This window comes from Pelagibacterium lacus (genome assembly GCF_003345525.1).
GTDB lineage: Bacteria > Pseudomonadota > Alphaproteobacteria > Rhizobiales > Devosiaceae > Pelagibacterium > Pelagibacterium lacus.
Genome location: NZ_QQNH01000013.1, coordinates 1 through 56,217 on the forward strand (window position 1 = coordinate 1; position 56,217 = coordinate 56,217).

Sequence of the window (56,217 nt, forward strand, 5' to 3'; positions counted from 1 at the left end):
CCTCCAGATCATTGAATCTGGAAACCCATGAATCACACTCCCCGACAGAATTGAATCCTGAATGTCGATTGAACCTAAAAGATTTGGTCGGCGCGTTCGGCCATATAGGCGATCTCCTCGGGGGTGGACTGCCGGCCCAGCGCCGCGTTGCGGAAGGGGAAGCGGCCGAAGCGCCTTATGGTCTCGCGATGGTCGATGGCGTATTGCAGCGCGTCCGCATTGCCCAACGCCTCGAAGAGGCGCACGGATTCGTCCTGCAGGATTTCCGATTCCGCGTGCTCGAAGGGCAGATAGGCGAACATGCGCTGGCTGGCATCGAGGCGGGTATCGAGCCCCTGGGCCACCAGTTCCTGGGCCAGGGTCACCGCCATGGTGTCGGAGGCGAAGGCGCGGCGGTCGCCGCGATGCAATTGGCGCGAAAGCTGGTCGAGCAGGAGGATTTCGGCCAGCCTGCCCTCGGCGCCGCTGCGCCAGTGCCAGAGCTCGGCCTTGACGGCGCGGGCGTGGATGTCGCCCAGTTCGGCGCGGCATTTGGCGTCGAACGGCTCCCCGCCCCGGAACCAATCCTCATATCCGTGCCGCTCGAACCAGAATTCGAGCACCTGCTGGGGCTGCATGGCTCCGACCTTTCGTGTTTTGTTCGCTTTTTGAGGTTTCACCCGAGCGCCATCATGGCGATACTGCCGGCCTTGACTGATTCCCCCGATTTGAGCGGAGTGTGACCCGGAAATGGTGGTCTGGTCCAGCCAGCAAGACCAAGCGCTGAAAGCCGTGGCCGCCTGGCTCAGGGACGCCAACGGGCCGCAGGTATTCCGCCTGTTCGGCTGGGCGGGGACGGGCAAATCCACCCTGGCCCGGCATCTGGCGCAGGATGTGGAGACGGTGAAATACGCCGCCTTCACCGGCAAGGCGGCGCTGGTGATGCGCAAGCGCGGCTGCAAGGGCGCCTCGACCATCCATTCGCTGATCTATACGCGGATCAGCGAGAAGGAGGGCGAGCCGCGCTTCGTGCTCGATCCGGAATCGGCGGCGGCGGAGGCCGACCTGATCGTCGTCGACGAGGTCTCCATGGTCGACGAGGCGCTGGGGAGCGACCTTCTGAGCTTCGGCACCAAGGTGCTGGTGCTGGGCGACCCGTTCCAATTGCCGCCGGTACAGGGCGAGGGTTTTTTCACCGCGCAGGAGCCCGATGTCATGCTGACGGAAATCCACCGCCAGGCGCAGGACAACCCTATCGTGCAGCTCTCGCTCGATATCCGCGAGGGGCGCGGCATCGATTACGGCCATTATGGAGAGAGCAAGGTGGTGTCGCGCCGCGAGGTGGATCAGGCCGAGGTGCTGGGGGCCGACCAGGTGCTGGTGGGGCGCAACAAGACGCGGATCGACTACAACAACCGCATCCGGGAGCTGAAGGGCCTGCCGGCCGACATCCCGGTCAAGGGCGACCGGCTGGTCTGCCTGCGCAACAATCCCCAGAAGCGCCTGCTCAACGGGCAGATCTGGACGCTCAATGCCATCAAGAAGCGCGCCGCGGGCACGCTGGAGATGGTCATCGACCCCGAGGAGGCCGACCGGTCGGCGATCCAGACCAAGGTGCGCGCCCATGAGAGCTTCTTTACCGGCGCGGACGCCGAGATGAGCTGGCAGCTGCGGCGGCAATATGACGAGTTCACCTATGGCTATGCGCTCACGGTGCACAAGGCGCAGGGCAGCCAGTGGGACAGCGTGTATCTCTTCGACGAGAGCTTCGTGTTCCGCGAGGAGGCGCGGCGCTGGCTCTATACGGGGATCACGCGGGCGGCGGAAAGGATCACCGTGGTGCGGTAGGACGCGCTGCGCCCCCCTCATCCGTCTCGGACCTGGCGGTCCGATCCACCTTCTCCCACCAGGGGAGAAGGGAAGGATGAGGTGGTTGACAAGTGCCGTGACGGTGTGTTACACATGTAATACACTATATGGAAGCACGCATGACCCAGTGGCGCGACGACCAGCCGATATTCCTGCAAATCCGGCAAAGGATGATCGAGATGATCCTCAACGGCACCATCAACGAGGGCGATGCCCTGCCCTCGGTGCGCCAGGTGGCCGCCGAGCTGTCGGTCAACCCGCTCACCGTCACCAAATCCTACCAATCGCTGGTCGACATGGGCATGGTGGAAAAGCGCCGCGGCATGGGCATGTATGTGACCGAAGGGGCGCGCACGGCGCTGCTCGTCCATGAACGCGACAAATTCCTCACCGAAGACTGGCCCGCCATCGCCGCGCGCATCGCGGCGCTGGGGCTGAGCGCCAAAGACCTGCTCACCGATGGAGACGACACATGACCACTCCTCCCCCCATCGTCAGCGCCCGCGGCCTGCGCAAGCGGTTCGGCAAGACCGAGATCCTGCACGGGCTCGATTTCGACATCCCGGCCGGCCGCATCTACGGGCTGGTCGGCCACAATGGCGCCGGCAAGACCACGACGCTCAACGCGCTGCTGGGCCTCACCCAGTGCGAGGGCCGGATCGAGGTGCTGGGGCTCGACCCCTTCGCCAACCGCGCCAAGCTGATGGAGGACGTGGCCTTCATCTCCGACGTCGCCTCCCTGCCCCGCTTCCTGCGGGTGCGCGAACTGTTCGCCCTCGTCTCCAACATCCACCCCAAGTTCTCGCAGGACAAGGCGCGCGACTTCCTCGCCGGCACCGACATCAAGCCCGAGGCGCGGATCAAGAACCTCTCCAAGGGGATGATCGCGCAATTGCACCTGGCGGTGGTGATGGCCATCGACGCCAAGCTGCTGGTGCTGGACGAACCGACGCTGGGGCTCGACATCACCTATCGCAAGCGCTTCTACCGCCGGCTGCTGGAAGACTACATGACCGAGGAGCGCACGCTGCTCATCACCACCCATCAGGTGGACGAGATCGAATTCATGCTCTCGGACATCATGTTCATCCGCGACGGCGAACTGATCGTCCATATGCAGATGGAGACGGTGAACACCAAATACAGCCAGCTCGTCGCCTCCGACCCGGCCAGCGCCGAAAAGGCACGGGCGCTGGGGCCGGTGTTTTCCGAAACCCGGTTCGGGCAGACGGTGATGATCTTCGAGGGCGCCGACCGCGCGGCGCTGGCCCCGCTGGGCCAGGTCTCGACCCCCAGCCTTTCCGACCTGTTCGTCGCGCTGATGCAGCGCGAGACCTATAATGCAGGAGCCGCCTAAATGCAGGCTTTGACCGCACTCATCAAACGCGAATATCTCGAGCATCGCGGCGCCTTCGTCTATGGCCCGGCCATCCTGCTGGCGCTGTTCCTCGCCGGGGGGCTCTATTCGCTGATCGGGGTGGATATCGGGGGCACGCTGGCCCATGAACTGCCCAATGCGCTGCGCTTTTACGAGACCTCCATCGCGCTGGCGGCGGCGGGCTGGCTGATCTACCTGCTGATCATGCTGTTCTTTTACTATGGCGACGCCTTTTCCGCCGACAGCCGCAACAATTCCATGCTGTTCTGGAAATCCATGCCGCAATCGGACCTCAAGATCCTCGCCTCCAAGGTCGCGGCCTCGCTCACCGTATTCCCGGCCGCCATCCTCGTGGCGCTGGCGCTGACCGGCATCCTCGCCTATCTGCCGGCCCTCTCGATCGGCAGCGTGATGCCCGCCTTCGCTCCGCCCGATATCGGCACGACGCTGTCGGCCTGGGGCAATGTGATGCTGGCGGCGCTGGTGCTGTTCGCCATCGGGCTCTTGTGGTACCTGCCCTTTCTCGCCTGGGTCGGGTTCCTCTCGGTGATGTTCAAGCGCTGGGCCATCCCGCTGGCCTTCCTCATCCCGGCCATCATCGGGGTCTTCGAGCGGGTGATCGCGGAGAACCTCCTCGTCGCCGGCCAGTTCTGGACCTTCATCACCAAGCGGTTCGAACTGCATTTCGAGGGGCTGGAAATGGAAGCCTACTGGCTGACGGGCGAGCCGTGGAACGGCATGGACCTCATCGCCCTGATGCTGGCGGGTACCGACTGGGTGTCGCTGGCCGGGGGCGTCGCGGTCGCGGTGGTCCTCGTCTATGCGGCGAGCGAATACCGGCGGCGGTTCGTCCTCACCTGATTCGACGCCGGCGCGGAGTATCGCCCAACGACAAGCCTTTGAGAATCCCCGATCTTTGAATGCCCACTCAAACTATCGTCAGGCGCATGGGGGAAATACCGGCTTGCACCCGGCGCCGATCCGGGCCACCATGGCCGTGGTTTCAACCAAGCGAAAGGAGGTGATCCAATGTCTAGTGAGATCCGCACGTGCGGGAGTGACTTTGGGTGTGAGGTGATTTTGTCGGGGCAGCCCTCGGCGAGATGATCCTCCCTCCGAACCGCTTGGATTAGCGGTTCAGTCACTTCGCGTGACGGTATCATGGAAGGACTGTTCGAGATTTCGGGCAGTCCTTTTTCTTTTGCCGCTTGCCTCGCGCAAAAGCCGTGCCTATCTTTCCCGTCGGCCCCTCACGATGAAGGGCCGCGAACAGATTGAATTCGTTCTCAGGGCGGGGTGAAAGTCCCCACCGGCGGTAATGAGGCCCCGCGCCTCCTAGCCCGCGAGCGCTTTCCGGCTTTTTCGGAAGGGTCAGCAGATTTCGGTGCGATTCCGAAGCCGACGGTCACAGTCCGGATGAAGAGAGAACGGGTATCGCGCCGGACGCGTCCGGACCCGCCGCCCCCGCGCGGCCGGTCGGGCCCCGATGGTCGATCCCCCGCATCCCCTGAGGTCACTGGTGGATATGCGAAAGGATCGACACGATGAGCCAGACGACCTCTCTTCCCGCTTCCCGCTCCGCGCTGACCGGCGCCGGGCTGATGGTTCTGGCCGGCATCGGATTTGCCGGCATCAACGTCACGCTGCAATGGGCCGGCATGGTGAGCGGGCTCTCCTCCACCGCCGTCGCGTTCTGGCAGTATTTCCTCGCCTTCATTTTCGCGCTGCCGCTGGTGTGGCGCCAGGGCCTCAAGGCGCTGCGCACCCGCCATCCGGCGCTGCATATCGCCCGGGTGGTGCTGTCGGCGGCCGGGGTGCAGGTGTGGGTGATCGCGCTGGCGCATGTGCCGCTGTGGCAGGCCATTGCGCTGTCGATGACCTCGCCGTTCTTCGTATTGGCCGGCGCGGCGCTGCTGCTGGGCGAAAAGGTGACGCTGGAGCGCATCGGGGCGACGGCGTTCGGGTTCACCGGGGCGCTGATCATCATCGCGCCGTGGTCGGAAGCCTTCACCCCCTATGCCCTGCTGCCGGTGGCGGCGGCCGCGCTGTGGGCCGGCGCCTCGCTGATCACCAAGAAGCTGACGGCGAGCGAGAGCCCGGAATCGATCGCGCTCTATCTGCTGTTGCTGCTGACCCCGATCAATTTCGCGCTCTATCTGGGCTCGGGCTTCGCCCTGCCGCCGGCCGAGGGCTGGGCGGTGCTGCTGACGGCCGGGGTGCTGACGGCGGCGGCGCAATATCTCCTGACCCGCGCCTATGCGGTGGCCGATGCCGCCTATCTGCAGCCGTTCGAGGACCTCAAGCTGCCCTTCAACATCGTCCTGGGCTGGGTGATCTTCGGCTTCGCCCCCGACGCCGCCTTCTGGCCCGGCGCGGCGATGATCGTGCTGGCGTCGGTGTATATCATGAACAGGGAAACGCAAGCGCGGCGGGCGATGGGGAAGTAGGGGAGACGGTTGGCGGGGGTGGCATGCCGCGAGGCTGAGCCCCCCTCATCCGCCCTTCGGGCACCTTCTCCCACCAGGGGAGAAGGGAATCCCTGAGGCAGCGCCGGATCTCTCCGCCCCACCCCACCCTTAATCCCTCCCCCTCAAGGGGAGGGAGAGAGCGCTGGGGCGGAAGGCTGGCGAGGGGGTATGCGGAAGCGCTGCGGCCCCCCTCATCCGCCCTTCGGCACCTTCTCCCACCAGGGGAGAAGGGAATCGCTGAGGCAGCGCCATTCTTTCCTTCTCCCCTGGTGGGAGAAGGTGGGCTTTCGCGATAGCGAAAGGTCGGATGAGGGGGGCGCTGAGGCGGCCAAGGGAACCATCATCGCGCACGGCCATCTTGCGCTGGGGGCGTTTTCCGGTGACATAGCGGCATGCGCCCTGCCGATCCCCTGCCTATCGATGCCGTCCTTGCCGAGCTGCGCGCCGCGCTCGAGGAGGGGACGCGGGCGGTGCTCGTCGCGCCGCCGGGGGCGGGCAAGACCACGCGGGTGCCGCTCGCCCTGCTGGATGCTCCATGGCGGCGCGACGGGAGGATCGTCATGCTCGAACCGCGCCGGCTGGCGGCGCGGGCCGCGGCGCGGCGCATGGCGGAGACGCTGGGCGAGGCGGTGGGGGAAACCGTCGGCTATCGCGTGCGCATGGACACCAAGGTCTCGGCCCGCACCCGCATCGAGGTGGTGACCGAGGGGGTGTTCACCCGCATGGTGCTCAACGATCCGGAGCTAACCGGCGTCGCCGCCGTGCTGTTCGACGAATTCCACGAGCGCAGCCTCGATGCCGATCTGGGGCTGGCGCTCACCCTCGACGCCACCGCGCTGCGCGAGGATCTGCGCATCCTCGTCATGTCGGCCACCCTCGACGGGACGGCGGTGGCGGCGCTCCTGGGTGCGGTGCCGGTGATCGAAAGCGAGGGGCGCGCCTTTCCGGTCGAAACCCGCCATATCATCCCCGACCCCAAGGCGCGGATCGAGGCGGTCGTGGTGGCCGCCATCCGCCGCGCGCTGGCCGAGGAAACCGGCTCGCTGCTGGTCTTTCTGCCCGGGCAGGCCGAAATCGGCCGCGTGGCCGAGGCGCTGGACGGGAGCGTCGGCGGGCTGACCGATATCGCCCCGCTCTACGGGCAATTGACCGCGGCGGAGCAGGACCGCGCCATATTGCCGGCGCCGCCCGGACGCCGCAAGATCGTCCTCGCCACGGCCATCGCCCAGACCTCGCTCACCATTGAGGGCATCAGCGTGGTGCTCGATTCCGGGCTGGCGCGCCTGCCGGTCTACGAGCCCGATACGGGGCTGACGCGGCTCGAAACCCGGAGGGTGAGCCGGGCCGCCGCCGACCAGCGCCGCGGCCGGGCCGGGCGCACCGGGCCGGGGGTGTGCTATCGCCTGTGGCATGAGGGGCAGACGGCGAGTCTCAAACCCTTCGATCCGCCGGAAATCCTTGCCGCCGACCTCACCGGCTTCGCGCTCGACGTGGCCGGCTGGGGGGTCACCGACCCCGATGCGCTGGCCCTGCTCGACCCGCCCCCCGCCCCGGCCTGGAACGAGGCGATGGCGCTGCTGCGGGCCATTGGCGGGCTCGACGGCAAGGGCCATATCACCGCGCATGGGCGCCTCCTGGCCCGGCTGCCGCTGCATCCCCGCCTCGGCCACATGATCGCGCTGGCCGCCGCCGAAGGCGCGGCCAGCGATGCGGCGCTGCTCGCCGTATTGGTCAGCGAGCACGGGCTGGCCGGCACGGGGACCGATCTGGGGGCGCGCTTCGAGCGGCTGCGGCGCGACGGCTCGCAACGCGGGCGGCAGGCGCGCGGACTGGCCGGGCGCTGGGCAGGGCTGGTCGAAGGGCGCAAGGGGGAGGCGAGCGGGGCCGAACTCGGCCGCCATCTGGCGCGGGCCTTTCCCGACCGGGTGGCGCAGGCCATGGGGGGCGGCCGCTTTCGCCTCGCCAATGGGCGGCAGGCGGCGCTCGATGAGACCGAGGCGCTGGCGCGGGCGCCATTCCTCGTCGTCGCCGACATGACCGGGGCGGCGGGGCGCGGGCATATCCGCTCGGCCATTGGGCTGGATCGCGAGACCATCGCGGCGGAGTTCGCCGACCGGATCGCGACGGAAACCGAACTGGCGTTCGACGCGGCGGCGCGCGCGGTGCGGGCCCGGCGCCGCACGCGGCTCGGCGCGCTGGTGCTCGACGACGCGCCCAGCGCCATCGCCGACGGGGCGGAAGCGGCGCGGCTGCTGGCCGAGGGCGTGGCGCGGATCGGCATCGACAAGCTGTCCTGGACGCGCGAGCAGCGCGCCTTGCGGGCCCGGGCCTCGTTCCTGCATGAAGCGCTGGGGGCGGAATGGCCGGACCTCTCGGACGCGGCGCTGGCCGAGGACGGGGCCCTGTGGCTGGTGCCCCATATCGCCGGGCTGTCGCGGCTCGACGCCATCACGCCCGATCACCTGGCCGCGGCGCTGTTCGATCTCCTGCCCTGGGAGCGGCGGGGGCGGATCGACGCCCTGCTCCCCTCCCATTTCGCCGCGCCCTCGGGCAGCCATGTGCCGATCGACTATGGGGCGGAGAACGGCCCGGTGCTGGCCATAAGGGTGCAGGAATTGTTCGGGCTCGACAGCCATCCGGCCATTGCCGATGGCCGGATCAGGCTGCTGCTGTCGCTGCTCTCGCCGGCCCACCGCCCCATCCAGACGACGCGCGACCTGCCCGGCTTCTGGCGCGGCAGCTGGAAGGAGGTGGCGCGCGACCTCAAGGGGCGCTATCCGCGGCATTACTGGCCCGACGACCCCCTCGCCGCCCAGGCCACCAACCGCGCCAAGCCGCGGGGTTAGGATTCCCACCTGTCGCGCTTCCGAACCGCAAAAGTGGTATCCACTTTTGCTGGAAGCACTTTAACCGGCTTCACGCCAGCGCTGGGAGCGCACGAAGGCGGCGAAATCTTCCCCGCTCATCGGGCGGGCGATGGCGTAGCCCTGCAATACGGTGCAGCCCATATCGGCCAGGATCGCCGCGTGCTCCCAGCTCTCCACCCCCTCGGCGACGGCCTCGATGCCCAGCGAGGTGCCGATCTCGATGATCGAGGCGACGAGCTGGCGCTGGCGGTCGCCGCCGGTGATGGGCTGCACGAGCTGGCGGTCGATCTTGAGGCGGCGGGGCTGGAGCTGCAGCAGGCTGACGATCGAAGCGTAGCCGGTACCGAAATCGTCGATCTCGATATCGATGCCCAGTTCCTGGATCTGGTCGATATTCCACGACACCATGGTGTCGCGCTCGTCGAGATAGATGGATTCGACCAGTTCGAACGCCACGGTGCCCGGGGCGATGTCGAGCGCCCGCAGGGTTTCGATCAGCGTATCGTCATGCAGCCGGCGGGCCGAGACGTTGACCGAAACGCGCGGCACGAACACCCCCTCGAGCGCCCAGGCCTCGCGCTGGGCCAGCGCCTGTTCGAGGATCATCCGGTCGATGGTCGCCACCACGTTGAGTTCCTCGGCCGCCGCCATGAAGGCGTCGGGGGTGAGGAGGCCGCGCAGGGGATGCTGCCAGCGCGCCAGGGCCTCGACCCCGACGATGTCGCGGGTCGTGGCATCGATCTGCGGCTGGTAATGGGCGATGAACTCATTGTTGTCGAGGGCGGCGAGCAGGTCGTCGGACACCCGCTTGGCGGTGACGATCTCGGCCTGCAATTCGGCCGAGAAGAATTCGGCCCGGTTGCGCCCGCGCCGCTTGGCGCGATAGAGCGCGATATCGGCATTGACCAGCAATTGCCGCGGCGCGGTTTCGCGCACATTGCCCTCGGCGATGCCGATGGAGACCCCGAAGCGGCATTCATGGCCCTGATAGGAGACCGGCCGGCGCATGGTGGCGATGATCCGGTCGGCCAGCGCCCGCAGGTCGGGGCCGGGCTTGCCGCCGATGCACAGGATGACGAATTCGTCGCCGCCGATGCGGGCCACGAAATCGGTCTGCCGCACCGCGCGCTTGAGGATCTGGGAGGCGTGCACCAGCATGGCGTCGCCAGCCGCGTGGCCCAGCGTATCGTTGATCTGCTTGAAGCGGTCGAGATCGATATGGAGGATGGCCGCCAGCCCGTCGGACCGCCCCTCGGGCGAGGTGTGGCGCTCCAGAACCTCGTCGAGATAGCGCCGGTTGGGCAGGCCGGTCAGCGGATCGTGCATGGCGTTGTGCTCGATGCGCGCCTTGGCGCTTTCCAGCTCGAAATTCTTGGCTTCCGCCTGGGTCTTGGCACGCAGCAGCGCCTCGGAGAGCTCGGCATCGGGGGTGGCGTCCCAGTTGACGCCGACCATGCGCGGCGAAGCGCCGGCATCCTGATAGACCGAGCCGATGGCGCGGATATGGCGCACCGCCCCGTCGCGGGCCACAACGCGGAATGTGGACTGGTAGCGCTCGCCCGAGCGGATCGAGGTGTTGAAATCGCGCTCGGCGCGCTCGCGGTCGTCCGGGTGCAGGCGCCCGCTCCAATGGGTGTAGTCGCGCCGCCCGCCATCGCGGGGCTGGTCGTAGAGCTCGTTCATGCGGTCGTCCCAGGCAAGGTTGCCGGTGACGATGTTGAGCTCCCACACCCCCACCTGGCTGGTGGCCAGCGCCAATTCGAGCCGGCGCGACAGCCGGGTCAGCTCGGTGGCGCGGCGGCGCTGCTCGATCATGCGACGGCGGCGCTCCTCGTTGAGCCGGCCGAGCAGGATGATGGGGACGATGACCAGCAGCGCCCCCAGCCCCAGGCCCAGCCGGATGAGCGGCGCATTGGGCGGGGTGGTGTCCCAGCCCCCCTGGGGCGTGGCGGACAGCGTCCACTGGCCCGAGGGCAGCAGGATGGTGGTCTGCACCGGGTCCTGGGCGAGAATGGCGGGATCGCCGTAAAAGGCCATGCGGTCGCCGATCCGGCCATCGCGGCCGGAAATGGCGATGGCGATTTCCTCGTCGGCGGCGCGGACACCGCTTTCGGCATAGAGGCGATCGGCGTCGATCACCGCCGAGACGATGCCCCAGAAGCGCTCCTCGCCGGATTGGTCGGTATAGAACACCGGGAAGCGTCCCAGGAAACCGCGCCCGCCCTGCACCAGATGCACCGGGCCGGCAAGGACGATGGAGCGGCTGTCGCGGGCCAGCAGGGCCGCGTCGCGCTGCTCGGCATTTTCGCGATAATCGAGCCCGATGGCGGGGCGGTTGGTCTCCAGCGGGTGGATCATGGAGACGACGAGATCGGGCGCCGCGGCGACGTTGATCAGCTGGTTGTCCTGGGCGAAGAGATAGGCGGCCAGATCGGCGAAGCGCGCCTGATCCATATGGGGCTCGGTGGCGATGGTGCTGATGAGGCCATGCACGAGCTGGAGGTTGGAATTGACCTTGCCTTCGAGCTGGGCGCGGACCAGCGCCACCTTGGCGAGCACGTCGGCCCGCTGGGCCTGGGCATGGAGCTCGCGGTTCTGGTAGTCGGCGAACACGATGGCCATCGCCACCACGACCAGCGCGATGGCGGTTGGGATATTGCCGGCCCGAAACAGCGTCCGCAACCAGCGCCTCGTCCTCAGTTTCCCCACCCGCGCCAAACCTTGCCTGCCCACCCCTCTGCCGGGCTGGGCTGCACTGTCGGCCATGAGGGCTTAACAGCGCCTTTAAAGCCGGCTTTTCGCCGTCCTGATTCGCCGTGGGCGGCGGCAGTGTGGCGGTTTCGGGACAGGGGGACAAAAAAACCCGCCGATTTGTCGCCATGATCTTGAACTGGCCGGGGGAAGCTGCGTATCCTGAAAGTCTTCGCGAGAGCGCGAAGGGCAAGAGCAACCTCCGGCGGCAATACGGGCCATCCTGTATTCCGCCGTCTTTTTTTTGGCGCGGCGGGCGTGGTCGCGCCGGGCTGGCTCAGCACCCCCCCTCATCCGACCTTTCGCTATCGCGAAAGCCCACCTTCTCCCACCAGGGGAGAAGGAAAGAGGGGCAGCTCCTACTCGGCTGCGGCGCGGGTGGGGAGGGTGGCGGGGGCGGTGGGGTCGCCGGGAAGGGTTTCGGTGCCGAGATCGGGGAAGGCGACGATGCGGCGGTTGGAGAAATCCTCGCGCAGGACGACCAGCCCGCGATCCTCGAAAAAGGTCAGCAGCCGGCGGGCCCGGGACGCCGAGTGGGAGCCATAGGCGCGGGCCAGGGTCGCGTCGGACGGACAGGGGCGCCGTTCCAGCGCGGCGCGAGCCACGATGAGGAAAACCCCCTGCACATCCTCGGGCAGCGATGCGGCGAGATCGAGCGCCGCCTGCCAGCCATCGGACGCGACGGCTTCGGTATCCACCCCGGCCCGGGCCACCGCGAACAGGCGCTTGAAGGCGTTGAGATCGGGCGGGGTGCCGGGCACGCGGCGAATGCGGCAGCGCACGAGGAAATCCTGATAGAGCACCGCGACCGAGCGGAAGCTGGCATCCGGGTCCTCGAGGATTTCGGCGAGGACGGCGTCGATGGCGGCGCTGCGCTCGGCCTCGTCGATCTCGGGGAACAGGCTGGCCGGCTCGGGCTCGGCGCGGGGCACGGGCTGGCTCAACTGGGTGAGGATATCGGCGGTGGGACGCGGCGCGGGCGGCGGGGCGCGGCGCGGCAGGGGCCGCAGCTCCTCCTCGGCGCCGGGGGTGAAGATCAGCTCGGCGGCATCGGCCCCGGTCTCGGGCAAGGGCATCAGCCGGGGGCTGGTGGAGCGGGCGCTGGTTTCCACCGCGCCGATGCGCACGGGCAGCGGGCGGCGCGACAGCGCCGGACCGAGGGCGACGAAATTGCCCTTTTCGAGATCGCGGAACATTTCGGTGCCGCGCCGGTCCATGCCCAGAAGATCGCCGGCCCGGGCCATGTCGATATCGAGAAAGGTGCGGCCCATCAAGAAGTTGGAGGCCTCGGCGGCGACGTTCTTGGCCAGCTTGGCGAGGCGCTGGGTGGCAATGACCCCGGCCAGCCCGCGCTTGCGGCCGCGGCACATGAGATTGGTCATGGCGCCGAGGGAGAGTTTTCGCGCCTCGTCGGAGACCTCGCCGGCAGCGGCGGGGGCGAAAAGCTGGGCCTCGTCGACGACGACCAGCATGGGATACCAGAAATCGCGCTCGGCATCGAAGAGGCCCCCCATGAAGGCGGCGGCGGCGCGCATCTGCGCCTCGGCCTCCATCCCTTCGAGCGAGAGCACCACCGAGACCCGGTGCTGGCGGATGCGGCCGGCGATGCGGGTCAGCTCGAGCTCGGAGCGGTCGGCCTCGACCACCACATGGCCGAACTTATCGGCAAGGGTGACGAAATCGCCCTCGGGATCGATGACGCATTGCTGCACCCATTGGGCGCTCTGTTCGAGGAGGCGACGCAGGAGATGGGACTTGCCCGAGCCCGAATTGCCCTGCACCAGCAGGCGGGTGGCCAGCAATTCCTCGAGATCGAGCCGGGCCGGCGTGCCGGTTCTGGTCGTGCCCATATCGATTTCGACGGTCATCGTCCGGGAATGCTCCGAGGAAGGTGGGTGATTCGCAATCGCGCCGGGCGGCGGCGATAGGGGCCAATCTAGTGGGAGTCGGCGCGAACGCAAACACCATGCGGATTTTCTTGAAACGGTATAGTTCCTATACTATTTTAATCCAAGACTTTTGAGTATGATCCGGAAAAGAGCCGCATCAACCACGCCAAGCACGGCATCGATTTCGCCATGGCGCAGGCGCTCTGGACCGACGAGCATCTGCTCGAAATCCCGGCCCGCACCGTGGACGAACCGCGGTTTCTGGTGATCGGGCGCATCGCGGGCAAGCATTGGTCGGCGGTGATCACCTATCGCGGCGCGGTGATCCGGATCATTTCAGTGCGCCGCGCAAGGCCAGAGGAGATCGCTTATTATGAAGGCACGTGAGTTCGAACGGGCGTTCGAGGCCGGGGACAGGCTGGACGATGCGCTCGACCTTGAGGCGGCGCGCCGGCCCAACCTCGAAATGCGCCGGGTCAATGTCGACTTCCCCTCCTGGGTGGTGGAGGGGCTCGACAGGGAAGCCAAAAAGCTCGGTGTGACGCGGCAATCGCTGATCAAGGTGTGGATCGCGCAAAAGCTGGAGGCCGAGGGTCCGTCGCGGCTTTGACCGCATGCGGCAAATTGGCCTATCGTTGTTGTCCCTCGCGATTCTGGAGCCTTGCATGCCCCTGCGCCTTTTCACTTCGCTGTTCGGCAAGCCGCCGGTCGAGCCGGCCGGGCCGCAAGTCGGCGCCCTGCCCTACAGGGTGGTCGACGGGCAAGTGACGGTGCTGCTGATCACCTCGCGCGGGCGGGGGAAATGGATCTTTCCCAAGGGCGGGCTGATGGAGGGCCAGACCGCGTGGGAAAGCGCCGCCCATGAGGCCTATGAGGAAGCCGGGGTCGAGGGGGAGATCGAAGAAAGCCCGATCGGCTCCTATTACCTGCCGGTGACCGATGAACGGCCCAAGCCGGTCGAGGTGAAGATGTTTCCGCTGCTGGTCACCCATCAGCGCGAGGACTGGAAGGAAATGGGCCAGCGCTATCGCCACTGGGCGGTGCTGCCCGAGGCCAGGCGCCTGATCACCCATGACGGGCTGGCCGAGTTGGCCCTGGCGCTGGGCCGGCGCGAGAGCGGCAAGCCCCCTCAGGGAACGAAAAACAGCGCCATAGCCCAATAGACCAGCGCCGCCAAGAGGGCGGCGGCGGGCACGGTGACCACCCAGGCGGCGCCCATGGACAGCGCGTGCTGGCGGCGGACCAGATAGCGCTTCTGGCGCTTGTGGAAATTGGCGACGGCTTCCTCGGGCGTCTTGTTGAGATGGTCGGTGCGCAGGAACACCCCTTCGGGGCTGACCGCCTTGTTGCGCAGGCCCCGGTTGGAAAAGCCCTCGCGCAGGAACCCCACCCCGAACACCGCGCCCACCGCGATATGGGTCGAGGACACCGGCAGGCCGAAGGCGGAGGCGATCAGCACCGTGGTGGCGGCCGAGAGCGCCACGCAATAGCCGCGGATCTCGTTGAGCTTGGTGATCTTTTCGCCCACCGTGCGGATGAGGCGCGGGCCGAATAGTGCAAGACCCAGCGCGATGCCCAAAGCGCCGATGGCCAGCACCCAGAGGGGCAGCTCGACGCTGTCGCCCGCCCCGCCATTCTGCGCGATGGAGACGATGGCGGCCAGGGGCCCCACCGCATTGGCCACGTCATTGGCCCCATGGGCGAAGGAGAGGAGCGCGGTGGCAAAGATCAGCGGCAGGCGGAACAGGGTGCCCACCTGCTTGTTGGAATTCTCCATGCCGACGATGCGGGCATCGACCCAGGGCCGGGCGGCGAGCCAGCCCGCCCCCGCCCCCAAGAGCCCGATGAGCAGCACGATGTGCCCTTCGGGGGACCAGAGGCGGGAAAAGCCCTTCATGGCCATGTACATGGCGAAGACGCCGATCATCACCGCAACGAAGACCGGCACCCACACCCCGGCCGCCTCGGGCTTGCGGCTCTGGCGCAGGATGGTGAAGTTGACGATGGCGAGGAGGGCCGCCGCCATGCCGCCGCCCATCAGGGGCGAAATCACCCAGCTCGCCGCGATGGTGCCCACGGTGGGCCAGATGATGGCCGAAAAGCCCGCCGCCGCGACGCCGGCCCCCACCACGCCGCCGACCACCGCATGGGTGGTGGAGACCGGGGCGCCGATGATGGTGGCGAGATTGACCCACAGGGCCGAGGCCAGCAGCGCGGCCATCATGATCATGATGACGGTGGTGCCCCCGAGCGTCGTGTCCGGGACGATGAGGTCGCGCGAGATGGTGGTGACCACGTCGCCGCCGGCCAGGAGCGCCCCGGCCGCCTCGCAGATGGCGGCGATGAGCAGCGCGCCGCCCATGGTCAGCGCCTTGGCGCCCACGGCGGGGCCCATATTGTTGGCCACGTCATTGGCGCCGATATTGAGCGCCATATAGGCGGCAATCACCGTGGCGATGACGACGAGATAGCTCTGGGGGCCGGCGGCGACCGAAAAGCTCGCCCAGACCAGGGCGGCGAGGAGGAAGACCAGCGCCAGCCCCGGCGCCGCGGCGGCGCGGGCGCTGTCATGGGCAGCGCTCTTGAGCTGCCCGACGCGCTTCAGATCCTTGTCGATCGCCGATTTGGCCATGGAAACCGATACTCCCGGTGGGTCCGTCGCCGCCCCGCATAGCGGACATCGGGCGGGCTGGCCACCGGATTTGTGACGTTTTCGTCATAATAGGAATAAAGGACGGCTCAGCGCCCCGCCGCCATGTCGCGGATGGCGGCGATGACGGCGGCGGTTTCGAGCCCGGGGGCGGCGCCGGCAAGGGTGGTGATGCCGATGGCCCCGTGGCTGGCGGCCATATCGATGGGGAGCGCCACCAGATCGCCGCGCGCCAGATCGGCGGCGACCACCGAGCGGGAGATGAACCACACCGCATCATTGGCGAGGGTATAGGCGCGGCCGAAGGAATTGGAGACGGTCTCGATCTCGCGCGGCAGCCGCGTCACCCCGGCGGCGAGCAGCAGGGCTTCCACATCGGGGCGGATGATGGCGCCGCGCGGCGGCACGAGGGCAGAAAACGCCTCGACGGCGCGCAGGGAGGGCGCCGCCTCGCGCAGCAGCGGATGGACCGGGCGCACGGCGAGGACCAGCGGCTCGGAATAAAGGTTCTCGAAGCTCAGCCCCGCCATCACCGCGGGGGCCGGCATGCGGCCCACGACGAGATCGATCGCCCCGCCGCGCAGCAAAGCGAGCAGATGCGGGCTGGGGCCGCTTTCCACATGCACGCGGCAGGCCAGCGGCCCGGCGAGAAAGCGGGCAACGGCCTGGGGCACCACCTCGACCTCGACGGTGGGCAGGGCCCCGATGCGCACCACGGCATCGGCGCCGCGCGACTGGGCGAGGATTTCGACCCCCTGCTGCAGCGCGGCCAGCGCGGCGCCGGCATGGCGCAGGAAGAGGGCGCCGAACTCGGTGAGGCCGAGCTTGCGGCGGGAGCGGTCGAACAGGGGCACATCGAGAATGGCCTCGAGCTCGGCCAGGGATTTGGAGACGGCCGGCTGGGAGAGGCCAAGCGCCGCCGCCGCCGCCGCGACCCCGCCCCGGCGGTCGGTTTCGAGGAAGGCGGTGAGGTGGCGGAGTTTTATGCGCGGGTCGAGGGGGGCGGGCATTTTTTTGGGGCTCCGGGGGGGGGGGGGAAAGGGGACGGAAGCAATCGGTGGCGTTTGTGGGCCGTCGCCACCTCAGCAGCCCCCTCATCCGACCGCTTCGCGGCCACCTTCTCCCACGAGGGGAGAAGGGAGGGGTGGGGCGGCAGTGCATTCCTATTGGTTATACAACATCCCGAAATCCTCATTTTACCGCTGGCTATGGGGGATGATAGCATGGGAACAGTTATATACCCAGGGGAAAGCGAAAGATGAGCAAGGTGATACCGCTCGAGAGGGCGGTGCGGGAGAATCTCAAGGATGGCGATACGGTCGCGTTCGAGGGGTTTACCCATCTTATCCCGCATGCGGCGGGACATGAGGTGATCCGGCAGGGCATCAAGGACCTGACGCTGATCCGCATGACCCCCGACATCATCTACGACCAGATGATCGGCATGGGGCTGGCCAAGAAGGTGATCTTCTCGTATGCGGGCAATCCCGGCGTGGGGCTGCTACGCCGCATGCGCGATGCCATCGAGAACGGCTATCCGCGCGCCATCGAAACCGTCGAGCACTCGCACGCGGCCATGGCCAATGCCTATGCGGCGGGGGCGGCGGGGCTGCCCTGCGCGGTGTTCCGCGGCTATAAGGGCGCCGACCTGCCCAAGGTCAATCCCGATATCAAGTCGATCACCTGCCCCTATACGGGCGAGGAACTGGCCACGGTGCCGGCCCATCGGCCCGATGTCGCCTTCATCCACGCCCAGAAGGCCAGCGAGAAGGGCGACGTGCTGATCGAGGGCATTGTCGGCGTGCAGAAGGAAGTGGCCCTGGCGGCGAAAAAGGTGGTGGTGACGGTCGAGGAGATCGTCCCCGACTTCAAGGGGCTGCACCCCAACCTCACCATCCTGCCCCATTGGACGGTGACGGCGGTGTCGGTGGTCAAGGGCGGCGCGCATCCCTCCTATACCCATGGCTATTACGCCCGCGACAACGCCGCCTATCTCGAATGGAACGAGATTTCGGCCGATCGCGACCTGTTCGCCAAATGGATGGACGACAATGTGCTCAAGGCGACCCCCGAGGTGTTCGCCGAGCGGATCAAGGGGCTGTGACGATGAGCGATTTTACCCCCAATGAAATGATGACCATCGCCGCCTCGCGGGCGCTGAGCTCGAAGGATGTGTGCTTCGTGGGCATCGGCGCGCCTTCGGCGGCGTGCAATGTGGCGCGGCTGACCCACGCCCCCGACATCACGCTGATCTATGAGAGCGGCACCATCGGCACGGCGCCGGACGTGCTGCCGCTCTCGATCGGGGACGGGGAATTGTGCGAGACGGCGGTCTCGACCGTCGCGGTGCCGGAAATGTTCCGCTACTGGCTGCAGGGCGGGCGGATTTCCATCGGGTTCCTGGGCGCCGCGCAGATCGACAGGTTCGGCAATATCAACACCACGGTGATCGGGGATTACCACAAGCCCAAGGTGCGCCTGCCGGGCGGCGGCGGGGCGCCGGAAATCGCCACCTCCTGCGGGGAGATCTATATCACCCTCAAGCAGGCGACCCGCTCCATGGTGGAAAAGATCGACTTCTTCACCTCGTTCGGCCATGGAGAGGGTGGCGACCATCGCCAGCGGCTGGGGATCACCACCAAGGGGCCGACCCTGTTGATCACCGACCTCGCCATCTGGAAGCCCGATCCGGTGACCAAGGAATTCACCGTGGTATCGCTGCACCAGGGCGTGACGCGGGAAATGGTGCAGGAGACCTGCGGCTGGACGGTGAAATTCGCCGATACGCTGGAGGAAACCCCGGCCCCGACCGAACTGGAACTGAAAACCCTGCGCGATCTCAACGAGCGCACCAAGCGGGCGCATGAAGGCGGAAAGGCGGCATGATGACCGAGGCTTATATCTGCGACTATATCCGCACGCCCATCGGGCGGTTCGGGGGCGCGCTCGCCAAGGTGCGGCCCGACGACCTCGGCGCGCTGGTGCTCAAGGCGCTGGTGGAGCGCAATCCCAGGGTGGATTTCGAGGCGGTCGGCGACGTGGTGTTCGGCAATGCCAACCAGGCGGGCGAGGACAACCGCAATGTGGCGCGCATGAGCCTGTTGCTGGCCGGGCTGCCGGTTTCGGTGACCGGCACGACGATCAACCGGCTGTGCGGCTCGGGGCTCGATGCGCTGCTGGTCGCGGCGCGGGCCATCAAGGCGGGCGAGGCGGACCTGATGATCGCCGGGGGCACGGAATCGATGAGCCGAGCGCCCTTCGTCATGCCCAAGGCGGAAACGGCGTTTTCGCGCCAGGCGGAAATTTATGACACCACCATCGGCTGGCGCTTCGTCAACCCGGCGCTGAAGGCGCAATACGGGGTGGATTCCATGCCCGAGACCGGGGAGAACGTCGCCGCCGATTATGACATTTCCCGCGCCGACCAGGACGCCTTCGCGCTGCGCAGCCAGCAAAAGGCGGCGGCGGCGCAGGCCAATGGACGGCTGGCCAGGGAAATCGTCGCGGTGAGCATTCCTCAACGCAAGGGCGATCCGGTGGTGGTCGATACCGACGAGCATCCGCGCCAGACCAGCCTCGAGCAATTGGCCAAATTGCCGACGCCGTTCAAGAAGGATGGCGGCACGGTGACGGCCGGCAATGCCTCGGGGGTCAATGACGGCGCGGCGGCGCTGATCGTCGCCTCGGAGGCGGCGGTAAGGCAATATGGGCTGACGCCGCTGGCCCGGGTGGTGGGCGGCGCCACGGCGGGGGTCGCCCCCCGGGTGATGGGCATGGGCCCCCTGCCCGCCAGCCAGAAGCTGATGGCCCGGCTGGGGCTGACGGCGGGGGATTTCGACCTCGTCGAGCTCAACGAGGCCTTTGCCAGCCAGGGGATCGCCGTGCTGCGGGGCCTCGGGATCGCCGAGGACGCCGATTTCGTCAACCCCAATGGCGGGGCGATCGCCCTGGGGCATCCGCTGGGCATGAGCGGGGCGCGCATCGCCGGCACGGCGGCGCTGGAAATGGCGCTGTCGGGCAAAAGCCGCGCGCTGGTCACCATGTGCATCGGCGTCGGCCAGGGTATCGCGGCGGTGCTGGAGCGAGCCTGACTCTCTGCCTTCCAATGCAAAAAGGCCGCCCTCGGGCGGCCTTTTCAAATTCAATAGCGAGGCATCCAGTTGGACTGGGAGCGCTCCGAAGCCCTTTCTGGTCGCGTTTCCGAACCGGATAAGCGGTACCCGCTTATCCTGGAAACGCTCCGAGGCTTACTCAGCAACCTGAAGGTTGACGGCGGAAGCGCGGCCGTCACGGCCCTTTTCCAGCTCGTAGGACACCGCCTGGCCTTCGGTCAGGGTCGACAGGCCCGAACGCTCGACGGCGGAGATGTGCACGAAGGCATCCTGGCCGCCCTGGTCGGGCTGAATGAAGCCGAAGCCCTTGGTGGTGTTGAAGAATTTGACTTTGCCGGTGATCATCACAAAGATCCTTTGGTATGGCGAAATGCCCGCGAACGATATGCGCACGAGCCGGCCCGCACAGCACGCGGACCTCAACGTCTTGCAGTTCAGGATATCCAAGTGACCGGCAGAGCCGGAAGATCAGGTAGCCAAAGCATCAGAACGTGTCCGTCTTTCTTACAGGGCCAATGCGTTCAAAACAAGGCCCTGCAAGCAGGGTGCGTGCGATTCCGGCTCAGCCCAGGACGGCCTTCACCGCAGCCACGGTCTTGTCCACCACGATATCGGCCTCCTCGCGGGTGAGGCAGAGCGGGGGCGCGAAGCCGATGATGTCGCCCTGGGGCATGGCGCGGGCGATGACGCCGGATTTGAGCATTTCGGCCACGACGCGCGGGGCGGTCTTTTCACTGGCGTCGAAGAAGGTGGTGGTGTCGCGGTCCCTGACCAGCTCCACCGCGCACAGCATGCCCTCGCCGCGCACCTCGCCTACATGGGGGTGCCCGCCCAGGGCGTCCTGCATGCGGGCGTTGAGATAGGCGCCGACCGTGCCGGCGTTCTCGACAAGGCCGAGACTATCGATGAGCTTGAGATTGGCGACCCCGGCCGCCGCGCCGATGGGGTGGGCGGAATAGGTCCAGCCATGGCCGATGGGGCCGTTCTCGTCGGTGCCGCGTTCGAGCACCGCCCACATCTTTTCCCCAACGATGGAGCCCGAGAGCGGCGCATAGGCCGAGGTCAACCCCTTGGCGATGGTGATGAGGTCGGGGCGCATGCCGTAATGGTCCGAGCCCATCATGGTGCCCAGCCGCCCGAAACCGGTGACCACCTCGTCAGCGACGAGGAGGATGTCGTGGCGGTCGAGCACGGCCTGGATGGCCGGCCAATAGCCCTCGGGGGGCGGCACGATGCCGCCGGTGCCCAGAACCGGCTCGCCGATGAAGGCGGCGATGGTGTCGGCCCCCTCGCGGGCGATCAGCGCTTCGAGCTCGGCGACGCAATGGCGGGTGAATTCGGCCTCGCTCATGGCCTTGTCCGGGCGGCGGTAATAATAGGGCGCCTCGGTGTGAATGACCTGGGAGAGGGGCAGGTCGAACTTGTTGTGGAAGGCGGCGAGCCCGGTGAGCGAGCCGGTCATCAGCCCCGAGCCGTGATAGCCGCGCCAGCGCGAGATGATCTTCTTTTTCTCCGGGCGGCCGAGAATGTTGTTGTAGTACCAGATGAGCTTGATGTTGGTCTCGTTGGCGTCGGACCCGCCAAGGCCGAAATAGACCTTGCTCATGGTCTTCGGGGCGCGGTCGAGCACCATCTTGGCCAGGGTGATCGAGGCCTCGGTGCCGTGGCCGACATAGGCGTGGTAATAGGCCAGTTCCCGCGCCTGATCGGCGATGGCCTCGGCGATCTCGGGGCGGCCATAGCCGACATTGACGCAATAGAGCCCGGCAAAGGCATCGAGCAGGCGGTTGCCGTCACGATCCTCGATATAGACGCCCGACGCGGTCCTGACGATGCGGTTGGGGCTTTCGCCGCGGGCGTGCTGGGCCAGATGGGTGGAGGGGTGGAAGAAGTTCTCCCGGTCCCAGCGGTCGAGCTGATCGTTGGTGAGCATGGTGGCGGTCCTTGTTTTCATTCGCTGATTTCGATGCGTGGGCTAGAGCTTTATTTTATCGCGTTTCCGAACCGGAAAACCGGTTCCACTTTTCCTGGAAACGCTCTAGGCCCAGTCGCGGCAGACATATTTGACTTCGGTGAACTCCTCCATGCCGAGCCTTGCGCCCTCGCGGCCGAGGCCGGACTGCTTGGTGCCGCCAAACGGAATGGGGGCGCCGGTGACCTTGGTGCGGTTGACCGCCACCATGCCGAACTGGAGCTGGCGCGAGGCGCGGTAGATGCGGCGCGGGTCCATGGTGTGCAGATAGGCGATCAACCCGTATTCGGTGGCGTTGGCGCGGGCGATGGCCTCCTCCTCGGACTCGAAGGGGCAAAGCGCGGCGACCGGGCCGAAGGTCTCCTCGTTCATGATCAGCGCGTCGGCGGGGACATCGACGAGGACGGTGGGCTGGAAGAACAACGGCCCCTGCCCGTCCACCGCGCCGCCGGTGAGGCAGCGCGCGCCCCGGGCCAGCGCGTCCTCCACATGGGAGACCTGCTTGGCGACGGCCTTTTCGTTCATCAGCGGGCCAATATCGGGATCGGTGTCGCCGGGCCCCAGGGTCAGGGCGGCGGTGGCGGCGGCGAAGCGCTGGCAGAAGGGCTCATAGACCCGCCGCTCGATGAAGAAGCGGTTGGCGCCGAGGCAGTCCTGCCCGGAGGTGGCGAACTTGGCCTTGATGGCCTCGGCCACCGCCTGATCGAGATCGGCATCGGCGAAGACGAGGAAGGGCGCGTGGCCGCCCAGTTCCATGACCAGCCGCTTGATGGTGTCGGCGGACTGGCGATAGAGCAGCCGGCCGATCTCGGTGGAGCCGGTGAAGGAGAGGACGCGCACGCGCGGATCGGCGGTCCAGTTTCCAACGATGGCGGCGGCCTGGCCGGTCACCACGTTGAAGGCGCCGGCCGGCACCCCGGCCCGCGCCGCGAGGACGGCCAGCGCCAGGGCGGAAAAGGGGGTTTCCGAGGAGGGATGCACGATGCAGGTGCAGCCGGCGGCCAGCGCAGCGGCGGCCTTGCGGGTGATCATGGCGGCGGGGAAGTTCCACGGGGTGACGAGGGCGGCCACCCCGGCCGGCTCGCGCCACACCTCGACCTCGGCATCGGGCAGGTGCGAGGTGACGGATTCGATATTGGGGCGCTTGGCCTCCTCGGCGAAGAATTCGACGAAGGAGGCAGCGTAATCGATCTCGCCGCGCGCTTCGGAAATCGGCTTGCCCTGTTCGGCGGTCATGATGCGGGCCAGATCCTCGCGGGCCGCGACGATCAACTCATACCAGCGGCGCAGCACGGCGGAGCGCTGCTGGGGCAAAAGCCCGGCCCAATGGGGGAAGGCCGCCTCGGCCTTGTCGACCGCCCCTCCGGCCTCCTCGACGCCGAAGACGGGGACGCTGCCGATCTCCGCGCCGGTGGCCGGATCGGTGACCGCGAGGGTTTCGCCCGAGCGCGCCGCGACCGGCTGGCCATCGATATGGCCGAACTGGCAGAACAGGTCCGGATCGTCAAGGCGGGAGCCGAGACCGGACGGGGCGTAGCGGGCGGACAGGCTGGACATGGGCAACTCCGGTGGAGATGCAGCGACCATATCGGGGATCGGGGAGAGGCTGGCGCTAAAGTGAGTGGGTAAGAGGGATGGTTCTGCTGGCGGAAGGCGTGGGGGGAGAGGGTTATTCTGGCAGGGCGGTTAGGGCTCCTACCGATCCTTGCTCAATGCCGACAAATAGTCCTGACCTCCCGTGTATATGCCCATGATGACCACGGTGTTTTCGTCGATCAGATAGGCGATAGTCACACTACGCCCATAGGTAATCGTGCGGAGACCCGGCAGAACCTCGGACCGTGGCAAGCCGCGAGAGGGAAACCGGGAAAGCGAATGGCAAAAATCGGTCAGCCGGGTCAGATAGCGTTTCGCAACGACCGGGGATGCCTCCAACGTCAGATACCGGGAGAGCGCCCGCAATTGATGTCCCGCCTGCGCCGAAAAGACGATTTCGTGCGGCATCATTGCCCGCGCTTCACCGCATTTTCGTATTCCTCGGCAATCATCGCCCTGACCTGATCGACGGTCAAAACGCTGTCGGGATTGGCCTTGTATTCCTCATAGGCCGGGACGACCTCGTTGCGGAGCCAGGCTTCCACGGCCTTGTCGCGGGCGGCCAGGGTTCGCAGGCCGTCGCGGATGACTTCGCTTTCGCTGGCATATTCACCGGACGCCACCTTGTCCTTGACGAGTTGCGCCATCTCGTTGGGAAGGGTCACGCTCATCTGCCGGGTGGTTCGCATCTGCTGCTCCTGTCGATAGGATTAAATCCTATCATGGGACGGCAGCGGCGGCAAATGCCCCTCCCTACCCCGCGTCGGCGATGACCGCCACCGGCCAGGGGGTGTCCTTGACCGGCGCGGTGACCACGTAGGAATAGTAGCGCCGCACCCCGACGCGAGCGGCGAGCAGGCCGTCAATGAGGCGCTGATAGTCCTCGAGGTCGCGGGTGATCACCTTGAGCAGATAGTCGATGCCGCCCCCCACCGCCCAGCATTCGACGATGCGGTCGATCTCGCCGATGGCGGCCTCGAAGCGGGCGAAATCCTCGGCCTGATGGCTTTCGAGCTCGATCTGTACGAACACCACGGTGAGCGGCCCGAAGGCGCGCAGGGAAATGCGGGCCCCATAGCTTTCGATGATGCCGGCGTCTTCGAGGCGTTTCAGGCGCTCCCAGCAGGGCGTGGGGGTGAGATTGACGCGTTCGGCGAGCGTGGCCTTGGGTATCCGCCCCTCGCGCTGGAGGATCGACAGAATCTTGAGGTCCCGGTCATCGAGCTTGATCTGGCCCTGGCGAATGGCGCCACCCCCTTTTGCCCTGTGCCTGTGCATGAGGCGCAAGGTACAACCGCAAGGGGCTAAGCGTCCAGATTCAAACGCAAAAAAGTTTCAGCACCAAAGCCCCCACGGGAGAAGGCTCCGGCGGGGAAGGCAATTCCGTCCTGTTGCCCGCTCAGTTCCCTTCCAGCACCGCCTTGAGGAATTCGCGGGTACGCTCCTCCTTCGGGTTGGTGAAGAGGTCTTCGGGCTTGCCCTGTTCGAGCACCTTGCCGCGATCGAAAAAGCAGACGCGGTCGGAAATCTGGCGGGCGAAATTCATCTCATGGGTGACCAAGAGCATGGTGAGGTCGTGCTCCTCGGCCAGGCGCCGGATCACGTTGAGCACCTCGCCGACCAGTTCGGGATCGAGGGCCGAGGTGGGCTCGTCGAACAGCATGATCTTGGGGCGCATGGCCAGCGCGCGGGCAATGCCGACGCGCTGCTGCTGGCCGCCGGAGAGCTGGTGGGGATATTTGTCGGCGTGCTGGGTGAGCCCGACCATTTCAAGCAGTTCGTCGGCGCGCTGGCGCGCCTCGGCCTTGGGCATGCCCAGCACCTGGATAGGCGCTTCGGTGAGGTTGCGGCGCACGCTCATATGCGGGAACAGATTGAACTGCTGGAACACCATGCCCATCTTCTCGCGCATCTTGCGCAGATGGCGTTCGCTGGCCGGCCGCAATTGCCCGTCGGAGCCCTTTTCGTGCCACAGCGTGTCGCCATCGACATAGACCACGCCGCCGGAAATCGGCTCCAGCGTCATGAGGATGCGCAGGACGGTGGACTTGCCCGAGCCCGAGGGGCCGATAATGGTCACCTTCTCGCCGCGCTTCACCTCGAAATCGAGCTCGTCGATCACCGTAAAGCTGTCGAAGCGTTTGACCACCTTGTCGAATTTGATGATCGTATCGGCGTCGGTATCGGTCATTTCAGCGGAATTCCTCTCTTGGGCAGGGTCCGATCGAGCCAGCGCACGCCAGCCGCCGCGATAAGGGTGGTGATGAGGTAGATGCCGCCCACCATCGAGAGCGGAATGAGATAGTTGAAGGTGCGGTCGCCGATGATCTGGGCCACGCCCAGCAATTCGAGCACCGTCACCACCGAGAGCAGCGGCACGTCCTTCATGATGGAGACGAGGTAATTGCCCATGGCCGGGATGATGCGCGGAATGGCCTGGGGCACGATGATATGGGTGAAGGTGCGCGCCCCGGTGAGATTGAGGGCGCGGGCCGCCTCGTGCTGGCCGCGCGCCACCGCCTCGATGCCGGCGCGGTAGACCTCGGAGGTATAGGCGGAATATTGCAGGCCCAGGGCCAGCGCCCCGGTCATGAAGGCGGGCAGCACCAGCCCGTATTCGGGCAGCACGTAATAGAGGAAGAAGAGCTGGATCAAGAGCGGGGTGTCGCGCAGGAATTCGACGACGACCGCGGTGGGCCAGGCGATGATCTTGAGCGGGGCGGCCTTCAGCGCCGCCCAGACCAGGCCGAGGACGAGGGCGATGAAAAAGCCGACCACGGTGGCCTGCAGCGTCACCACCAGCCCGCGCAACAGGATGGGCAGGATGGAGATGGCGAAGGCGAGGTTGGACGAGGTGTCCCATGAAATCCCGAACAGCATGGTCTACCTCGCACCGGCGCGCCAGCGGCCCACGAACCGCTCGAGCACCTTCATCATGGCCGTCAGCACCAGCGCCAAGCCGAAATACATCAGCAGCGCCATGGTGTAGATGGTGGTGGAATCCTGGGTGAAATTGCGCAATTGCTCGGCCCGGAAGGCGAGGTCCGACAGGCTGATCAGGGAGACCAGCGCGGTGTCCTTCAAATTCTGGATGGCGAGGTTGCCGAAGGGCGGCATCATCTCGGGGATGGCCTGGGGCAGCGCGATGCGCCACAGCGTCTTGCGCGGGGTGAAATTGAGGGCGCGGGCCGCCTCGTACTGGTCGCGCGACACCGCCTCGATGGCGCCGCGCACCACTTCGGCGCCATAGGCCCCGATATTGAGCGAGAGGGCGAGCACGCCGGCCATCACCGGGTGGAGGCGCAGGTCGACCCCGATGGCCTGGCCGAGCACGGGCAGCGCGAAATAGAGCCAGAACAGTTGCACCAGCAGCGAAGTGCCGCGAAACACCTCGATATAGGTGACAGCGACGGCCTTGATCAGCGGGTTGTGCGCCGTCTTGCCGATGCCGGCCGCGAACGCGAGCAGCGCGCCGAGCACGGTGGAATATAGCGTGAGCTCTATTGTGACCCAGGCCCCCTGCATGAGGGGATTGAGATAGGCCGTCCAATCCATGAGGTCGGTCTCGATCGGGCTTGGAAAAGGGCGAAGCGGGAGCCGAAGCCGGCGGGCCGCAACAGCCCGCCGGCCAGTCTCTAGGCGGTTGTGGCGGTCACTCGGGCGCCGCGCACAGATCCGCGGTGGTCATGTCGAAGGACCGCGAGGTGTCGGCATCGGTAAAGCCGTAGCCGGACACCGAGGCGAGCCATTCGTCGGTCTGCTTGTATTCGGCCAGCACCTCGTTGACCGCGTCGCGCAGCTCCTCATTGTTCTGGGCGAAGACGAAGCCGCCCCAGGAGCGCTGCTCGACCCCGTCGATCACCGGATCGGAGAAGCCCTCGGCCACCTCCACCTGATTGCTCTGGCCGGCCAGCTCGCTGGCGGTGAGACCGGTGGCGGCATAGGCGTCGGCGCGGCCGGTCGAAACGGTCGAGATGGCGTCGGCGTTCGAGGAGATGGTGACCAATTGGCCTTCATCGACCCCCAGGGCCTGGAACATGTCGAGCTGGTTGGCGCCGGCCATGATGGCGACGGTCAGGCTCGAATCCTCGGCGAACTGCTCGTAGGAGAACACCCCCTTGGGATTGCCGGAGGGGACCAGAAGCCCCTCGCCATAGGAGGTGTTGGGCTCGGAATAGATCACCGTGGCGCAGCGGGTAGGGATGATGGCCATTTCGGCGGCCACCATGTCGAAACGGTCGGCCTGGAGGCCCGGGATCAGCGAGGAGAAATCGGTGGTGACCCACTCGATATTGTCGATGCCGAGCTGCTCGACGATGTGCTTGGCGACGTCCGGGCCGGCGCCCAGGGTCTCCCCGCTCACCGGGTCGACATAGCCATAGGGGATTTCGTTGGCGACGGCGATGCGGATGGTGCCGCTCTGCTGGATTTCCGAAAGGCTCGCAGCCTGGGCAGCGCCGGCAAGGCCGAGCGCGGCGGCACCGGCGAGAAGCACGGCCCGGAGCGGTCGGGAAGTTGAGTTGCGCATAACGTCTCCTGTCCTTTGAATGGATCTCTGTCTAAATTCTCAAGCCGACAGATGAGCCGGGGTCGTTGCCCAGATCACCCGAAGACGGGCGGCTTCCAATTCACGCCTCCTGCGAGAACAAAGGCCCTCCCATCACTGCCGAACGCACGCGTTGGCAGAAGCCAATGTTTAAACACCGGTCAAGGTTGCCAACTTCTTGCCACAAGTCGAGGGACGATCCGTCTTTATGGGGAGAGGAGAGCAGCAAGACCATCTGCAAACCCGCCTGCAATTGGAAGGACCGCCCCTCATGCGCGGAGGCATAGTCGAGCCAGCACAATGCCGGAGAAGCCCGAAAGCGGCGCATAGAGCCGGCAGCGACATGAAGGGTGGATTTGCCGTCGTGAGGGGGAGCCGGAGATGGCCAGCGCCGTGACCATGAGAGACGTTCTGGCCGCCCGCCAGCGCCTCGCTGCCCATATCCGGCGCACGCCCCTCGCCGAGAGCCCGAGCCTCACGCAGCGCTCCGGGCATCCGATCCTGCTCAAATGCGAACATCACCAGACAACCGGCAGCTTCAAGCTGCGCGGGGCGACCAATGCGGTGCTGGCCCTTGGCCCGGACGCGCGGGCGCGGGGCGTCGTCGCGGCCTCGACCGGCAATCACGGCCGCGCGCTGGCCCAGGCGGCCCGCGCCGCGGGAACGCGGGCGGTCGTCTGCATGTCGGCGCTGGTGCCGGCCAACAAGGTCGAGGCCATCGCGGCGCTGGGGGCCGAAACGCGCATCGTGGGGCGCAGCCAGGACGATGCGCAGCTCGAGGTCGACCGGCTGGCGGCGGAGGATGGGCTCGTCGACATCCCGCCCTTCGACCGGCGCGAGGTGATCGCCGGACAGGGCACGCTGGGGCTGGAGATCATCGAGGAAGCGCCCGAGCTCGAGGCGGTGCTTGTGCCGCTTTCGGGCGGCGGGCTGATCGCCGGGGTAGCGCTGGCCGTCAAGACGTTGTCGCCCCAGACCCGGATCGTCGGGGTCTCCATGGAGCGCGGCGCGGCGATGATCGCCTGCCTCGCCGCCGGACGGCCGGTGGAGGTGACCGAGCTCGAAACGCTGGCGGATTCGCTGGGCGGCGGGATCGGGCTTGCCAACCGCCACACCTTCTCCATGGTGCGCGACCTGGTCGACGAGACCATCACCCTCAGCGAGCGCGAGATCGCGGCGGGGATCGTCCATGCCTATGGCGCGGAACGCGAGGTGATCGAGGGCGCGGCGGCGGTGGGGATCGGGGCTATACTGGCGGGAAAATTCATTCCCAAGGGCCTAACGGCGCTGGTGCTTTCGGGCCGCAATATCGACATGGCGGTGCATGCGGCGATCATCGCCGGCACCCATGTCCCGGCCGGGGAGACGGCATGATGACCGAGGTGCAGATTCTGACCGAAAGCCAGTTGCGCACCCTCGTGCCGCTGGACCTTGCGGCCATCGACTGCGTCGAGGACGCGTTTCGGGCGCTGGCGGGAGGCAAGGTGGTGATGCCGCCGATCCTGCGGCTCGACATCGCCGAGGCCAATGGCGAGGTGGACGTCAAGACCGCCTATGTCCCCGGGCTCGCGAGCTTCGCCATCAAGGTCAGCCCCGGGTTTTTCGACAATCCCAAGATCGGCCTACCCTCGACCAACGGGCTGATGGTGGTGCTGAGCGCGCGGACCGGGCTGCTCGAAGCGCTGCTGCTCGACAATGGCTATCTCACCGATGTGCGCACCGCCGCCGCCGGCGCCGTCGCCGCCCGGCACCTGGCCCGCAAGGATGCAACGACCGCCGCCATCATCGGGGCGGGCATGCAGGCGCGGCTGCAACTGGAAGCGCTGTTGGCCGTGCGAAAAATCACCTCGGTGCGCATCTGGGCGCGCGACCGGGCCAAGGCCGAGGATTTCGCCCGCCACGCCACCCAGAAACTCAAGCTGGCGGCGCTGGTTTCGGGCAGCGCGGAGGGGGCGGTGCGGGGGGCCGACATCATCGTCACCACCACCCCTTCCACCGCGCCGCTGGTGCTCAGCGAATGGCTGACGCCGGGCCAGCACCTCACCGCCATGGGATCGGATGCTGAGCACAAGAACGAGATCGACCCGGCGCTGGTCGCACGCGCCGAGCTCTATGTGGCCGACAGCCTCGCCCAGACGCGGCGGTTGGGGGAATTGCACCATGCGATCGCCGCCGGGCTGGTGGCGCCGGAACAGAGCTTCGTCGAGCTGGGCGCCATCGTCGCCGGCACGGTGCCCGGCCGGCAGACCGAAACCGACATCACCTTCGCCGACCTCACCGGGACCGGCGTGCAGGATACCGCCATCGCCACCCTCGCCCGCCAGCGGGCCGAGGCGGCCGGGGCCGGAACGAGGATTTCGACCTGATCCCAGGTCCTTTTGGAGCGCGAGCAAGCACCATGGTCAATACCCGCCTGCCCTTCACCCTGCCCGAATATCACCAGCGGCTGGAAGCGGTCCGCCGGTCGATGCAGACGCAGGGCATCGACATCCTGATCGTCACCAACCCCTCCAACATGCACTGGATCACCGGCTATGACGGCTGGAGCTTCTATGTGCACCAGGCGGTGATCGTCTCGCTCACCGACGAGCCGGTGTGGTGGGGCCGCCCCATGGACGCGGTGGGGGCGGAGAAGACCACCTGGCTGGCCGGGGATTCAATCTATTCCTATCCCGACGATTTCGTGCAGAACCCGGAAAAGCACGCCTATGTGCATCTGTGCGGGGTGCTCAAGGACAAGGGCTGGGACCAGCGACGCATCGGCGTCGAGATGGACAATTACTATTTCACCGCCGCGTGCCTCGAAACGCTCAGGGCGGAAATCGCCGGCGTCGCGGTGGTGGACGCCACCTCGGTGGTCACCTGGCAGCGCTCGGTCAAATCCGAGGCCGAGATCGAATATATGCGGCGGGCGGCGCGCATCGTCGAGGCCACCCATGCGCGCATCCGCGAGGTGACGCGCCCCGGGCTGCGCAAGAACGAGCTGGTGGCCGAGATCTACCACGCGGCGCTGATGGGGGCCGACGGCTATGGCGGGGACTATTCGGCCATCGTGCCCTTGACCCCATCGGGGCGCGACGCGGCGGCGGCCCATCTCACCTGGGACGACCGCGAGCTGGTCAAGGGCGAGGGCACGTTCTTCGAGATCGCCGGATGCTACAAGCGCTATCACTGCCCCTCCTCGCGCACGGTGTTTCTCGGCACGCCGCCCAAGGAGATGCTCAACGCCCAGGACGCGGTGCTCGAAGGGCTGGAGGCCGGGATGGCGGTGGCGCGGCCGGGCAATACCTGCGGGGAGATCGCCGAAGCGTTTTTCGGCGTGCTGCGCAAATATGGGGTCGAGAAGACCTCGCGGGCCGGTTATTCGGTGGGGCTCTCCTATCCCCCCGACTGGGGCGAGCACACCATGAGCATCCGCCCCGGCGACCGCTCGGTGCTGCGCGCCAACATGGTGTTCCACTTCATGCCGGCCATCTGGACGCCGGAATGGGGGCTGGAGATCACCGAGACCATGCGGATCACCGACGAGGGTGGGCCCGAATGCCTCGCCAACGTGCCGCGGGAATTGTGTGTGAAGGAATAAGGGGTGCTGGGGGGCGGGGCCGGTGCTGTGGCCAACTCCGGCGCGGCGCCCCCCTCATCCGTCTCGGACCTCGCGGTCCGATCCACCTTCTCCCACCAGGGCAGAAGGGAAGCCCAGGGAGATGACAATTGGCGCACAGACTGCTTGGCGAGACGCTGGAAATCCTCGCGGACCTGATCGGCTTTGCCTCGGTCTCGTCCGAGAGCAATCTCGAGATGATCGCCTATATCAACCATCGGCTGGACAGAATCCGCGCCCGCACCACCCTCACCCTCAACGAGACGGGCAACAAGGCCAATCTGTTCGCCACCCTCGGCCCTCCGGACGCCGATGGAGGGATCATCCTGTCGGGGCATACCGATGTGGTGCCGGTGGAGGGGCAGGACTGGAGCTCGGACCCGTTCACCGCCACGCTGCGCAACCGGCGCATCTATGGGCGCGGGGCATGCGACATGAAGGGCTTCATCGCCGCGACGCTGGCCTTCGCCCCCTATTTCCAGGAACTGGGGCTCAGGCGGCCCATCCATCTGGCCTTTTCCTATGACGAGGAGGTGGGGTGCCTGGGCGCGCAGGTGATGCTCAAGGACCTCAAGGCGGCCGGACGCAAGCCGGCCCTGTGCATCGTGGGCGAGCCGACGCTGATGAAGATCATCGAGGGCAATAAGGGCTGCTGCGAATACACCACCCATTTCCACGGGCTGGAGGGGCATGGCTCGATGCCCGACCGGGGGGTGAACGCGGTGGAATACGCGGTGCACTACGTGACGCGGCTGCTCGAACTGGGCGAGCAATTGCGCGGCCGGGCGCCGGAGGGCAGCCGGTTCGACCCGCCCTGGTCGACCATCCAGATCGGCAGGATGGCAGGGGGAATCGCCCGCAACATCATCGCCGGCTCCTGCGCGGTGGAATGGGAATTGCGCCCGGTGAACGCCGCCGATTTCACTTTCACCCAGGAGCAGATCGCCGATTATGTGGAGACAGTGCTGCTGCCAAGGATGCAGAATGTCTATCCCGACGCCACGATCATCACCGAGACCATCGGCGAGGTGGCCGGGCTGGAGCCCATGTCGCGTTCCGAGGCGGTGGAGCTGGTGCGGGCGCTGACCGGCAATGACGAGCCGGCCGAATGCGTGGCATTTTCCACCGAGGCCGGGCTGTTCCAGGAGATGGGCATCGACACCGTGGTGTGCGGGCCCGGCTCGATCGAACAGGCGCACAAGCCCGATGAATTCGTGGAGCTCGACCAGCTCAGCGCGTGCCTGGAGATGATCGAGGGGCTGGAGCGGGAGCGGTAGGGGGATGGAGGCGGCGGGTGTGTCTGCCGCAGCTCAGCGCCCCCCTCATCCGTCTCGCCCTGCGGGCGATCCACCTTCTCCCACCAGGGGAGAAGGAAGAAGGGGTCAGCGGAAGGCGGGGATGACGTCGCGGCCGTAGCGGGCGATGATCTCCTCTTCGTCGCCGCTGTCGAGATAGATGTTGAACTGGGTGACGCCCGCCGCCGCAAGCTCATGAATCTTGCGGATATGGTCCTCGGGCTCGCCCAAAACGCAGAAGCTCTCGACAATGTCGTCGGTGATGAAATCGAGATAGGGATTGTCGGACTGGCCGTGCTTGGAATAGTCGTAGCCGCGCCGGGCCTCGATATAGGAGGTGAGGCTGGCGGGGACCTTGTCGGAGTCGGCGCCGTATCTCTCGACGATGTCGGCCACGTGATTGCCCACCATGGCCGGGAACCAGCGGGTGGCGGCGATGGCCCGCTGGCGGTCGCCGAAATAGGCCGGGGCGGCGGCCATGGAGCGGTAGCCCCCCATGTCGCGGCCGGCGGCGCGGCCCGCCGCGATGCACTGGTCGGTGAACCATTTGCACAGGCCCGGATCGGCGATCTGCAGCACCACCCCATCGGCGTGCTCGCCCGCCGTCTTGAGCGCCAGGGGGCCGTAGGCGGCCATCCAGGCGGGCATCTCATGGCCCGAGGCCCAGGGGAACTGCACCGGATTGGGCACGTCGCCATAGACCACCTCCTCGCCGCGCACCATGGCGCGGGTCTTGGCGATGAATTCGGCGACGCGCTTCAAGGGGGCCGGCTTGTGGCCCATGACCCGGCGTGAGGAATCGCCCCGGCCCACGGCGAGATCGAAGCGCCCGCCGCTCTGCTCGGCGAGCGAGCCGAACAGCGAGGCGGCCACCGACCAGTCGCGCACGTCCGGATTGGTGACCAGGGGGCCGAAGCGCATGGCGCGGGTGACCTCCATGCCCATGGCCATCACCGGATAGGGATCGCGCCACAGGATGTGGGAATCATAGAACCAGCAATAGGTAAAACCGGCATATTCGGCGGCCTGGATGAGATACCGCGCCCGGTCATGCGCGACAAAGCCCTTGAAGGTGATCCCGAATTCCATATGCTTCCCCTACCCTTTTCTCCGCCCCGGCGCGCGGATTTTGACCAGATGATCAAATTATTGCCGGTCCTGCAAGAAACTTTTGCGGGCCATAGGCGATGACCGGGCGACCGGTCGCCGGATCGGCGAGAATGCTGGCGGCGACCCCATAGACCTCGGCGAGAAAGCCCGGTTCGATCACCGCCTCCGGCGCGCCCTCGGCCACCACCCGGCCGCGATGCAGCGCGATGACGTGATCGAACCAGGCGGCGGTGAGGTTGAGATCGTGCATGGTGACCAGAAGGGTCAGCCCGGCATCGGCGAGGCCGCGCAGGATCTCCATTACCGCCATTTGGGCGGCGAGATCGAGATGGTTGGTGGGCTCGTCGAGGAGGATGAGCCGGGGCTGCTGGGCCAGCGCGCGGGCGATATGCACCCGCTGCTGCTCGCCGCCCGACAGCGTCGCCAGCCGCCGGGTGGCGAAAGCGGCGAGCCCGGTGCGGGCCAGCGCGGCGGCGACCACCGCCTCGTCCTCGGCCTGCGTATCGGCGGACCACAGGCCCTGATGCGGCAGGCGGCCCAGCATCACCGCGTCATGGACGTCGATGGGCTGCTCGGTGGCGCTCGATTGCTCGACCAGGGCGGCGATGCGGGCCCGCTCGCGCCGCGGCAGGGCGTGGAAATCGGAGCCTTCGAACTCCACATGCGCGTGGGCGGCGGGCTCGAGCCCCAGGATGACCCGCAACAGGGTGGATTTGCCCGCCCCGTTGGGGCCGATCAGCGCGTTGAGCCGGCCGGGGCGCAGGGCGATCGACACATCATCGAGAATGGGCCGGCGGTCGAGGACGAGGCGGGCCTGCTGCACACAAAGGCTCATGTGGACCGCCGATTGGCAAGGAGGATGAGGAAGAAGGCCGGGGCGCCGAACAGCGCCGTGACGATGCCGACCGGCAATTCGCGCGGGTCGAACAGGGTGCGGGCCGCCGTATCGGCCCAGACCATGAAGACGGCCCCGGCCAGGGCAGCGAGCGGCAGGAGGTGCCGGTGGCGTCCCCCCACCATCAGCCGCACCGCGTGGGGGAGGATGAGCCCGACAAAGCCGATGGCACCGGAGACGGCGACGAGGAGGCCGGTGAGCAGCGCCGTCGCCCCCAGCATCAGCCAGCGGGTGCGGCCCACATCGATGCCCAGCGCCCCGGCGGCGGCATCGCCGAAGACGAAGCCGTCGAGAACGCGGCCGGCCATGATGAGCGGCCCGCCAATGACGGCGAGGGCGGCCAGCACCAGCCCGGCATCGCCCCAGCGCGCCCCGGCCAGCGAGCCCATGAGCCAGGCGAGGATTTCGCGATAGGAATCCCCGGTCGCGGTGGAAAAGATGAGGAAGGAGGTGAGCGCGGAGGCCAGCGCCGAGACGGCGAGGCCGGCGAGGATGGCGCGCGCGGCGGTGATGGCCCCGAGCGCCCGCGCCAGCCCCAGGGTGAGCGCCATGGCGGCGAGCGCCCCGAGAAAGGCACCGAGCGGCAGCAGGAGGGTGGCGCCGGCCAGCAGCATGGCCACCGCGCCCACCGAGGCTCCAGAGGAGAGGCCGAGCAGATAGGGATCGGCCAGGGGATTGCGGGTCAGGGCCTGCATGGTGGCGCCGCAAATGGCCAGCCCCGCCCCGACGGCGGCGGCGGCGAGGACGCGCGGCAGGCGCAATTCCCACACGATCCCCTCGCGCAGGCGCGAGACCGGGCTGTCGGCGATAAGCCCGAGCTTGTGGGCGATCACCGCCCACACCTCCCCCGGCCCGATGGCGGCGGGGCCGATGGTCACCGCCACGACGAGCGAGGCGGCCAGCGCCAGCATGAGCCCCAGCATCCAGATGCGGAATTTGAGGCGGCGCAGGGCCGTGAGGGTGAGCGCCGACGCTTTTCCCGCCGCGGCGACCATGGCTCAGTTCCCCAAGGCCGCGAGCTGATCGGCGAGATCGCGCGTGGCCGGCACCGAGCGGATGCCCGGCTCGGCGGCGGGAAACGGGATGGTGAGATAGCGCTCGGCCCGGACGGCGGAGAGATTGGCGGTGGCCGGGTTGTCGTTCAAAAGCGCGATCTTCTGCTGGCGGGAGTTCCACAGGGCATCGACGAGGATGATGACGCCGGGATCGGCATCGACCACCGCCTCCCAGCTGGCCGAGGCCCAGGTGTCGGGGAGGTCGGCGAAGATATTGGCGATGCCCAGCGCCTCCATGGTCATTTGCGGGCCGCCGAGGCCGGCCCCGACATAGGGGGTGGCGGTGGCCGAGGAATACCACAGGCCAGTCACCCCCGAGACGGGCTTGATGGCTTCGAGGATGGTGCGCTGCTCGGCGACCAGCGCGGTGGCGCGGTCCTCGACATCAAAGATCAGGCCCATTTCGAGGATCTGGTCGAACACGTCCTCGAAGTCCAGCTTGCCGGGGGTCTGCGAGCGGCAGGCGGTGGGGGCGACATAGGTGGCGACGCCGAGGGCGGCGAGGCTGTCGCGGGTGCCCGCCGCATCGGCGGCAAAGCTCGATTCCCAGCCGCCATAGACGAAATCGGGCTCGGCCTCGAGCACCACTTCCTGGCTGGGAACGCGGTCGGCGAGCACCGGGAGGGGGGCGGCGGGGGCCCATTGCTCGGGGACCGGGCCATCCTGGAAGCCGACCCCGACGATGCGGTCCCCCAGCCCGAGGGCGAGCAGCATTTCGGTGGCGGTGGACTTGATGGTGACCACCCGTTGGGGGGGCGCGGCAAAGGTGACGCTGGTGCCGCAGTTTTCGATGGTGAGGGGGTAGTCGGTGGCCGCGGCGGGAGTGGCGAGGGGGAGGGCGAAAGCGGCGAGGACGAAAGCGGCGGCGGTGCGCCTGGCCAGCGCTGCGCCCCCCTCATCCGTCTCGGACCTTCCGGTCCGATCCACCTTCTCCCACCAGGGGAGAAGGGGTTCGTGTGGCGGCGGCGGGATTTCCTTCTCCCCTGGTGGGAGAACGGAAGGTGCCTGGCGGGCGTGCGGGACCCGGTCACTGGCGCTTGTGGTTCGAGCCAGCGCTGCGCCCCCCTCATCCGTCTCGGACCTGCCGGTCCGATCCACCTTCTCCCACCAGGGGAGAAGGAGTTCCTGTGGCAGCGGCGGGCTTTCCTTCTCCCCTGGTGGGAGAAGGTGCCCCGAAGGGGCGGATGAGGGGGGCGCTGAGCTGGTGTGGGACAACGGGGCTGGCGAAAGTGTCCCCGGCCCCACCCCACCCTTGATCCCTCCCCCTCGAGGGGAGGGAAAAGCTGGGCAGGCGGGGGTGAAATTGGCAAAGGCGGTGGGGTGGTGGCGATCGGTCATTTCACTTTTTCCTTCCGCTCGGCCAGTTCTCGCAGGGCGGCGGCGTAGCCCTGGCGCCAGGACTCGGTGGAGCCGAAGCGGAACATGTCGTCGTCGCCGAGACGGGCAAGGGTGCGGGCGCCGGGGGCGTCGAGATCGGCGACGAGGCGCGAAAGGCCCCGGGCAATGGCCACCGGCACACGGGACGCCTTGCCCTTGACCAGATCGGCGGCGGCGGCCAGTTCGTCGGCCACCACGGTGACCGTAACGTTGAGCGGGCGGCCATTGGCATCGACACCGCCGCGCAGATCGTCGACCAGTTGCAGCCCGGCGGCGCCGATCGCCGCGTCGGTCTGGCCCACCCGCCAGGGGCGCCCCAGCGTATCGGTGATGATCACCCCGACGCGCCGGCCCCAGCGCCGGCGCAGGGCGGCGCACAGGGCGCGGGCCGAGGCATCGGGATCGCGCGGCAGGCGCAGGGCCTGCCCGTCGGGCACGTTGGAGGTGTCGAGGCCGGCGGCGGCCATCACGAGGCCCTGCCGCGTCTCGACGATGCGGGTGACCCCGCCCGCATGGGCGCGCTCGGCGACGATGCGCACCGTATCCTCCTCGATGGCCAGATCGCGCGCTGCGAGGGGCACCTGCATGCCCTCGGCCTTGGAGACGATCTTGGAGGTGACGATGACGATATCGCCGTCGGCCAGCGCGGTGTCCGGGTCTTCCGCCGCCATGGCGGCGATGGCGTGCGAGAGGATGGCCTCCAGATCGTCGCCGGCAACGATTTCGGGGATGCCCCCGATGCCCCACAGAACCAGCCGTTCAGCCATAGATCGCCAATCCCCATCTCCCCCGGGGCCAGGCCCCCTCTGCGGTAGTCTTACGACTTTTTGACCCTTTGGTAAAATCTTTCATGGCTGCACAGGGCGTGCGAATAGCGCTAGAAACACGCGAAACATTCCCAGTTCAAGGACCATACTCTGATGCCGGACATTTTTCCCGCCTGGATCGCGCTCGATTGGGGCACGTCCAACCTGCGGGCCTGGGCCATGGACGACGACAATGGCGTGCTGGCCGAAACCGAAAGCCCCGACGGCATGGGCACGCTGGCCCCCGAGGCATTCGAGCCGGCGCTGCTCAAGGCCATATCGGGCTGGCTGGGCGCAGGACGGCGCGTGCCGGTCATCGCCTGCGGCATGGTGGGCGCGCGCCAGGGCTGGATCGAAGCCCCCTATATCAGCGTGCCGGTGACGCCGGGCGGGGACAGCTTCACCCTTGCCCCCACCACCGACCCCAGGATCGCGGTGATGATCATCGCCGGGCTGAGCCAGGCCGAGCCGGCCGACGTGATGCGCGGGGAGGAAACCCAGGTGGCCGGGTTCGCCGCCGAGAACGGCGGCGACGGGGTGCTGTGCCTGCCGGGCACGCATTCGAAATGGGTGCGGCTGGACAAGGGCGTCATCACCCGCTTCAACACCATGATGACCGGGGAGGTGTTCGCGATGCTCACCACCCATTCGGTGCTGCGCCACAGCGTGGCGGGCGAAGGCTGGGACGAAGCGGCATTTGCGCGCGGCGTCTCGGAAAGCCTTGCCAATCCCACGCTGCTGGCCCAGCTGTTTTCGATCCGGGCCGAGCAATTGCTCACCGGCCAGACGGCGGTGGCGGCCAAGTCGCGGCTGTCGGGACTGCTGATCGGCGCGGAAGTCGCCGGGACGCGGGACTATTGGCAGGGCCGGACCACGGTGCTGATCGGGGCCTCGCGCCTCGTCAGGCTGTATGAAACCGCGCTGGATATGGCCGGGGGGCAATCGCAGATCGCCGATGGCGGATCGCTGACGCTCTCGGGGCTGGTCTCGGCCTATGAACGCTGGAAGGTAACCGCATGACCCGCAAGCTGATCGCCATCCTGCGCGGCATCACCCCGCAAGAGGCCCTGCCGGTGGGCGAAGCGCTGATCGCGGCGGGGATCACCACGATCGAGGTGCCGCTCAATTCGCCCGAGCCCTATGACAGCATCGGCCAGATGATCGCGGCCTTAGGCGAGAGGGCGCTGATCGGGGCGGGCACGGTGCTCGATACCGAGGCGGTGGCGCGGCTGGCGGACATGGGGGCGCGGCTGGTGGTGTCGCCCAATTGCGACGTGGCGGTGATCGCCGAGACCAAGCGGCGCGGCATGCAGTCCTTTCCCGGCGTGTTCACGGCCAGCGAGTGCTTTGCGGCGATCAAGGCGGGGGCGGACGGGCTCAAGATCTTCCCGGCATCGGTGATGGGGACCGGCGGGGTGGCGGCGCTGCGCGCCGTGCTGCCCAAGGAGGTGCCGGTCTATGCGGTGGGCGGCGCTGGGCCGGACAATTTCGCCAGCTGGCGCAAGGCGGGGGCCGAGGGCTTCGGCATCGGCACGGCGCTCTATACGCCGGGGATGAGCGTCGCGGCGCTGGCCGAGCGGGCCCGAACGCTGGTCGCGGCCTATGACGAGGCCATGGGGTGACCGCCACGGTCTATGACGACCGGGCCTGCTGTCTCGGCGAAGGGCCGCTCTGGCACCCCGAGCGCGGGCAATTGTTCTGGTTCGACATCGTCAATCGCCAGCTCCTGACGCGTGCGGGGGAGCGGCAGGCGGCGTGGACCTTCGACGAGATGGTGTCGGCGGCGGGCTGGATCGACCGCGACCGGTTGCTGGTCTGCGGCGAGACGGCGCTGTGGCTGCTGGACATCGAGACCGGCGCGCGGCAGCGGCACCTCGCCATCGATCTCGGGGCCGGGCGGCGCAGCAATGACGGGCGCGCCGACCCGTGGGGCGGGTTCTGGTTCTCGTCCATGGGCAAGGAAGCGGAGCCCGAAGCGGGGGCGATCTACCGCTATTTCGGGGGGCGGGTCGAGATGCTGTTCGAGGGGATATCGATCCCCAATGCGATCTGCTTTTCGCCCGACCGGCAATGGGCGTATTTTTCCGACACGGCCAGGAATCTGGTGCGGCGCGTGGCGCTGGACGCGGAGACCGGGGCGCCGGCCGGAGCGCCGGAGACGTTTCTCGACCTCGCCGCCGAAGGCCTCAATCCCGATGGTGCGGTGGTCGACCGGGACGGTAATTTCCATTCGGCCCAATGGGGCGCCGCGCGGGTCGCGGTCTACGATCCGCGCGGGACGTTCGTGAGGGCGATCGGGTTCGGCGCGCCCCACACCTCCTGCCCGGCCTTTGGCGGGCCGGATTTTACGACGCTCTATTGCACCACGGCGCAGCAGGGGCTCGACGCGGCGGGGTTGGAAGCGGCGCCGCAATCGGGCATGGTCTTCGCGGCAACAGAGGCCGGACGCGGGCTGCCGGAGCCGCGCGTCCTGATTTAGAGTCCTACTGACTAACGGCAGCCATGTGCGCGAGGGCGGAGGCGTAGAGGGCCTCGCCGTCGATGCCGATGGCGGCCATGTCGGCTTTCCAGTCCTCGACGGTGACCAGGGCGGCTTCCTTCCAGCGCGCCGTTTCCGCCTCGTCGAGGGTGACGATGGCATTGCCCGCCTCCTGGGCGATGCGCAGGCCGACCTCATCGCCGGCATCCATGGCCTGGCCGAACAGGCGCGACACCTCGACGCCGGAATTGGCATCGATCACCGCCCGCAGGTCCTCGGGCAGGCCCTGATAAGTGCCGCGATTCATGACGAAGGCGAAGGTCTGGCTGTAAAGGCCCTGCTCGCCGGAAAAGCCGATATGGTGCGAGACCAGCTCGGCGATGCGCAGCGAGGGGGTCACCTCCCAGGGCGAGGTCGAGGCATCGATGACGCCGCGCGACAGGGCCTCGGCGGTCTCGGGCACCGGCATGCCGACCGGCTCGGCGCCGAGCTGGGCCAGCATGTCGGAGATGATGCGCGACCCGCCGCGCACCTTCATGCCCTGCAGGTCCTCGAGGCTGGTGATGGGGCGCTTGGAGTGGAAGAGGCCGGGACCGTGGGTGTGCAGCGCGATGACATGCACGGAGGCGAATTCGTCGGCGGCGTTTTCCATCACATAATCGTAGAAGGCCACCGAGGAGTCCTCGCCATTGGTGACGAGGAAGGGCAGTTCGAACACTTCGGATTTGGGGAAGCGCCCCGGGGTATAGCCGAGCACGGTCCAGATCACGTCGACGACCCCGTCCTGGGCCTGGGAAAACAGGCTGTCGGGGGCGCCGCCGAGCTGCATGGCCGGATAGAGCTCGACCGCGATGCGGCCACCGGACTGTTCCTCGATGGTCTCGGCCCATGGGGCGATGGCCTGAGCGGGAATGGGTGCCTGGGCGGGCAGGAACTGGTGGACGCGCAGGGTCACGTCCTGGCCCACCGCCGCGCCCATGACGAGGACGGAGGCGACGGCACCCAAGAGGATCGATTGCAGTTTCATAGTCTCTCTCCCTTTGTTGCACGCGGCATGCGTGCGGTTCTTGATCAGTAGAACAGCCAGACCAGCGCCAGGGTGATGGATGGAAAGGCCACGAGGATGGCGGTGCGTACGATATCGCTGGCAACGAAGGGCCAGACGCCGCGATAGGTTTCCGACAGGCGCACATAGGGCGCCATGGCGTTGATGATGAACAGATTCATCCCCACCGGCGGCGTGATCAGCCCCACTTCGACGACGATCAGGATGATGATGCCGAACCACACCGAGAAATCGTCGGGCGCGAGGCCGAAATCGAGCGCCAGCATCATCGGATAGACGATGGGCACGGTCAAAAGGATCATGGAGAGCGAATCCATGACGCAGCCGAGCACGAGATAGAACAGCAGCACGAGGACGAGGACCAGCCACGGATTGAGCCCCTGCTCGCCGACCCAGAGCGCCGTCGCCTGCGGCAGTTGCGACAGGGCGAGGAAGGCGTTGAGGGCCGCGGCGCCGAGGACGATGAAAAAGATCATCGCCGTGGCCGAGGCGGTGGAGAGGAAGGCTTCCGCCAGCCCTTTTCGCGACAGCGAGCGGGTGGCGATGGCGATGATGCCGGTGCCCGCCGCGCCGATGGCGGCGGCCTCGCTGGGGGTGAAGATGCCGGTATAGATGCCCCCGATCACCGCGACGAACACGGCGAGCACCGGCCAGATGCCGACCAGTTGGCGGAAGCGCGCGCCATAGGGCACCCGCTCGCGCTGGCCGCCCGAGCCGGGCACCGCCCGCACGTAAAGCGCGATGACCACGAGATAGCCGAGCACGGCGAGAAAGCCGGGCAGGAAGGCGGCCATGAACAGCCGCGCGATGTTCTGCTCGGTCTGCACGGCGAAGATGACGAGGATGATCGAGGGCGGGATGAGGATGCCCAGCGTGCCGCCGGCGGCGACAGTGCCGGTGGAAAGCGCGCCGGAGTAGCCGTATTTGCGCAGTTCGGGCAGCGCCACCTTGCCCATGGTGGCGGCGGTGGCCAGCGAAGAGCCGCAAATGGCGCCGAAGCCGGCGCTGGCGCCGATGGCGGCCATGGCCACCCCGCCCTTCTTGTGCCCGAGCCAGGAGGCGGCGGCGTCGAACAGCTTGGTGGACATGCCCGAAAGGGTGGCGAAGGCCCCCATCAGCAGGAACAGCGGCACGATGGAAAGCGAATGGGAGGCGAAGGTGGAATAGGTGAGGTTCTTGAACTGGGCGAGGATCGGGTTGAAGCTGCCGGTGATGAGGAACGAGCCGAACACGCCCGTGGCCAGCATGGCGATGCCGATGGGTACGCGCAGGAAGATCAGCGCCAGCATGACCGGGAAGGAAAGGAGCCCCAAAAGCACATTGCTCATAGCTCGGCTCCCAGGTGCTTGGGCTCGGAGCGGCCGGTCAGCGCATTGGTGATCGAGCGGCCGAGAACGTAGAGCGCGGCGATGACGAAGACCAAGGTGCAGACAAAGCCCGCCGTATACCCCCAGCCGAGGGGAATGCGCAGCAATTGCGTGGTCTCGCGATAGGCGAATTTGTCGAGCATGCCGAAATAGAGCCGCCAGGCGATGAAGGCGGCGGTGACCAGCATCATGGTGTCGGTGACGACCAGCAGCCAGGCGTTGATGCGCGGGCCGAACTGGTCGGTGAACAGGGTCACGATGGCGTGGCCGCGTTCGAGATGGGCCCAGGGCAGGAAGGTGAAGACGGCGAAGGCGATGCCCATGGAGGCCATTTCATAATCGCCCAGTATGGGACGGAGCCCGGCCCATATGAGGGCGCGGCCGACGATGGATATGGTCACCATGGCGACGACGACCACCATGGCGACGCCGCCCAGCAGCGCCAGCCCCCTGGCCAGCGCATAAACGCTTCGCCCCAGTGGCGAATGATCCTGAAACACGAATGTCCTCCCCTTGCGGCCGCCTGCCCCGACCGGAACCAGGCCGCCTGCCGTTCGTCAAGCGTGGCGTACACCCACACAGTTCAACAATAGACTATGCTGACAATAAATTGGACTTTTCGAACATGGGAAGGGGGGTCTCGCGGGCGGGGGTGGGCGAGGAAGCGCCGCGCCCCCCTCATCCGACCGCTTCGCGGCCACCTTCTCCCACCAGGGGAGAAGGAAAGATCGGCGCGGCCTCTGGGTTCGCCTTCTCCCCTGGTGGGAGAAGGTGGATCGGACCGCGAGGTTCGAGACGGATGAGGGGGGCGCTGAGACTGCGGGTCAGGCGGCGCGGGGGGTTTTGCGGGGGGTGGCGGTGGCGAAGACGTCGACGATGGTGTCGAGCTCGACGGCCTGGGCCTCGGTCTGGGCGATGGCGGCGTTGGTCTCCTCGACCAGGGCGGCGTTGTGCTGGGTCATCTGGTCCATCAGACGCACCCCGGCATTGACCTCCTCGATGGACTCCGCCTGGGTGCGGCTGCCCGAGGCGATGGTCTCCAGAAGCGTCGCATTCTCGCGCACCGCGTCGAGAAGCCCGGCCAGCCGGGCCGAGGCATCGGACACCAGAAGCGCGCCGGCCGCCACCTCCCGGCCGGACTGGTCGATGAGGCCCTTCACTTCGCTCGACGCCTGGGCGGCGGACTGGGCGAGGCGGCGGACTTCCACCGCCACCACCGCGAACCCCTTGCCGGCCTCGCCGGCCCGGGCCGCCTCCACCGAGGCGTTGAGCGCCAGGAGATTGGTCTGGAAGGCCACGGAATCGATCAATCCGATAATGTCGGACACCTTGGACGAGGAGGCGGTGATGCGCTCCATGGCGGCGGTGGTCTGATCCATGATGCGCCCGCTGTCCTCGGCGGCGCGGGCGGCGGCCTGAGCCTTGGCGCTGGCCTGCTCGGCGTCGCGGGCATTGCCGGCCACGGTCCGGGCCAGATTTTCCATGGCGGCCGAGGTCTGCTCGATGGTCGCCGCCTGGCGCGTGGTGCGGTCGGCGAGGTCGCTGGCGCCGGTGAGGATTTCCGAGGTCGCGGTGCGCAGGGCGCTCGAAGTCTGGCGCAACTGCCCGACAATGGCGCCGAAGCGCTCGCCGACCGCGTTGATATCATCCTTGATCTGGCTGAATTCGGGCTCGAACTCGGCGGTGATGCGCGCGTCGAGATCGCCATCGGCATAGGAGCGCAGGGCCTCGCCGGTGAGATCGACGGTGCGCTGGATGCGGGCGGCATTGCGCTGCTCGGTCTCGCGCGCCTCCTCGGTGAGCCGGTCGTAATAGATGGAGACCGCGATATCGATATCGAGCATGATGGCGCGGATCATCTCGGCCACGGCGGCGGCCATGATGTCGACCTTTTCCATCACCGCGTCGGGGCGCAGCTTGCGCATGGATTTGAGCTCTTCGGCCATGTAGTCGTGGACGACGCCCCGGACGAGGGTCTCGATGACGATGCCATAGCCGCCGATATACCAGCGCGGCTCCAGCCCGATCAGGGCGTGGCGATTGCCGATCCGGGTGCTGGAGGCGAGATAGTCATTGTCGAAGCGTCCGCGGGCGATCTCGCGCCAATGGCCGACCTGGCTGGAATGGGCGCGCGCCATCTGGTCGCGGCCGGAAAAGAAGCGCGACACCTCGGGCACTTGGGCGATCTTGTCGTAAAGCCTGTCGAGCGCCCGGGGGAGATGGGTGTCGACCGCCGTCTCGATCAGCTTGAGGCGGGCGCGCGAGCTCTCGTCGAGCCCGATGAAATCGAGCCGGGACTGGAGATCGGGATGGATTGGCGTGGTCATGGCGTGTCCCCTCTGGCCAGCGGGGGCCGATGCCCGAAATCCCCCGCCCGTGTTGCCGCCAGCTAACCGCAGGATGGTTAAGGGAGGTCTAATCGGCGCATGGGTTGCGACCCTCTGCCACGGATGGCGGGGCCTTGCGCCTCCCCTCGCCCGCGCGGGTTGAACCGGGGCATGGGGCCGGGGCAATATGGGGCGATTCGGGGCCACGGCCCGCCAAGGACCCCTGCATGCCCATCAGCGCCCCCACCCTTTTCTCCGCCCCCCGCCCCAATGACGGGCTTTCGGTGCTGCGCTCGGTGTTCGGACTCGACAGCTTTCGCGGGCAGCAGGAAGAGGTGGTCGAGCATGTGATCGGCGGCGGGGATGCGGTGGTGCTGTTTCCCACCGGGGCGGGGAAATCGCTGTGCTACCAGATCCCCGCCATCTGCCGCGACGGGGTGGGGGTGGTGATCTCCCCCCTCATCGCCCTGATGCGCGACCAGGTGGAAGCGCTGCGCCAGGCGGGGGTGCGGGCGGCGGCGCTCAATTCGGCCCTCTCGGCCGAGGAGAACCGCGCCGTGCGGCAGGCGCTGCGCGATGGCGAGCTGGATTTGCTCTATGTGGCGCCCGAGCGGCTGTCGGCGCCGGGATTCATGGAGCTGCTGGCCAGCATCGACATCGCGCTGTTCGCCATTGACGAGGCCCATTGCGTCAGCCAGTGGGGGCATGATTTCCGGCCCGAATATCGCGACCTGATCCGGCTGCGCGAGGTGTTTCCGCATGTGCCGCGCATCGCGCTGACGGCGACGGCCGATCCCACGACCCGGGCCGACATCATCGAGCGGCTGGGGCTGGACGCGGCGCGCACCTTCCTGTCGAGCTTCGACCGGCCCAACATCTCCTACACCATCGTCGAGCGGGCCAATGCGCGGGCGCAATTGCTCGATTTCCTCAAGGGCCATGAGGGGGTGAGCGGCATCGTCTATTGCCTGTCGCGCGCCAAGGTGGAGGCGGTGGCGGAATTCCTCAACGACAAGGGCATCCCCGCCCTCCCCTATCACGCCGGGCTCGACGCGCGGGTGCGAGCGGCCAATCAGGACGCCTTCCTCAAGGCCGATGCGGTGTGCCTCGTCGCCACGGTGGCGTTCGGCATGGGCATCGACAAGCCCGATGTGCGCTATGTGGCGCATATGGACCTGCCCTCCTCGATTGAGGCCTATTATCAGGAAACCGGGCGGGCCGGGCGCGACGGGCAGCCCTCGGACGCCTGGATGTGCTACGGGCTGGCCGATGTGAGCCAGCGCTGGCGGATGATCGCCGAGGGCAATGCGCCCGAGGAGATCAAGCGGCTGGAAAACGCCAAGCTCAACGCGCTGCTGGGGGTGTGCGAGACGGCGGGCTGCCGGCGGCAGGCGGTGCTGGCCCATTTCGGCGAGGCCCATGCGGGCGGCTGCGGCAATTGCGACACCTGCCTCAACCCGGTCGACACCTGGGACGGGACGGAGGCGGCCAACAAGATCATGTCGGCCATCTACCGCACGGGGCAGCGCTTCGGGGCGGCGCATGTGATCGACGTGGTCATGGGCAAGGCCACCGAGAAGGTGGAGAAATTCCGCCACGACCAATTGCCGGTGTTCGGGGTGGGGCGCGATATCGAAGCCAAGACCTGGCGCAGCGTGGTGCGGCAATTGACGGCCACCGGGCTGGTGCATGTGAACCATGAGGCCCATGGCGCGCTCTATCTCGACCCGGGCGCGCGGGCCGTGTTCCGCGGCGAGCGCCCGGTGACCCTGCGGCGCGACCGGACGCGCCGGGCCCGCGACACCAATCGCGCCCTGGCCGGCCCGGAGCTGACGCCGCAGGCGCAGGCGCTGTTCGACAAGCTCAGAGCCCGGCGGCGGGCCATCGCCGCCGAACAGGGGGTGCCGCCCTATGTGGTGTTCCAGGACACCACCCTGCGGGCCATGGCGACGGCGCGCCCGCAAACCCTCGCCGCGCTGCGGGAATTGCCGGGCGTGGGGGATACCAAGCTGGAGCGCTATGGCGCGGTGTTCCTGATGGCGATCGCGGAGGGGGCGTAGGGAGTCGGGATCAAAGCCCGTCGCGCAGGCGGGCGATTTCGGTGCGGAGGGCGTCGATGCCGTGGCCTTTTTCCGACGAGGTCAGGATGATCTCGGGATGGGCGGCAGGGCGCTTGGCGATGAATTTCGCCGTCGCCGCGACGACGCCGGCCAGGTCCTTCTCGATCAGCTTGTCGGCCTTGGTCAGCACAACCTGATAGGAGACGGCGGCGCGGTCGAGCTCGTTCATCACCGTCGCGTCATTGGGCTTGGGGCCGTGGCGGGCATCGACCAGCACATAGACGCGGCGCAGATTGGGGCGGCCGCGCAGGAATTGGTGGATGAGCCGGTTCCACTTCTCCACCGCCGGCTTGGGCGCCTTGGCAAAGCCGTAGCCGGGCATGTCGACGATGCGGATGCCGCCGGCCTCGGGCGCGAACAGGTTGAGCTCCTGGGTGCGGCCGGGGGTGTTGGAGGTGCGGGCCAGCCCCGACTGCCCGACAAGGGCATTGATCAGCGAGGACTTGCCCACATTGGAGCGCCCGGCAAAGGCGATCTCCACCACATCGTCGAGGGGCAGATCGGACACGCGCACGCAGCCCTTGAGGAACACCCAGGGACGGGCGAACAGCAGGCGGACGGTTTCGGCGAAATCGGGCAGATCGGTCATGAGGGCGGGTCCGGACGGGCGAAGGGCCGGTTTCCCGGCCCCTCGCTTCTCAAACAGTCTTACTCAGCGGCCTTGGGCTTGCGCTTGAACGAATTCTTGATGTTGCCGAACAGGTTCACCTCGACGCCGTGGCGCTTCATGATCACCCATTGCTGCACCACCGAGAGGAAGTTGTTCCAGGCCCAGTAGATGACAAGACCCGCGGGGAAACCGGCCAGCATGAAGGTGAAGATGACCGGCATCCAGTTGAAGATCATCGCCTGGGTGGGGTCGGCCGGCGGCGGGTTGAGGCGCATCTGCACCCACATGGTGATGCCCATGATCACCGGCCAGATGCCGATGGCGAGGAAGGAGCCGATGACCGGCACGGCGCTCGGATCATAGGGCAGAAGGCCGAACAGGTTGAAGATGTGCAAGGGATCGGGGGCGGCAAGGTCCTGAATCCAGCCAAAGAACGGCGCGTGGCGCATTTCGATGGTGACGAACAGCACCTTGTAGAGCGCGAAGAACACCGGAATCTGGATCAGGATGGGCCAACAGCCCGAGATCGGATTGATCTTCTCGGTCTTGTAGAGCTCCATCATCGCCTGCTGCTGGGCGGCGCGGTCATCCTTATGCTTTTCCTGGATCTCCTTCATCTTGGGCTGCACGCGCCGCATATTGGCCATGGAGGCATAGCTCTTGTTGGCCAGCGGGAAGAACAGCGCCTTGACGATGACGGTGACCGCCAGGATGGCGAGCCCGAAATTGCCCAGGAACTCGTAGAGCAGCCGGATGAGGTAGAACATGGGCTTGGTGATGAAGTGGAACCAGCCCCAGTCGATCATCAGCTCGAACCGGTCGATGGAATAGGCCTGCTCGTAGGAATCGATGATCGCTTCCACCTTGGCCCCGGCAAAGGCGAGGCTTTCATGGGTGGCCGAGCCGCCGCCCGGCACGACGACCGGGGTCTGCGCCACGAAATTGGCGCGGTAGTCCTGGCCGCTGGGCGAGCCGGTGCCGAAGAAATAGCGGGCATTGACCACTTCGTCCTGCGGCGGGATGATGGCCGTGGCCCAGTATTTGTCGGTGAAGCCCAGCCAGCCACCGGTGGAGACGAAATCGAGCTGGCCCTCTTCCTGCAAATCGCCATAGGAGTGCTCGACGAGGTTGTTCTCGCCCAGGACGCCGACCGGGCCCTCGTGCAGGATGAAGAAATTCTGCGTCTGCGGGGTGTAGAGCCGGCTGACCCGAGAATAGGGATAGAGCGCCACATCGCCCGCGCCGGCATTGTCCACCGACTGCTCGACGGCGAACATGTAATTGTTGTCGACGCTGATGGTGCGGCGGAAGGTGAGGCCGGCGCCATTGTCCCACACAAGGGTCACGGGCGTGGCGGCGGTGAGGGTTTCCCCGCTTTCGATCTCCCACACGGTCTGCGGATTGGGCAGGGCCAGATCGGACCCGGCGGCGGCCACCCAGCCATGCTCGATATAATAGGGCTGCAAGGTTCCGGCCGGGGACAGCAGGGTGATGGTGGGGCTGCTGGGGTCGGGGGTCTCGGTGTAACGGGTGAGGTGCAGGTCATCGATGCGCGCCCCGGTGAGGCTGATGGAGCCCGAGAGCGAATCGGTGGCGATGGCGACGCGGCCCGAGGCGCCCAGCGCCTGGTCGCGGGTTTCGAAAACCACCGCATCGCCCGGCACGGCCGGAGCTGCCGCATCGCCGGCCGGCGCGACGAGGTCGGCGCTCTCCTGGGCGACCTGCTCCTGGGTGGCGGTCAGTTCGGCCTGGCGCTGGGCCTGTTCGAGCTGCGGCCCGGCGATGAAAAACTGCCACCCGAAGAGCACGATCATGCTCAGGACGACGGCCAGGATCATATTTCGGTTGTTTTCGTTCATGAGTTCCGGTGTCCGCTGGGGAAAGCTCTGGTCCTAAACATCGTCGCCGCTGCGACGCAGCGCCGCCTGCCTTTGCCTTGCGGGTTGCTTCCCCTGCCCGCCTGGCTGGCCGTGGATGCGTCCGAGGGCCTTGGCCAGATCCCCGGTCAGCGCCTCGAAGGGTTGCTCGAGACTCTCGCGCCGTCCGATCAACACATAATCATGGTTGCCGGAAAATCCACCCGCACAGGCCCGCACCGCTTCGCGCAGGCGCCGCTTGATGCGGTTGCGCTGGGGCGCGTTGCCCACCTTCTTGGTGACGGTGTATCCTACCCCCGGGGCCGGATCGGCGACCGCCACCGCCTGCAACACAAAGCCGCGCCTGGCCACTCTCGTGCCCCGCGCGGCCCTCAAAAACTGTGCCCGCTTCTTGAGACGGCGCATCGGCAATGCCGGCGCTTCCGGCATGGCAACGATTGGCTCGTGCGTTATGCCGACAGCTGCTTGCGGCCCTTGGTGCGGCGGCGATTGATGATCTTGCGGCCGCTCACGGTCGCCATGCGGGCACGGAAGCCGTGACGGCGGGCGCGCACGAGATTGCTCGGCTGAAATGTACGCTTCATGGGTTCTTACCGCGCGCTGGTCCGCGCGATCCTCTGGTTGTGCACTATGGCTCGTAAATTGGACTTGCAATCTTGGCATAGGACGCAGATCCGCTGCCATGGCAAAGGTTGGGCGGCTTATAGGGAAAAGGCGCGGGCAAGTCAATTCGCCGGGACGAGGATTCCGCGTCGATGTGCGGGCGTCCCGGACCCCGCCCCCTGCCCCGCACATCGCCCGATCCGCCCCCCTTGGGCCGCGACGGCGGGGCAAATTGTCCCGATGCTCTTTCTGGCCGGCGTGAAAGCCGGTAAAGCGGACGACAAACTTGCGCGGGGTGGCGGCAATGGCCGAACAGCACAGGATCGATCTCGTGGTCATCGGCGCCGGGCCGGCCGGGCTGGCCGCCGCCGAACGCGGCGTGGAACTCGGCGCGCGGGTGGCGCTGATCGAAGCGGGGGAACTGGGCGGGGTCGCCCATAATTGGGGCACGCTGCCGGCCCAGGCGCTGGCCGCCACCGCCGAACGGGCGCACCAGATGCGCGAGGCCGGCGCCCTGGGGCTGGCCGCCGCCGACCCCAAGGTCAATTTCGCCCGGGTCAATGCGCGCATCCGCCAGGTGGTCGAGGCGGCCTCCCCCGACATCGCCCGCGAGCGGCTGGAAGCGGCGGGGATCGAGGTGATCGCCGGCACGGCCCGCTTCACCGGCCCCATGACCCTTGCGGTGGGCGAGCGCACGCTGCGGGCGCAGAACATTCTCATCGCCACGGGATCGCGTCCGCTGGTGCCCGATATTCCCGGCCTCGACGCCATCGACTATTTCACCCCCGAGACGCTGATCGAGATCACCCGTCGCCCCGGCCATCTGCTGGTGGTGGGCGGCGGAGCGACCGGGCTGGCGCTGGCCCAGGCCCATTTGCGGCTCGGGGCGGCGGTGACGGTGGTCGACATGCTCGAGCCCCTGGGCGACCACGACCCCGAACTGGCCGAGGCGGTGCTGCGCCGGCTGCGGGCCGAGGGCATGGATATCCGCGCCAATACCGGGATCGTCTCCCTCGAGCAGCACGACGAGGGTCTCGAAGTGGCGCTCAAATCCGGTCCCGAGGAGGAGCGGATCGCGGTGAGCCATATCGTCTTCGCCACCGGGCGCCGCCCTGCCCTCGACGGGCTGGGGCTGGACCGCCTCCGGCTGCGCCTGGAGGACGGGCGGCCGGTGCTGCGCCCCGACGGGCGCACCAGCCATCCGCGCATCGCCATGGCCGGCGAGGCGGCGGGGGTGCGGGGCGAGGCCGCGGCGCGCCACGGAGCCGAGCGCGCCGTCGCCGCATTGCTGCGCCGCGACGGGCCGGACGCGCCGGTGCCCAGAATGGTGCAGACGCGCCCGGCGCTGATCGAGATCGGGCTTTCCGAACAGGAGGCCCTAAAAGCCTTCAAGGGCGACGCCATCGTGACGCGGACCGGCTTTGCCGCCACCGACGCAGCCCGGGCCCGGGCCGAACCGCATGGGCACATCAAGCTGATCACACGCGGCGACGGGCGGATTGTCGGGGCGGGCATGGTGGGCCCCGAAGTGGGAGAGCTGGCGCCGCTGTTCGGGCTGGCCATTGCGCTCAAACTCACCCCCGAGACGCTGGGATCGGCCATCGCGCCGCATCCCTCCTTTTCCCAGGCGATCGCGCAATTGGCGCGCGAATATCGGCGCCGCCATGGCAGGGAACGCGGGCCCGGCTGGCGTGCCGCGGTTAAGCGCTTGTTGCCATAGGCAAAATCGGGCTGTAGATTCGGGCTTATGAAGCAGGACGTTGCCAAAGTGCCCGGACCGTGGGCCGGGCTCTCGGTCAAGCTGATCACCGCCATCGCGCTGGTCATCCTGCTCATTGAGATCGCCGTCTTCCTCCCCTCGCTGGCCAATTACCGCGCCGGGTGGCTGGAGGATCGGCTGCGGGTGGGCGGGGTGGCGGTGCGGGTGTTCGACGCGGTGCCCGACGTCATGGACCTGCCGGCCGAGATCACCGATCCGCTGCTCGAGGCGGCCGGGGCCATCGCCATCGTCTATCGCCGCGAGGGGCAGACCGATCTCATCGCGCTGCAGGCGGTCAGCATGCCCGAGACCTCCCATCTCGCCGACCTGCGCGACCCCAACCCCCTGGCGCTGATCGGCGCCGCGCTCGACACGCTGGTGTTCGGCGGGCAGCGCACGCTGCGCATCGTCGGCTCGCCCCCGGGAGCGGGGGATTCGGTGGTCGAGGTGCTGATGCCGGAAAGCCCCTTGCGGGCCGATCTCATTACCTATGCGCGCAATATCGTCATGGTGTCGATCGTCATCGCGGCGGTCACCGCCATGGTGATCTACGTCCTGGCCGAGAGCCTGCTCATCGGGCCGATCAAGCGGCTGACCGCCTCGATGCTGGCCTTCCGGCAGAGCCCGGAAAACGGCACGCTGATCCTTGTGCCCGAGCCGGGGCGGCGCGACGAGCTCGGCGTGCTCGAGCGCACGGTGGCCGAAACCCAGGCCGAGCTGTTCGCCATGCTGCGCCAGCGCCGGCACCTGGCCGATCTGGGCCTCGCAGTCTCCAAGATCAACCACGATCTGCGCAACATGCTGACCTCGGCGCAATTGCTGTCGGACCAGGTGGCCAATCTCGACGACCCCCAGGTGCAGAAGCTGGCGCCGCGCCTGGTGACGACGCTGGACAAGGCCATCGCCTTCGCCCAGACGGTGCTCGACTATGGCCGGCAGCAGACCAGCCCGCCCCGCCCCCAGCCGGTCGATTTGCGCGCGCTGGGCATGGAGGCGGCTGTGGGGGCCGGGCTGGTCGGGCACACGACCATCGCCTTTGCCAACCAGGTGCCGGACGACCTTGTGGTCAGCGTCGACCCGGACCATCTGGCGCGGGTGCTGGTCAATCTGTTCAACAATGCCCGCGAGGCGCTGGAAGCGGCCGGCCCGGCCATCGCCGGCCCGGAGGTGCGCTATCGGGCGGATGCGGGCGAGGGCATGGTGACGCTGCTGGTCGGCGACAACGGCCCCGGCCTGCCCCCGCGCGCCCGCGAAAACCTCTTTATCGCCTTCGAGGGCTCGGCCAAGGCCGGGGGCACGGGGCTGGGCCTGCCCATCGCCCGCGAACTGGTGGAAGCCAATGGCGGCGCCATCGCGCTGCGCGAGGGCGAGACGGGCACGGTGTTCGCGATCACCCTGCCCCTGCCCGGAGCGGGCTAGGCGGAGTGACTTGCAGCCAGGGCCAAGGCAGAGCGGGGCGTTTGGAAAAATGGTCGAAAACTTTGCCGTTCTTGCCCTTGCATTGGCGTGCAAGCCGGTATAAGCGTTGCGCCTGCCGCTGGGGATCACCCCTTTTTCGCCACCGAAACGGCACTGCGCGCCCGTAGCTCAGCTGGATAGAGCACCAGACTACGAATCTGGGGGTCAGAGGTTCGAATCCTTTCGGGCGCGCCAATTTTCTTTCAATATAATCAATGATTTATTGGAGCGGCACATTTAGCGTAGAGGCCGTTATTTATGCTGGGTCGCCACCAGGTCGCCACGGGTTCATGCAATCATACCAAAACCTGTGGAATCTGACTCACGAGGGGTTTCTGGCTTGAGTTTGTCGTGATTCACCATCGCAAACGGTTGGAGGTTTGCGATGGCGGCGGCGGTGAAGCTTCGGGATGATTTCAGTTCTGTGCAGGTCCGTGCTTTTGCGCGAATGAGCAAGGATGCAGCGCAAGTCCGCCGCCTTCTGGCGATAGCGATGATCCTGGACGGTGGCAGCCGCAGCGCAGCAGCCCTGACCGGCGGGGTGACGCTGCAGATCGTGAGGGACTGGGTACTGCGCTTCAATGCAGACGGTCCCGATGGTCTGGCTACGCGAAAGGCCCCGGGCCCCGACACGATCCTCAACGACACCCACCGGCGCGCGCTGGCGGACGCCATCGAAGCTGGCCCCATTCCCGCAGTTCATGGCGTGGTGCGCTGGCGGATCATAGATCTCGTCCAATGGCTGTGGGACGAGTTCAAGGTGTCGATCAGCAAGCAGGCTCTGGGGCATGAACTGCGCACCATGGGCTATCGCAAGCTCTCGGCCCGACCGCGTCATCGAGGGCAGCGCCCTGAAGACATCGCCATTTTTAAAATAACTTCCCCGCGCGTCTGGCGCAAATCCGAAGAAGCCTGCCGAAAGGCACCCGGATAGAGCTGTGGTGGCAAGACGAAGCCCGGATCGGCCAGAAGACGCAGATCACCCGTCGCTGGGCCAAGCGAGGCACAAGACCTGTCGCGCCACGGGATCTGCGCCGGGCGTCGGCCTGGATCTTTGGCGCGATCTGTCCCGCAGAAGGAAAGGGTGCCGCGCTGGTCATGCCCCGCTGCAATAGCGAGGCCATGGATATGCACCTGGCCGAAATCAGCAGTCAGGTCGCGCCCGGCGCTCATGCCGTGCTTATGCTTGACCAGGCCGGATGGCACCTGTCGGGAAAGCTCACCATCCCCGACAACATCACATTGCTGCCGCTGCCGCCCAAGTGCCCTGAGCTTAACCCTGTCGAAAACGTGTGGCAGTTCTTGCGCGAGAATTGGCTCTCGAACCGCATCTTCTCGTCCTACGACAACGTCGTCGACCACTGCTGCCATGCCTGGAACCGCCTCATCGATCAGCCATGGCGCATCATGTCCATCGGATTGCGCCACTGGGCGCATGGGTTCTAATCAGAGAGTCTTGGTATTACCGAGCACCGCCGGCCACCTGCTTTCTCAGGACAAGGAGTGCTGCCACCTCCGCTTATAACACCACGGTAACCTCAAGAGGTTGTCAAATGTCACCCAGTGCGGTCTATTCCCGATGGCTTTTGGGGGTATTTCATCGGTGAACCAGCAAGCACTTTCATCGTTCATCTGGTCGGTCGCCGACCTGTTGCGCCCGTAATGGCGGCGAGATGAACAACAATCCCTCCCCTGGCAACAAGGCGGGCGGGCTGACGACCATCCTCGAAAAATCTTTCGCCGCTGCGGCCAAGGCCGAACCTGTGCGCGAACGTGGCTTTGTGTTCATGGATACGCCGGGCTTCGATCCCGTCTCGGCCACCGGACAGGTCGCGGGCGGAGCGAACATGCTATGCTTCACCACCGGCCGCGGCTCGGCCTTCGGCTGCAAGCCCGTTCCCTCGATCAAGCTTACGACAAACTCCGCATGACCGAGGACATGGATATCAATGGTGGCGACATCCTCGAAGGGGTGAGCCTTGAGGATAAGGGCGCTGAGATTTTTCGGGAAATTCTCGCCGTCGCCTCGGGCAAGCGCACGAAATCGGAAGATCTCGGCTATGGCGACAGCGAATTTACGCCCTGGCAGATCGGAGCCGTGATGTAGTCAGGAGCAGACGTTTCCGTAAGCGAGCTGTGCGGCAAGACCTGCAATGCCATCGCCACCCGACATGAAAAGCACGATGAAAACGAGCCGTGCTCGTCAAATAGCGGCAATGGACGGGGATCTTATAGCATTTCAAGTTCGACGGTTCCCAATACGCCGAAATTTGCGATGAGATGATTTCCAGACGCTAGTTTTTGCGGAACTGTACTCGATCCTGTACTCAAATAT

51 protein-coding genes, 1 tRNA gene, 2 pseudogenes and 1 riboswitch (1 of these 55 only partly in view) are annotated in these 56,217 nt (G+C 67.0%); of the genes and pseudogenes, 25 read left to right on the forward strand and 29 right to left on the reverse strand.

The window, feature by feature from the left end:
- Window positions 1-74: 74 nt before the first annotated feature.
- The gene (locus DVH29_RS10135) at window positions 75-617 is read right to left on the reverse strand and encodes a DUF924 family protein (protein ID WP_114646063.1); all 543 of its coding nucleotides are present in this window, start codon (window positions 615-617) and stop codon (window positions 75-77) included.
- A 112-nt stretch (window positions 618-729) separates the two neighbouring features.
- On the opposite strand from DVH29_RS10135, the gene DVH29_RS10140 reads away from it, so the two are divergent.
- From DVH29_RS10140 to hrpB, 6 genes are all read left to right on the forward strand, one after another.
- Window positions 730-1,827 (forward strand): ATP-dependent DNA helicase, encoded by a 1,098-nt coding sequence (locus DVH29_RS10140; RefSeq protein ID WP_114646064.1) that lies wholly within the window; start codon window positions 730-732, stop codon window positions 1,825-1,827.
- 140 nt (window positions 1,828-1,967) lie between these two features.
- Window positions 1,968-2,324 (forward strand): GntR family transcriptional regulator, encoded by a 357-nt coding sequence (locus tag DVH29_RS10145; protein WP_114646065.1) that lies wholly within the window; start codon window positions 1,968-1,970, stop codon window positions 2,322-2,324.
- On the forward strand, window positions 2,321-3,205 hold the full coding sequence (locus tag DVH29_RS10150; protein WP_114646066.1) for an ABC transporter ATP-binding protein: 885 nt from the start codon (window positions 2,321-2,323) through the stop codon (window positions 3,203-3,205). Before DVH29_RS10145 ends, DVH29_RS10150 begins: the two co-directional genes overlap by 4 nt.
- Window positions 3,206-4,087 carry a hypothetical protein gene (locus DVH29_RS10155; RefSeq protein WP_114646067.1) on the forward strand — a complete coding sequence of 294 codons (882 nt, stop codon included), beginning with the start codon at window positions 3,206-3,208 and terminating at the stop codon, window positions 4,085-4,087.
- A 417-nt stretch (window positions 4,088-4,504) separates the two neighbouring features.
- Window positions 4,505-4,659: riboswitch (FMN riboswitch) on the forward strand.
- 111 nt (window positions 4,660-4,770) lie between these two features.
- Complete coding sequence (locus DVH29_RS10160; protein ID WP_199562568.1) at window positions 4,771-5,673, forward strand: DMT family transporter; 903 nt, start codon at window positions 4,771-4,773, stop codon at window positions 5,671-5,673.
- A 413-nt stretch (window positions 5,674-6,086) separates the two neighbouring features.
- Window positions 6,087-8,540: an ATP-dependent helicase HrpB gene (gene hrpB / locus DVH29_RS10165; protein WP_114646068.1), complete on the forward strand. Its 2,454-nt coding sequence runs from the start codon at window positions 6,087-6,089 to the stop codon at window positions 8,538-8,540.
- A gap of 60 nt (window positions 8,541-8,600) precedes the next feature.
- On the opposite strand, the gene DVH29_RS10170 is transcribed toward hrpB, so the two are convergent.
- Both DVH29_RS10170 and DVH29_RS10175 read right to left on the reverse strand, forming a co-directional pair.
- Window positions 8,601-11,243: a bifunctional diguanylate cyclase/phosphodiesterase gene (locus DVH29_RS10170; RefSeq protein ID WP_342769886.1), complete on the reverse strand. Its 2,643-nt coding sequence runs from the start codon at window positions 11,241-11,243 to the stop codon at window positions 8,601-8,603.
- Between the two features lie 428 nt (window positions 11,244-11,671).
- Entirely contained in the window at window positions 11,672-13,180 is a 1,509-nt protein-coding gene (locus DVH29_RS10175; protein ID WP_114646069.1) for a helicase HerA domain-containing protein, read from the reverse strand.
- A 168-nt stretch (window positions 13,181-13,348) separates the two neighbouring features.
- Between DVH29_RS10175 and DVH29_RS10180 the strand changes: the two are divergent.
- The 3 genes and pseudogenes from DVH29_RS10180 to DVH29_RS10190 all read left to right on the forward strand — a co-directional run.
- A pseudogene (locus tag DVH29_RS10180) lies at window positions 13,349-13,588 on the forward strand (BrnT family toxin); the annotation flags it as partial.
- Entirely contained in the window at window positions 13,575-13,811 is a 237-nt protein-coding gene (gene brnA / locus DVH29_RS10185) for a type II toxin-antitoxin system BrnA family antitoxin (RefSeq protein ID WP_114646071.1), read from the forward strand. The pseudogene DVH29_RS10180 and the gene brnA, both read left to right, overlap by 14 nt.
- 55 nt (window positions 13,812-13,866) lie before the next feature.
- Window positions 13,867-14,364, forward strand: coding sequence for an NUDIX hydrolase (locus DVH29_RS10190; protein ID WP_114646072.1), 498 nt, complete (start codon window positions 13,867-13,869; stop codon window positions 14,362-14,364).
- Here DVH29_RS10190 and DVH29_RS10195 read toward each other — a convergent pair.
- The gene (locus DVH29_RS10195) at window positions 14,331-15,833 is read right to left on the reverse strand and encodes an inorganic phosphate transporter (protein WP_114646073.1); all 1,503 of its coding nucleotides are present in this window, start codon (window positions 15,831-15,833) and stop codon (window positions 14,331-14,333) included. The genes DVH29_RS10190 and DVH29_RS10195 overlap by 34 nt on opposite strands.
- Window positions 15,834-15,940: 107 nt before the next feature.
- The gene (pcaQ, locus tag DVH29_RS10200) at window positions 15,941-16,861 is read right to left on the reverse strand and encodes a pca operon transcription factor PcaQ (protein ID WP_114646074.1); all 921 of its coding nucleotides are present in this window, start codon (window positions 16,859-16,861) and stop codon (window positions 15,941-15,943) included.
- Window positions 16,862-17,109: 248 nt separating this feature from the next.
- Here pcaQ and DVH29_RS10205 point away from each other — a divergent pair, with 248 nt between their 5' ends.
- From DVH29_RS10205 to pcaF, 3 genes are read left to right on the forward strand one after another with little or no spacing between them, the layout of a single operon-like run.
- Entirely contained in the window at window positions 17,110-17,955 is an 846-nt protein-coding gene (locus DVH29_RS10205) for a CoA transferase subunit A (RefSeq protein WP_114646075.1), read from the forward strand.
- A gap of 2 nt (window positions 17,956-17,957) precedes the next feature.
- Window positions 17,958-18,737 carry a CoA-transferase subunit beta gene (locus DVH29_RS10210; protein ID WP_114646076.1) on the forward strand — a complete coding sequence of 260 codons (780 nt, stop codon included), beginning with the start codon at window positions 17,958-17,960 and terminating at the stop codon, window positions 18,735-18,737.
- Window positions 18,737-19,942: a 3-oxoadipyl-CoA thiolase gene (gene pcaF / locus DVH29_RS10215; RefSeq protein ID WP_114646124.1), complete on the forward strand. Its 1,206-nt coding sequence runs from the start codon at window positions 18,737-18,739 to the stop codon at window positions 19,940-19,942. Before DVH29_RS10210 ends, pcaF begins: the two co-directional genes overlap by 1 nt.
- A gap of 156 nt (window positions 19,943-20,098) precedes the next feature.
- On the opposite strand, the gene DVH29_RS10220 is transcribed toward pcaF, so the two are convergent.
- The 10 genes from DVH29_RS10220 to ehuB all read right to left on the reverse strand — a co-directional run bounded on the left by DVH29_RS10220 (window position 20,099) and on the right by ehuB (window position 28,059).
- A complete protein-coding gene (locus tag DVH29_RS10220) occupies window positions 20,099-20,308 on the reverse strand; it encodes a cold-shock protein (protein WP_114646077.1) in 210 nt (69 codons plus the stop codon).
- 217 nt (window positions 20,309-20,525) lie between these two features.
- Window positions 20,526-21,896, reverse strand: a complete 1,371-nt coding sequence (locus DVH29_RS10225) for an aspartate aminotransferase family protein (protein WP_114646078.1) — start codon at window positions 21,894-21,896, stop codon at window positions 20,526-20,528.
- Between the two features lie 105 nt (window positions 21,897-22,001).
- A complete protein-coding gene (locus DVH29_RS10230; RefSeq protein ID WP_199562570.1) occupies window positions 22,002-23,492 on the reverse strand; it encodes an NAD-dependent succinate-semialdehyde dehydrogenase in 1,491 nt (496 codons plus the stop codon).
- A 138-nt stretch (window positions 23,493-23,630) separates the two neighbouring features.
- The gene (locus tag DVH29_RS10235) at window positions 23,631-23,942 is read right to left on the reverse strand and encodes a type II toxin-antitoxin system RelE/ParE family toxin (protein WP_114646080.1); all 312 of its coding nucleotides are present in this window, start codon (window positions 23,940-23,942) and stop codon (window positions 23,631-23,633) included.
- Window positions 23,939-24,220 (reverse strand): type II toxin-antitoxin system ParD family antitoxin, encoded by a 282-nt coding sequence (locus tag DVH29_RS10240; RefSeq protein ID WP_114646081.1) that lies wholly within the window; start codon window positions 24,218-24,220, stop codon window positions 23,939-23,941. The genes DVH29_RS10235 and DVH29_RS10240 overlap by 4 nt, the downstream gene beginning before the upstream one ends.
- Window positions 24,221-24,284: 64 nt before the next feature.
- A complete protein-coding gene (locus DVH29_RS10245) occupies window positions 24,285-24,809 on the reverse strand; it encodes an Lrp/AsnC family transcriptional regulator (protein WP_114646125.1) in 525 nt (174 codons plus the stop codon).
- A 121-nt stretch (window positions 24,810-24,930) separates the two neighbouring features.
- Window positions 24,931-25,722 (reverse strand): ectoine/hydroxyectoine ABC transporter ATP-binding protein EhuA, encoded by a 792-nt coding sequence (gene ehuA, locus DVH29_RS10250; RefSeq protein WP_114646082.1) that lies wholly within the window; start codon window positions 25,720-25,722, stop codon window positions 24,931-24,933.
- The gene (gene ehuD, locus DVH29_RS10255) at window positions 25,719-26,411 is read right to left on the reverse strand and encodes an ectoine/hydroxyectoine ABC transporter permease subunit EhuD (RefSeq protein WP_114646083.1); all 693 of its coding nucleotides are present in this window, start codon (window positions 26,409-26,411) and stop codon (window positions 25,719-25,721) included. Before ehuD ends, ehuA begins: the two co-directional genes overlap by 4 nt.
- A 3-nt stretch (window positions 26,412-26,414) precedes the next feature.
- A complete protein-coding gene (ehuC, locus tag DVH29_RS10260) occupies window positions 26,415-27,086 on the reverse strand; it encodes an ectoine/hydroxyectoine ABC transporter permease subunit EhuC (RefSeq protein WP_114646084.1) in 672 nt (223 codons plus the stop codon).
- A gap of 97 nt (window positions 27,087-27,183) precedes the next feature.
- On the reverse strand, window positions 27,184-28,059 hold the full coding sequence (gene ehuB, locus DVH29_RS10265; RefSeq protein ID WP_114646085.1) for an ectoine/hydroxyectoine ABC transporter substrate-binding protein EhuB: 876 nt from the start codon (window positions 28,057-28,059) through the stop codon (window positions 27,184-27,186).
- A gap of 399 nt (window positions 28,060-28,458) precedes the next feature.
- On the opposite strand from ehuB, the gene eutB reads away from it, so the two are divergent.
- The 4 genes from eutB (at window position 28,459) to argE (ending at window position 32,955) form a co-directional block, all read left to right on the forward strand.
- The gene (gene eutB, locus DVH29_RS10270; protein WP_114646086.1) at window positions 28,459-29,451 is read left to right on the forward strand and encodes a hydroxyectoine utilization dehydratase EutB; all 993 of its coding nucleotides are present in this window, start codon (window positions 28,459-28,461) and stop codon (window positions 29,449-29,451) included.
- A complete protein-coding gene (eutC, locus tag DVH29_RS10275; protein WP_114646126.1) occupies window positions 29,451-30,443 on the forward strand; it encodes an ectoine utilization protein EutC in 993 nt (330 codons plus the stop codon). Before eutB ends, eutC begins: the two co-directional genes overlap by 1 nt.
- A gap of 32 nt (window positions 30,444-30,475) precedes the next feature.
- Window positions 30,476-31,660: a M24 family metallopeptidase gene (locus DVH29_RS10280; RefSeq protein ID WP_114646087.1), complete on the forward strand. Its 1,185-nt coding sequence runs from the start codon at window positions 30,476-30,478 to the stop codon at window positions 31,658-31,660.
- A 128-nt stretch (window positions 31,661-31,788) separates the two neighbouring features.
- Window positions 31,789-32,955 (forward strand): acetylornithine deacetylase, encoded by a 1,167-nt coding sequence (gene argE / locus DVH29_RS10285; RefSeq protein ID WP_114646088.1) that lies wholly within the window; start codon window positions 31,789-31,791, stop codon window positions 32,953-32,955.
- A 105-nt stretch (window positions 32,956-33,060) separates the two neighbouring features.
- Here argE and DVH29_RS10290 read toward each other — a convergent pair whose 3' ends face one another.
- The 5 genes from DVH29_RS10290 to cofE form a co-directional block, all read right to left on the reverse strand.
- Entirely contained in the window at window positions 33,061-34,062 is a 1,002-nt protein-coding gene (locus DVH29_RS10290) for a TIGR03842 family LLM class F420-dependent oxidoreductase (protein ID WP_114646089.1), read from the reverse strand.
- Window positions 34,063-34,114: 52 nt separating this feature from the next.
- Entirely contained in the window at window positions 34,115-34,918 is an 804-nt protein-coding gene (locus DVH29_RS10295; RefSeq protein WP_114646090.1) for an ABC transporter ATP-binding protein, read from the reverse strand.
- Window positions 34,915-35,973 (reverse strand): putative F420-0 ABC transporter permease subunit, encoded by a 1,059-nt coding sequence (locus DVH29_RS10300; RefSeq protein ID WP_114646091.1) that lies wholly within the window; start codon window positions 35,971-35,973, stop codon window positions 34,915-34,917. Before DVH29_RS10300 ends, DVH29_RS10295 begins: the two co-directional genes overlap by 4 nt.
- 3 nt (window positions 35,974-35,976) lie before the next feature.
- A complete protein-coding gene (locus tag DVH29_RS10305; protein ID WP_245944949.1) occupies window positions 35,977-36,960 on the reverse strand; it encodes a putative F420-0 ABC transporter substrate-binding protein in 984 nt (327 codons plus the stop codon).
- A 407-nt stretch (window positions 36,961-37,367) separates the two neighbouring features.
- On the reverse strand, window positions 37,368-38,177 hold the full coding sequence (gene cofE, locus DVH29_RS10310; protein ID WP_114646092.1) for a coenzyme F420-0:L-glutamate ligase: 810 nt from the start codon (window positions 38,175-38,177) through the stop codon (window positions 37,368-37,370).
- Between the two features lie 153 nt (window positions 38,178-38,330).
- Here cofE and DVH29_RS10315 point away from each other — a divergent pair, with 153 nt between their 5' ends.
- The 3 genes from DVH29_RS10315 to DVH29_RS10325 are packed head-to-tail and all read left to right on the forward strand — an operon-like array spanning window position 38,331 to window position 40,695.
- Window positions 38,331-39,236, forward strand: coding sequence for a 2-dehydro-3-deoxygalactonokinase (locus tag DVH29_RS10315; RefSeq protein WP_199562571.1), 906 nt, complete (start codon window positions 38,331-38,333; stop codon window positions 39,234-39,236).
- Entirely contained in the window at window positions 39,233-39,838 is a 606-nt protein-coding gene (locus DVH29_RS10320) for a 2-dehydro-3-deoxy-6-phosphogalactonate aldolase (protein WP_114646094.1), read from the forward strand. Before DVH29_RS10315 ends, DVH29_RS10320 begins: the two co-directional genes overlap by 4 nt.
- Entirely contained in the window at window positions 39,835-40,695 is an 861-nt protein-coding gene (locus DVH29_RS10325; protein WP_114646095.1) for an SMP-30/gluconolactonase/LRE family protein, read from the forward strand. Before DVH29_RS10320 ends, DVH29_RS10325 begins: the two co-directional genes overlap by 4 nt.
- A 4-nt stretch (window positions 40,696-40,699) precedes the next feature.
- Here the strand turns inward: DVH29_RS10325 and DVH29_RS10330 are convergent, their stop codons facing one another.
- The 4 genes from DVH29_RS10330 to DVH29_RS10345 form a co-directional block, all read right to left on the reverse strand.
- Window positions 40,700-41,722, reverse strand: coding sequence for a TRAP transporter substrate-binding protein (locus tag DVH29_RS10330; RefSeq protein WP_114646096.1), 1,023 nt, complete (start codon window positions 41,720-41,722; stop codon window positions 40,700-40,702).
- A 44-nt stretch (window positions 41,723-41,766) separates the two neighbouring features.
- Complete coding sequence (locus DVH29_RS10335) at window positions 41,767-43,089, reverse strand: TRAP transporter large permease (protein ID WP_114646097.1); 1,323 nt, start codon at window positions 43,087-43,089, stop codon at window positions 41,767-41,769.
- Window positions 43,086-43,628: a TRAP transporter small permease gene (locus DVH29_RS10340; RefSeq protein WP_114646098.1), complete on the reverse strand. Its 543-nt coding sequence runs from the start codon at window positions 43,626-43,628 to the stop codon at window positions 43,086-43,088. The genes DVH29_RS10335 and DVH29_RS10340 overlap by 4 nt, the downstream gene beginning before the upstream one ends.
- A 324-nt stretch (window positions 43,629-43,952) precedes the next feature.
- The gene (locus DVH29_RS10345; RefSeq protein WP_114646099.1) at window positions 43,953-45,455 is read right to left on the reverse strand and encodes a globin-coupled sensor protein; all 1,503 of its coding nucleotides are present in this window, start codon (window positions 45,453-45,455) and stop codon (window positions 43,953-43,955) included.
- Between the two features lie 227 nt (window positions 45,456-45,682).
- Here DVH29_RS10345 and recQ point away from each other — a divergent pair, with 227 nt between their 5' ends.
- Complete coding sequence (recQ, locus tag DVH29_RS10350) at window positions 45,683-47,515, forward strand: DNA helicase RecQ (RefSeq protein ID WP_114646100.1); 1,833 nt, start codon at window positions 45,683-45,685, stop codon at window positions 47,513-47,515.
- Between the two features lie 10 nt (window positions 47,516-47,525).
- Here recQ and yihA read toward each other — a convergent pair whose 3' ends face one another.
- Genes yihA through rpmH form a run of 4 tightly spaced genes read right to left on the reverse strand, consistent with a single transcriptional unit; the run spans window position 47,526 to window position 50,646 of the window.
- Complete coding sequence (gene yihA, locus DVH29_RS10355) at window positions 47,526-48,164, reverse strand: ribosome biogenesis GTP-binding protein YihA/YsxC (protein ID WP_114646101.1); 639 nt, start codon at window positions 48,162-48,164, stop codon at window positions 47,526-47,528.
- 59 nt (window positions 48,165-48,223) lie between these two features.
- On the reverse strand, window positions 48,224-50,044 hold the full coding sequence (gene yidC, locus DVH29_RS10360; RefSeq protein ID WP_114646102.1) for a membrane protein insertase YidC: 1,821 nt from the start codon (window positions 50,042-50,044) through the stop codon (window positions 48,224-48,226).
- 33 nt (window positions 50,045-50,077) lie between these two features.
- Window positions 50,078-50,491: a ribonuclease P protein component gene (gene rnpA / locus DVH29_RS10365; RefSeq protein WP_342769887.1), complete on the reverse strand. Its 414-nt coding sequence runs from the start codon at window positions 50,489-50,491 to the stop codon at window positions 50,078-50,080.
- A 20-nt stretch (window positions 50,492-50,511) separates the two neighbouring features.
- Complete coding sequence (rpmH, locus tag DVH29_RS10370; RefSeq protein ID WP_114646104.1) at window positions 50,512-50,646, reverse strand: 50S ribosomal protein L34; 135 nt, start codon at window positions 50,644-50,646, stop codon at window positions 50,512-50,514.
- Window positions 50,647-50,969: 323 nt separating this feature from the next.
- Between rpmH and DVH29_RS10375 the strand changes: the two genes are divergently transcribed.
- The 5 genes and pseudogenes from DVH29_RS10375 to DVH29_RS10395 all read left to right on the forward strand — a co-directional run.
- Entirely contained in the window at window positions 50,970-52,385 is a 1,416-nt protein-coding gene (locus DVH29_RS10375) for a dihydrolipoyl dehydrogenase family protein (protein ID WP_114646105.1), read from the forward strand.
- Window positions 52,386-52,433: 48 nt separating this feature from the next.
- Window positions 52,434-53,843, forward strand: coding sequence for a sensor histidine kinase (locus DVH29_RS10380; RefSeq protein ID WP_158541631.1), 1,410 nt, complete (start codon window positions 52,434-52,436; stop codon window positions 53,841-53,843).
- Between the two features lie 157 nt (window positions 53,844-54,000).
- Window positions 54,001-54,077 (forward strand) — tRNA-Arg (locus DVH29_RS10385).
- A 190-nt stretch (window positions 54,078-54,267) separates the two neighbouring features.
- Window positions 54,268-55,328 (forward strand): IS630 family transposase gene (locus tag DVH29_RS10390; RefSeq protein ID WP_114646107.1). Its coding sequence is split into 2 segments (ribosomal slippage): window positions 54,268-54,757 and window positions 54,757-55,328, totalling 1,062 coding nucleotides; the frame shifts between segments, so codons are not numbered across the junction.
- A 209-nt stretch (window positions 55,329-55,537) separates the two neighbouring features.
- Window positions 55,538-55,989 (forward strand): annotated as a pseudogene (locus tag DVH29_RS10395) (altronate dehydratase); the annotation flags it as partial.
- A gap of 122 nt (window positions 55,990-56,111) precedes the next feature.
- On the opposite strand, the gene DVH29_RS16200 reads toward DVH29_RS10395, so the two are convergent.
- Window positions 56,112-56,217, reverse strand: the end of a protein-coding gene (locus tag DVH29_RS16200; protein ID WP_147276058.1) for a 2-keto-4-pentenoate hydratase. It continues 665 nt past the right edge of the window; only the last 106 of its 771 coding nucleotides appear in the window; its start codon lies off the right edge, out of view; its stop codon occupies window positions 56,112-56,114.

Excerpts from the sequence above, each read along its gene's own strand:
- DVH29_RS10135 (WP_114646063.1), bottom strand. The coding sequence starts at position 617 with ATGCAGCCCCAGCAGGTGCTCGAATTCTGGTTCGAGCGGCACGGATAT.
- DVH29_RS10140 (WP_114646064.1), top strand. The coding sequence starts at position 730 with ATGGTGGTCTGGTCCAGCCAGCAAGACCAAGCGCTGAAAGCCGTGGCC.
- DVH29_RS10145 (WP_114646065.1), top strand. The coding sequence starts at position 1,968 with ATGACCCAGTGGCGCGACGACCAGCCGATATTCCTGCAAATCCGGCAA.
- DVH29_RS10150 (WP_114646066.1), top strand. The coding sequence starts at position 2,321 with ATGACCACTCCTCCCCCCATCGTCAGCGCCCGCGGCCTGCGCAAGCGG.
- DVH29_RS10155 (WP_114646067.1), top strand. The coding sequence starts at position 3,206 with ATGCAGGCTTTGACCGCACTCATCAAACGCGAATATCTCGAGCATCGC.
- DVH29_RS10160 (WP_199562568.1), top strand. The coding sequence starts at position 4,771 with ATGAGCCAGACGACCTCTCTTCCCGCTTCCCGCTCCGCGCTGACCGGC.
- hrpB (WP_114646068.1), top strand. The coding sequence starts at position 6,087 with ATGCGCCCTGCCGATCCCCTGCCTATCGATGCCGTCCTTGCCGAGCTG.
- DVH29_RS10175 (WP_114646069.1), bottom strand. The coding sequence starts at position 13,180 with ATGACCGTCGAAATCGATATGGGCACGACCAGAACCGGCACGCCGGCC.
- brnA (WP_114646071.1), top strand. The coding sequence starts at position 13,575 with ATGAAGGCACGTGAGTTCGAACGGGCGTTCGAGGCCGGGGACAGGCTG.
- DVH29_RS10190 (WP_114646072.1), top strand. The coding sequence starts at position 13,867 with ATGCCCCTGCGCCTTTTCACTTCGCTGTTCGGCAAGCCGCCGGTCGAG.
- DVH29_RS10195 (WP_114646073.1), bottom strand. The coding sequence starts at position 15,833 with ATGGCCAAATCGGCGATCGACAAGGATCTGAAGCGCGTCGGGCAGCTC.
- pcaQ (WP_114646074.1), bottom strand. The coding sequence starts at position 16,861 with ATGCCCGCCCCCCTCGACCCGCGCATAAAACTCCGCCACCTCACCGCC.
- DVH29_RS10205 (WP_114646075.1), top strand. The coding sequence starts at position 17,110 with ATGAGCAAGGTGATACCGCTCGAGAGGGCGGTGCGGGAGAATCTCAAG.
- DVH29_RS10210 (WP_114646076.1), top strand. The coding sequence starts at position 17,958 with ATGAGCGATTTTACCCCCAATGAAATGATGACCATCGCCGCCTCGCGG.
- pcaF (WP_114646124.1), top strand. The coding sequence starts at position 18,737 with ATGACCGAGGCTTATATCTGCGACTATATCCGCACGCCCATCGGGCGG.
- DVH29_RS10220 (WP_114646077.1), bottom strand. The coding sequence starts at position 20,308 with ATGATCACCGGCAAAGTCAAATTCTTCAACACCACCAAGGGCTTCGGC.
- DVH29_RS10225 (WP_114646078.1), bottom strand. The coding sequence starts at position 21,896 with ATGCTCACCAACGATCAGCTCGACCGCTGGGACCGGGAGAACTTCTTC.
- DVH29_RS10230 (WP_199562570.1), bottom strand. The coding sequence starts at position 23,492 with ATGTCCAGCCTGTCCGCCCGCTACGCCCCGTCCGGTCTCGGCTCCCGC.
- DVH29_RS10235 (WP_114646080.1), bottom strand. The coding sequence starts at position 23,942 with ATGATGCCGCACGAAATCGTCTTTTCGGCGCAGGCGGGACATCAATTG.
- DVH29_RS10240 (WP_114646081.1), bottom strand. The coding sequence starts at position 24,220 with ATGCGAACCACCCGGCAGATGAGCGTGACCCTTCCCAACGAGATGGCG.
- DVH29_RS10245 (WP_114646125.1), bottom strand. The coding sequence starts at position 24,809 with ATGCACAGGCACAGGGCAAAAGGGGGTGGCGCCATTCGCCAGGGCCAG.
- ehuA (WP_114646082.1), bottom strand. The coding sequence starts at position 25,722 with ATGACCGATACCGACGCCGATACGATCATCAAATTCGACAAGGTGGTC.
- ehuD (WP_114646083.1), bottom strand. The coding sequence starts at position 26,411 with ATGCTGTTCGGGATTTCATGGGACACCTCGTCCAACCTCGCCTTCGCC.
- ehuC (WP_114646084.1), bottom strand. The coding sequence starts at position 27,086 with ATGGATTGGACGGCCTATCTCAATCCCCTCATGCAGGGGGCCTGGGTC.
- ehuB (WP_114646085.1), bottom strand. The coding sequence starts at position 28,059 with ATGCGCAACTCAACTTCCCGACCGCTCCGGGCCGTGCTTCTCGCCGGT.
- eutB (WP_114646086.1), top strand. The coding sequence starts at position 28,459 with ATGGCCAGCGCCGTGACCATGAGAGACGTTCTGGCCGCCCGCCAGCGC.
- eutC (WP_114646126.1), top strand. The coding sequence starts at position 29,451 with ATGACCGAGGTGCAGATTCTGACCGAAAGCCAGTTGCGCACCCTCGTG.
- DVH29_RS10280 (WP_114646087.1), top strand. The coding sequence starts at position 30,476 with ATGGTCAATACCCGCCTGCCCTTCACCCTGCCCGAATATCACCAGCGG.
- DVH29_RS10290 (WP_114646089.1), bottom strand. The coding sequence starts at position 34,062 with ATGGAATTCGGGATCACCTTCAAGGGCTTTGTCGCGCATGACCGGGCG.
- DVH29_RS10295 (WP_114646090.1), bottom strand. The coding sequence starts at position 34,918 with ATGAGCCTTTGTGTGCAGCAGGCCCGCCTCGTCCTCGACCGCCGGCCC.
- DVH29_RS10300 (WP_114646091.1), bottom strand. The coding sequence starts at position 35,973 with ATGGTCGCCGCGGCGGGAAAAGCGTCGGCGCTCACCCTCACGGCCCTG.
- cofE (WP_114646092.1), bottom strand. The coding sequence starts at position 38,177 with ATGGCTGAACGGCTGGTTCTGTGGGGCATCGGGGGCATCCCCGAAATC.
- DVH29_RS10315 (WP_199562571.1), top strand. The coding sequence starts at position 38,331 with ATGCCGGACATTTTTCCCGCCTGGATCGCGCTCGATTGGGGCACGTCC.
- DVH29_RS10320 (WP_114646094.1), top strand. The coding sequence starts at position 39,233 with ATGACCCGCAAGCTGATCGCCATCCTGCGCGGCATCACCCCGCAAGAG.
- DVH29_RS10330 (WP_114646096.1), bottom strand. The coding sequence starts at position 41,722 with ATGAAACTGCAATCGATCCTCTTGGGTGCCGTCGCCTCCGTCCTCGTC.
- DVH29_RS10335 (WP_114646097.1), bottom strand. The coding sequence starts at position 43,089 with ATGAGCAATGTGCTTTTGGGGCTCCTTTCCTTCCCGGTCATGCTGGCG.
- DVH29_RS10345 (WP_114646099.1), bottom strand. The coding sequence starts at position 45,455 with ATGACCACGCCAATCCATCCCGATCTCCAGTCCCGGCTCGATTTCATC.
- recQ (WP_114646100.1), top strand. The coding sequence starts at position 45,683 with ATGCCCATCAGCGCCCCCACCCTTTTCTCCGCCCCCCGCCCCAATGAC.
- yihA (WP_114646101.1), bottom strand. The coding sequence starts at position 48,164 with ATGACCGATCTGCCCGATTTCGCCGAAACCGTCCGCCTGCTGTTCGCC.
- yidC (WP_114646102.1), bottom strand. The coding sequence starts at position 50,044 with ATGAACGAAAACAACCGAAATATGATCCTGGCCGTCGTCCTGAGCATG.
- rnpA (WP_342769887.1), bottom strand. The coding sequence starts at position 50,491 with ATGCCGGAAGCGCCGGCATTGCCGATGCGCCGTCTCAAGAAGCGGGCA.
- rpmH (WP_114646104.1), bottom strand. The coding sequence starts at position 50,646 with ATGAAGCGTACATTTCAGCCGAGCAATCTCGTGCGCGCCCGCCGTCAC.
- DVH29_RS10375 (WP_114646105.1), top strand. The coding sequence starts at position 50,970 with ATGGCCGAACAGCACAGGATCGATCTCGTGGTCATCGGCGCCGGGCCG.